General features: G+C 60.4%; 54 protein-coding genes, 10 tRNA genes and 1 riboswitch (2 of these 65 cut by a window edge). Of the genes, 20 read left to right on the forward strand and 44 right to left on the reverse strand.

Going from position 1 to position 56,665, the window contains the following annotated elements; genetic code table 11:
- The 18 genes from rpoC to Q0P52_RS00400 all read right to left on the reverse strand — a co-directional run.
- Positions 1-1,405: the start of a DNA-directed RNA polymerase subunit beta' gene (gene rpoC / locus Q0P52_RS00315; protein WP_293813623.1), read on the reverse strand. Its footprint begins 2,786 nt before the window's first position; the window shows 1,405 of its 4,191 coding nt (coding positions 1-1,405); its start codon is at positions 1,403-1,405; the stop codon falls past the left edge of the window.
- Between the two features lie 54 nt (positions 1,406-1,459).
- Complete coding sequence (rpoB, locus tag Q0P52_RS00320; protein WP_293813624.1) at positions 1,460-5,635, reverse strand: DNA-directed RNA polymerase subunit beta; 4,176 nt, start codon at positions 5,633-5,635, stop codon at positions 1,460-1,462.
- Between the two features lie 155 nt (positions 5,636-5,790).
- Positions 5,791-6,162, reverse strand: coding sequence for a 50S ribosomal protein L7/L12 (rplL, locus tag Q0P52_RS00325; protein WP_293813625.1), 372 nt, complete (start codon positions 6,160-6,162; stop codon positions 5,791-5,793).
- Positions 6,163-6,198: 36 nt separating this feature from the next.
- Positions 6,199-6,693 carry a 50S ribosomal protein L10 gene (gene rplJ / locus Q0P52_RS00330; RefSeq protein ID WP_293813626.1) on the reverse strand — a complete coding sequence of 165 codons (495 nt, stop codon included), beginning with the start codon at positions 6,691-6,693 and terminating at the stop codon, positions 6,199-6,201.
- 92 nt (positions 6,694-6,785) lie between these two features.
- A tRNA-Thr gene (locus Q0P52_RS00335) sits at positions 6,786-6,860 on the reverse strand.
- A 166-nt stretch (positions 6,861-7,026) separates the two neighbouring features.
- A complete protein-coding gene (gene rplA, locus Q0P52_RS00340) occupies positions 7,027-7,722 on the reverse strand; it encodes a 50S ribosomal protein L1 (RefSeq protein WP_293813627.1) in 696 nt (231 codons plus the stop codon).
- The gene (gene rplK / locus Q0P52_RS00345) at positions 7,723-8,154 is read right to left on the reverse strand and encodes a 50S ribosomal protein L11 (protein WP_293813628.1); all 432 of its coding nucleotides are present in this window, start codon (positions 8,152-8,154) and stop codon (positions 7,723-7,725) included.
- 100 nt (positions 8,155-8,254) lie between these two features.
- Positions 8,255-8,788, reverse strand: coding sequence for a transcription termination/antitermination protein NusG (gene nusG / locus Q0P52_RS00350; RefSeq protein WP_293813629.1), 534 nt, complete (start codon positions 8,786-8,788; stop codon positions 8,255-8,257).
- The gene (gene secE, locus Q0P52_RS00355) at positions 8,788-9,144 is read right to left on the reverse strand and encodes a preprotein translocase subunit SecE (protein WP_293813630.1); all 357 of its coding nucleotides are present in this window, start codon (positions 9,142-9,144) and stop codon (positions 8,788-8,790) included. Before secE ends, nusG begins: the two co-directional genes overlap by 1 nt.
- Positions 9,145-9,212: 68 nt before the next feature.
- Positions 9,213-9,288 (reverse strand) — tRNA-Trp (locus tag Q0P52_RS00360).
- A 13-nt stretch (positions 9,289-9,301) separates the two neighbouring features.
- Positions 9,302-10,492: an elongation factor Tu gene (tuf, locus tag Q0P52_RS00365; protein WP_293766083.1), complete on the reverse strand. Its 1,191-nt coding sequence runs from the start codon at positions 10,490-10,492 to the stop codon at positions 9,302-9,304.
- A 39-nt stretch (positions 10,493-10,531) separates the two neighbouring features.
- Positions 10,532-10,606, reverse strand: a tRNA-Thr gene (locus Q0P52_RS00370).
- A 21-nt stretch (positions 10,607-10,627) separates the two neighbouring features.
- Positions 10,628-10,701 (reverse strand) — tRNA-Gly (locus tag Q0P52_RS00375).
- Positions 10,702-10,752: 51 nt separating this feature from the next.
- Positions 10,753-10,837: transfer RNA gene (locus Q0P52_RS00380), tRNA-Tyr, on the reverse strand.
- Between the two features lie 152 nt (positions 10,838-10,989).
- Entirely contained in the window at positions 10,990-11,241 is a 252-nt protein-coding gene (locus tag Q0P52_RS00385) for a YfhL family 4Fe-4S dicluster ferredoxin (RefSeq protein WP_293766082.1), read from the reverse strand.
- 102 nt (positions 11,242-11,343) lie between these two features.
- The gene (gene rsmD / locus Q0P52_RS00390; RefSeq protein ID WP_293766081.1) at positions 11,344-11,907 is read right to left on the reverse strand and encodes a 16S rRNA (guanine(966)-N(2))-methyltransferase RsmD; all 564 of its coding nucleotides are present in this window, start codon (positions 11,905-11,907) and stop codon (positions 11,344-11,346) included.
- Between the two features lie 67 nt (positions 11,908-11,974).
- Positions 11,975-13,294: a pitrilysin family protein gene (locus Q0P52_RS00395; RefSeq protein WP_293766080.1), complete on the reverse strand. Its 1,320-nt coding sequence runs from the start codon at positions 13,292-13,294 to the stop codon at positions 11,975-11,977.
- Entirely contained in the window at positions 13,284-14,645 is a 1,362-nt protein-coding gene (locus Q0P52_RS00400) for a pitrilysin family protein (protein WP_293813631.1), read from the reverse strand. Before Q0P52_RS00400 ends, Q0P52_RS00395 begins: the two co-directional genes overlap by 11 nt.
- 74 nt (positions 14,646-14,719) lie before the next feature.
- On the opposite strand from Q0P52_RS00400, the gene ftsY reads away from it, so the two are divergent.
- The 4 genes from ftsY to rpoH all read left to right on the forward strand — a co-directional run bounded on the left by ftsY (position 14,720) and on the right by rpoH (position 18,568).
- On the forward strand, positions 14,720-15,835 hold the full coding sequence (gene ftsY, locus Q0P52_RS00405; RefSeq protein ID WP_293766078.1) for a signal recognition particle-docking protein FtsY: 1,116 nt from the start codon (positions 14,720-14,722) through the stop codon (positions 15,833-15,835).
- A gap of 72 nt (positions 15,836-15,907) precedes the next feature.
- Entirely contained in the window at positions 15,908-16,561 is a 654-nt protein-coding gene (gene ftsE, locus Q0P52_RS00410) for a cell division ATP-binding protein FtsE (RefSeq protein ID WP_293766077.1), read from the forward strand.
- Complete coding sequence (gene ftsX, locus Q0P52_RS00415) at positions 16,558-17,466, forward strand: permease-like cell division protein FtsX (protein WP_293766076.1); 909 nt, start codon at positions 16,558-16,560, stop codon at positions 17,464-17,466. Before ftsE ends, ftsX begins: the two co-directional genes overlap by 4 nt.
- Before the next feature lie 238 nt (positions 17,467-17,704).
- On the forward strand, positions 17,705-18,568 hold the full coding sequence (rpoH, locus tag Q0P52_RS00420; protein WP_293766075.1) for an RNA polymerase sigma factor RpoH: 864 nt from the start codon (positions 17,705-17,707) through the stop codon (positions 18,566-18,568).
- A gap of 63 nt (positions 18,569-18,631) precedes the next feature.
- Here rpoH and Q0P52_RS00425 read toward each other — a convergent pair whose 3' ends face one another.
- The 4 genes from Q0P52_RS00425 to Q0P52_RS00440 all read right to left on the reverse strand — a co-directional run bounded on the left by Q0P52_RS00425 (position 18,632) and on the right by Q0P52_RS00440 (position 23,318).
- Entirely contained in the window at positions 18,632-20,422 is a 1,791-nt protein-coding gene (locus Q0P52_RS00425) for a Wzy polymerase domain-containing protein (protein WP_293766074.1), read from the reverse strand.
- Between the two features lie 82 nt (positions 20,423-20,504).
- The gene (locus tag Q0P52_RS00430) at positions 20,505-22,361 is read right to left on the reverse strand and encodes an O-antigen ligase family protein (RefSeq protein WP_293766073.1); all 1,857 of its coding nucleotides are present in this window, start codon (positions 22,359-22,361) and stop codon (positions 20,505-20,507) included.
- 3 nt (positions 22,362-22,364) lie between these two features.
- On the reverse strand, positions 22,365-22,841 hold the full coding sequence (locus Q0P52_RS00435) for a pilin (protein WP_293766072.1): 477 nt from the start codon (positions 22,839-22,841) through the stop codon (positions 22,365-22,367).
- A gap of 45 nt (positions 22,842-22,886) precedes the next feature.
- Complete coding sequence (locus tag Q0P52_RS00440; protein WP_293766071.1) at positions 22,887-23,318, reverse strand: pilin; 432 nt, start codon at positions 23,316-23,318, stop codon at positions 22,887-22,889.
- 191 nt (positions 23,319-23,509) lie between these two features.
- Between Q0P52_RS00440 and bioA the strand changes: the two genes are divergently transcribed.
- The 3 genes from bioA (at position 23,510) to proB (ending at position 27,841) form a co-directional block, all read left to right on the forward strand.
- Entirely contained in the window at positions 23,510-24,859 is a 1,350-nt protein-coding gene (gene bioA / locus Q0P52_RS00445; protein ID WP_293766070.1) for an adenosylmethionine--8-amino-7-oxononanoate transaminase, read from the forward strand.
- Positions 24,860-25,035: 176 nt separating this feature from the next.
- Positions 25,036-26,532, forward strand: coding sequence for a hypothetical protein (locus tag Q0P52_RS00450; RefSeq protein ID WP_293766069.1), 1,497 nt, complete (start codon positions 25,036-25,038; stop codon positions 26,530-26,532).
- A 190-nt stretch (positions 26,533-26,722) separates the two neighbouring features.
- Positions 26,723-27,841, forward strand: coding sequence for a glutamate 5-kinase (gene proB, locus Q0P52_RS00455; protein ID WP_293766068.1), 1,119 nt, complete (start codon positions 26,723-26,725; stop codon positions 27,839-27,841).
- 187 nt (positions 27,842-28,028) lie between these two features.
- Here the strand turns inward: proB and Q0P52_RS00460 are convergent, their stop codons facing one another.
- Positions 28,029-28,472, reverse strand: coding sequence for a hypothetical protein (locus Q0P52_RS00460; RefSeq protein WP_293766067.1), 444 nt, complete (start codon positions 28,470-28,472; stop codon positions 28,029-28,031).
- Positions 28,473-28,655: 183 nt separating this feature from the next.
- Entirely contained in the window at positions 28,656-29,690 is a 1,035-nt protein-coding gene (gene ruvB, locus Q0P52_RS00465; protein ID WP_293766066.1) for a Holliday junction branch migration DNA helicase RuvB, read from the reverse strand.
- A gap of 158 nt (positions 29,691-29,848) precedes the next feature.
- On the opposite strand from ruvB, the gene Q0P52_RS00470 reads away from it, so the two are divergent.
- Complete coding sequence (locus Q0P52_RS00470; protein WP_293766065.1) at positions 29,849-30,091, forward strand: hypothetical protein; 243 nt, start codon at positions 29,849-29,851, stop codon at positions 30,089-30,091.
- 26 nt (positions 30,092-30,117) lie between these two features.
- On the opposite strand, the gene ribB is transcribed toward Q0P52_RS00470, so the two are convergent.
- The 7 genes from ribB to amgK all read right to left on the reverse strand — a co-directional run bounded on the left by ribB (position 30,118) and on the right by amgK (position 35,877).
- The gene (gene ribB / locus Q0P52_RS00475; RefSeq protein ID WP_293766064.1) at positions 30,118-30,777 is read right to left on the reverse strand and encodes a 3,4-dihydroxy-2-butanone-4-phosphate synthase; all 660 of its coding nucleotides are present in this window, start codon (positions 30,775-30,777) and stop codon (positions 30,118-30,120) included.
- 206 nt (positions 30,778-30,983) lie between these two features.
- A riboswitch (FMN riboswitch) is annotated at positions 30,984-31,138 on the reverse strand.
- 69 nt (positions 31,139-31,207) lie between these two features.
- A complete protein-coding gene (ruvA, locus tag Q0P52_RS00480) occupies positions 31,208-31,801 on the reverse strand; it encodes a Holliday junction branch migration protein RuvA (protein ID WP_293766063.1) in 594 nt (197 codons plus the stop codon).
- Between the two features lie 138 nt (positions 31,802-31,939).
- Positions 31,940-32,884 carry a prenyltransferase gene (locus Q0P52_RS00485; RefSeq protein WP_293766062.1) on the reverse strand — a complete coding sequence of 315 codons (945 nt, stop codon included), beginning with the start codon at positions 32,882-32,884 and terminating at the stop codon, positions 31,940-31,942.
- Positions 32,885-32,950: 66 nt separating this feature from the next.
- Positions 32,951-33,481, reverse strand: coding sequence for a crossover junction endodeoxyribonuclease RuvC (gene ruvC, locus Q0P52_RS00490; protein ID WP_293766061.1), 531 nt, complete (start codon positions 33,479-33,481; stop codon positions 32,951-32,953).
- Positions 33,478-34,173 carry an N-acetylmuramate alpha-1-phosphate uridylyltransferase MurU gene (murU, locus tag Q0P52_RS00495; protein WP_293766060.1) on the reverse strand — a complete coding sequence of 232 codons (696 nt, stop codon included), beginning with the start codon at positions 34,171-34,173 and terminating at the stop codon, positions 33,478-33,480. The genes ruvC and murU overlap by 4 nt, the downstream gene beginning before the upstream one ends.
- A gap of 10 nt (positions 34,174-34,183) precedes the next feature.
- Positions 34,184-34,843: a hypothetical protein gene (locus tag Q0P52_RS00500; protein WP_293766059.1), complete on the reverse strand. Its 660-nt coding sequence runs from the start codon at positions 34,841-34,843 to the stop codon at positions 34,184-34,186.
- Positions 34,843-35,877, reverse strand: a complete 1,035-nt coding sequence (gene amgK / locus Q0P52_RS00505) for an N-acetylmuramate/N-acetylglucosamine kinase AmgK (protein WP_293766058.1) — start codon at positions 35,875-35,877, stop codon at positions 34,843-34,845. Before amgK ends, Q0P52_RS00500 begins: the two co-directional genes overlap by 1 nt.
- A 74-nt stretch (positions 35,878-35,951) precedes the next feature.
- On the opposite strand from amgK, the gene Q0P52_RS00510 reads away from it, so the two are divergent.
- The 5 genes from Q0P52_RS00510 to Q0P52_RS00530 are packed head-to-tail and all read left to right on the forward strand — an operon-like array spanning position 35,952 to position 44,575.
- The gene (locus Q0P52_RS00510) at positions 35,952-38,240 is read left to right on the forward strand and encodes an LPS-assembly protein LptD (protein WP_293766057.1); all 2,289 of its coding nucleotides are present in this window, start codon (positions 35,952-35,954) and stop codon (positions 38,238-38,240) included.
- A 2-nt stretch (positions 38,241-38,242) separates the two neighbouring features.
- A complete protein-coding gene (locus tag Q0P52_RS00515) occupies positions 38,243-39,532 on the forward strand; it encodes a peptidylprolyl isomerase (protein WP_293766056.1) in 1,290 nt (429 codons plus the stop codon).
- Positions 39,533-39,535: 3 nt separating this feature from the next.
- Positions 39,536-40,522: a 4-hydroxythreonine-4-phosphate dehydrogenase PdxA gene (gene pdxA / locus Q0P52_RS00520; RefSeq protein WP_293766055.1), complete on the forward strand. Its 987-nt coding sequence runs from the start codon at positions 39,536-39,538 to the stop codon at positions 40,520-40,522.
- A gap of 10 nt (positions 40,523-40,532) precedes the next feature.
- On the forward strand, positions 40,533-40,736 hold the full coding sequence (locus Q0P52_RS00525) for a hypothetical protein (RefSeq protein WP_293766054.1): 204 nt from the start codon (positions 40,533-40,535) through the stop codon (positions 40,734-40,736).
- Positions 40,733-44,575, forward strand: a complete 3,843-nt coding sequence (locus Q0P52_RS00530; RefSeq protein WP_293766053.1) for a DUF3683 domain-containing protein — start codon at positions 40,733-40,735, stop codon at positions 44,573-44,575. The genes Q0P52_RS00525 and Q0P52_RS00530 overlap by 4 nt, the downstream gene beginning before the upstream one ends.
- 265 nt (positions 44,576-44,840) lie before the next feature.
- Here the strand turns inward: Q0P52_RS00530 and Q0P52_RS00535 are convergent, their stop codons facing one another.
- The gene (locus Q0P52_RS00535) at positions 44,841-45,572 is read right to left on the reverse strand and encodes a glutathione S-transferase family protein (protein ID WP_293766052.1); all 732 of its coding nucleotides are present in this window, start codon (positions 45,570-45,572) and stop codon (positions 44,841-44,843) included.
- 125 nt (positions 45,573-45,697) lie between these two features.
- Entirely contained in the window at positions 45,698-46,792 is a 1,095-nt protein-coding gene (locus Q0P52_RS00540; RefSeq protein WP_293766051.1) for a polyamine ABC transporter substrate-binding protein, read from the reverse strand.
- A gap of 190 nt (positions 46,793-46,982) precedes the next feature.
- Here Q0P52_RS00540 and Q0P52_RS00545 point away from each other — a divergent pair, with 190 nt between their 5' ends.
- From Q0P52_RS00545 to Q0P52_RS00555, 3 genes are all read left to right on the forward strand, one after another.
- Positions 46,983-47,597: a TetR family transcriptional regulator C-terminal domain-containing protein gene (locus tag Q0P52_RS00545; RefSeq protein ID WP_293766050.1), complete on the forward strand. Its 615-nt coding sequence runs from the start codon at positions 46,983-46,985 to the stop codon at positions 47,595-47,597.
- 17 nt (positions 47,598-47,614) lie between these two features.
- A complete protein-coding gene (locus Q0P52_RS00550; RefSeq protein WP_293766049.1) occupies positions 47,615-48,154 on the forward strand; it encodes a cysteine hydrolase family protein in 540 nt (179 codons plus the stop codon).
- 89 nt (positions 48,155-48,243) lie between these two features.
- Entirely contained in the window at positions 48,244-48,570 is a 327-nt protein-coding gene (locus Q0P52_RS00555; protein ID WP_293766048.1) for a hypothetical protein, read from the forward strand.
- A 70-nt stretch (positions 48,571-48,640) separates the two neighbouring features.
- Here Q0P52_RS00555 and Q0P52_RS00560 read toward each other — a convergent pair whose 3' ends face one another.
- Positions 48,641-49,945 carry a hemolysin family protein gene (locus tag Q0P52_RS00560; RefSeq protein WP_293766047.1) on the reverse strand — a complete coding sequence of 435 codons (1,305 nt, stop codon included), beginning with the start codon at positions 49,943-49,945 and terminating at the stop codon, positions 48,641-48,643.
- A 161-nt stretch (positions 49,946-50,106) separates the two neighbouring features.
- Between Q0P52_RS00560 and Q0P52_RS00565 the strand changes: the two genes are divergently transcribed.
- Together Q0P52_RS00565 and Q0P52_RS00570 are read left to right on the forward strand one after the other, a co-directional pair.
- Entirely contained in the window at positions 50,107-50,505 is a 399-nt protein-coding gene (locus tag Q0P52_RS00565; protein ID WP_293766046.1) for an HIT family protein, read from the forward strand.
- Positions 50,506-50,684: 179 nt separating this feature from the next.
- Positions 50,685-51,524: a sulfurtransferase gene (locus Q0P52_RS00570; protein WP_293766045.1), complete on the forward strand. Its 840-nt coding sequence runs from the start codon at positions 50,685-50,687 to the stop codon at positions 51,522-51,524.
- Between the two features lie 202 nt (positions 51,525-51,726).
- On the opposite strand, the gene Q0P52_RS00575 is transcribed toward Q0P52_RS00570, so the two are convergent.
- Complete coding sequence (locus Q0P52_RS00575) at positions 51,727-52,323, reverse strand: alpha/beta hydrolase (protein ID WP_293766044.1); 597 nt, start codon at positions 52,321-52,323, stop codon at positions 51,727-51,729.
- Positions 52,323-53,099 (reverse strand): exodeoxyribonuclease III, encoded by a 777-nt coding sequence (locus Q0P52_RS00580; protein WP_293766043.1) that lies wholly within the window; start codon positions 53,097-53,099, stop codon positions 52,323-52,325. Before Q0P52_RS00580 ends, Q0P52_RS00575 begins: the two co-directional genes overlap by 1 nt.
- Positions 53,100-53,176: 77 nt before the next feature.
- Here Q0P52_RS00580 and pyrE point away from each other — a divergent pair, with 77 nt between their 5' ends.
- Together pyrE and Q0P52_RS00590 are read left to right on the forward strand one after the other, a co-directional pair.
- A complete protein-coding gene (gene pyrE, locus Q0P52_RS00585) occupies positions 53,177-53,821 on the forward strand; it encodes an orotate phosphoribosyltransferase (RefSeq protein WP_293766042.1) in 645 nt (214 codons plus the stop codon).
- 1 nt (position 53,822) lies between these two features.
- Positions 53,823-54,425, forward strand: coding sequence for a DUF4124 domain-containing protein (locus Q0P52_RS00590; protein ID WP_293766041.1), 603 nt, complete (start codon positions 53,823-53,825; stop codon positions 54,423-54,425).
- 73 nt (positions 54,426-54,498) lie between these two features.
- On the opposite strand, the gene Q0P52_RS00595 is transcribed toward Q0P52_RS00590, so the two are convergent.
- From Q0P52_RS00595 to cutA, 8 genes are all read right to left on the reverse strand, one after another.
- Positions 54,499-54,828 (reverse strand): hypothetical protein, encoded by a 330-nt coding sequence (locus tag Q0P52_RS00595; protein WP_293766040.1) that lies wholly within the window; start codon positions 54,826-54,828, stop codon positions 54,499-54,501.
- A 37-nt stretch (positions 54,829-54,865) separates the two neighbouring features.
- Positions 54,866-55,546, reverse strand: coding sequence for a DUF502 domain-containing protein (locus Q0P52_RS00600; RefSeq protein ID WP_293766039.1), 681 nt, complete (start codon positions 55,544-55,546; stop codon positions 54,866-54,868).
- Between the two features lie 125 nt (positions 55,547-55,671).
- Positions 55,672-55,747, reverse strand: a tRNA-Lys gene (locus tag Q0P52_RS00605).
- Positions 55,748-55,824: 77 nt separating this feature from the next.
- A tRNA-Lys gene (locus Q0P52_RS00610) sits at positions 55,825-55,900 on the reverse strand.
- Between the two features lie 10 nt (positions 55,901-55,910).
- Positions 55,911-55,986 (reverse strand) — tRNA-Lys (locus Q0P52_RS00615).
- Between the two features lie 41 nt (positions 55,987-56,027).
- A tRNA-Lys gene (locus Q0P52_RS00620) sits at positions 56,028-56,103 on the reverse strand.
- Between the two features lie 41 nt (positions 56,104-56,144).
- A tRNA-Lys gene (locus Q0P52_RS00625) sits at positions 56,145-56,220 on the reverse strand.
- 140 nt (positions 56,221-56,360) lie between these two features.
- Positions 56,361-56,665 carry the 3' portion of a divalent-cation tolerance protein CutA gene (gene cutA, locus Q0P52_RS00630; RefSeq protein ID WP_293759925.1) on the reverse strand. Its footprint extends 25 nt past the window's final position, so the window shows 305 of its 330 coding nt (coding positions 26-330); its start codon lies off the right edge, out of view; its stop codon occupies positions 56,361-56,363.

The following is a 56,665-nucleotide window of genomic DNA, read 5'->3' on the forward strand; positions in this document are numbered from 1 at the left end:
GTACGGCCATCTGGTCACCGTCGAAGTCGGCGTTGAACGCCGCGCAAACCAGCGGGTGCAGCTGGATTGCCTTGCCTTCGATCAGCACCGGTTCGAACGCCTGGATACCCAGACGGTGCAGGGTCGGCGCACGGTTCAGCAGTACCGGATGTTCGCGGATGACGTCTTCGAGGATGTCCCACACTTCCGGCACTTCTTGTTCAACCAGCTTCTTGGCGGCCTTGATGGTGGAGGCCAGGCCCATCACTTCCAGCTTGTGGAAGATGAAAGGCTTGAACAGTTCCAGCGCCATCTTCTTCGGCAAACCGCACTGATGCAGACGCAGGGTCGGGCCCACGGTAATCACGGAACGACCGGAGTAGTCCACACGCTTACCCAGCAGGTTTTGACGGAAGCGACCGCCCTTACCCTTGATCATGTCAGCCAGCGACTTCAACGGACGTTTGTTGGCGCCGGTCATGGCCTTGCCGCGACGACCGTTATCCAGCAGCGAATCAACCGATTCCTGCAGCATGCGCTTTTCGTTGCGGACGATGATGTCCGGCGCGCGCAATTCCAACAGACGCTTCAGGCGGTTGTTGCGGTTGATGACGCGACGGTACAGATCGTTTAGGTCGGAAGTCGCGAAGCGACCGCCATCCAGCGGCACCAGCGGACGCAGTTCCGGCGGCAGCACCGGCAGCACTTCCAGAATCATCCACTCCGGCTTCATGCCCGAACGTTGGAAGGCTTCCAGTACTTTGAGGCGCTTGGCAATCTTCTTGATCTTGGTGTCGGAACTGGTGGATTCCAGCTCGCGACGCAGCGTTTCGATCTCGCTGTCCAGATCCAGCTTGCGCAGCAGCTCCTTCACCGCTTCGGCGCCCATCATGGCGACGAACTCTTCACCGTACTGGTCTTCCTTGTCCAGGAAGTCCTCTTCGGTCAGCAGCTGGCGGTACTGCAGCGGCGTCATGCCCGGATCGGTCACGACGAACGCTTCGAAATACAGCACGCGTTCGATATCGCGCAGGGTCATGTCGAGCACCATGCCCAGGCGGGACGGCAGGCTCTTCAGGAACCAGATGTGCGCGGTCGGGCTAGCCAGTTCGATGTGACCCATGCGCTCGCGACGCACTTTGGACAGGGTAACTTCCACGCCGCATTTCTCGCAGATGACTCCACGATGCTTGAGGCGTTTGTACTTGCCGCACAGGCACTCGTAATCCTTAACCGGCCCGAAAATACGAGCGCAGAACAAGCCGTCGCGTTCCGGTTTGAAGGTACGGTAGTTGATGGTTTCCGGCTTCTTGACTTCACCATAAGACCAGGAACGGATCTTGTCGGGGGAAGCGATGCCGATTTTAATCGCATCAAACTCTTCTTCTTGCGTTACTTGCTTAAAGAGGTCGAGCAGAGCTTTCATTGCGTCTCCAGTCAGAGGACCGGCGCGGTGAAATGACCGCGCCGCGCCGCTCTATCAATAACGTTCCAGGTCGATGTCCAGGCCGAGCGAGCGGATTTCCTTCACCAGCACGTTGAAGGATTCCGGCATGCCGGCGTCGATCTTGTGCTCGCCCTTGACGATGTTTTCGTAAACCTTGGTACGGCCGGTCACGTCGTCAGACTTCACAGTCAGCATTTCTTGCAGGGTGTAGGCGGCGCCGTAAGCTTCCAGCGCCCACACTTCCATCTCACCGAAACGCTGGCCGCCGAACTGCGCCTTACCACCCAGCGGCTGCTGGGTAACCAGGGAGTACGGGCCGGTGGAACGAGCGTGCATCTTGTCGTCGACCAGGTGATGCAGCTTCAGGTAGTGCATTACACCCACAGTCACCTTGCGGTCGAAAGCTTCGCCGGAGCGGCCATCGTACAGGGTCATCTGGGTCTTGGACTCGTTGAAGCCCATCGTGTCGGTCAGCGGGTCGGCATCCGGGTAAGCCAGATCCAGCATCAGCTTGATTTCCGGTTCCTTGGCGCCATCGAATACCGGCGTAGCAAACGGCATGCCTTTGCTGAGGTTGCCGGCCAGCGAACGGATCTCATCATCGGACAGGCCGGCGATGTCTTCCGCCTTGCCGGTCTGGTTGTAGATCTTTTCCAGGTATTCGCGCAGATCGGCCGCGGCGCGCTGCTCCTTGAGCATGCGATCGACACGTTCGCCGATACCCTTGGCAGCCCAACCCAGGTGCACTTCCAGAATCTGACCGATGTTCATACGCGACGGTACGCCCAGCGGGTTCAGCACGATGTCGACCGGACGGCCATCGCCCATGTAGGGCATGTCTTCGATTGGCAGAATGCGGGATACCACACCCTTGTTACCGTGACGACCAGCCATCTTGTCACCCGCCTGCAGACGGCGCTTAACAGCCAGGTAGACCTTGACCATCTTCTGCACGCCCGGGGGCAGTTCGTCGCCCTGAGTCAGCTTGCGCTTCTTGTCTTCGAACTTGAGATCGAATTCTTCGCGCTTCTGTACCAGGCTTTCCTTGATCAGTTCCAGTTGCTTGGCGATGTCTTCGTCCGCCATGCGGATGTCGAACCAATCGTGCTTGACCGGTAGACTTTCCAGGTACTCGCTGTCGATCACGGTGCCCTTGGCCAAACGCTTCGGACCACCATTGGCGGCCTTGCCCACGACCAGACGCTCGATACGGCTGAAGGCATCGTTTTCGAAAATGCGCAGCTGGTCGTTCAGGTCGAGACGGTAGCGCTTCAGTTCCGCATCAATGATGGACTGGGCACGCTTGTCGCGCTCGATGCCTTCGCGGGTGAACACTTGCACGTCGATCACGGTACCAACGGTGCCGGTAGGCACGCGCAGCGAGGTGTCCTTCACGTCGGACGCCTTCTCGCCAAAGATGGCGCGCAGCAGCTTTTCTTCCGGCGTCAGCTGGGTTTCGCCCTTCGGCGTTACCTTGCCCACCAGCACATCGCCCGCTTCGACTTCGGCGCCGATGTACACGATGCCGGATTCGTCCAGACGACCGGCCATGCGCTCGGACAGGTTCGGAATATCACGAGTGATTTCTTCCGGTCCCAGCTTGGTGTCGCGGGACACTACAGACAGTTCTTCGATATGGATCGAGGTGTAACGGTCTTCGGCAACCAGTTTCTCGGAGATGAGAATCGAGTCTTCGTAGTTGTAGCCATTCCACGGCATGAAGGCGATGGTCATGTTCTGACCCAGCGCCAGTTCGCCCAGATCGGTGGAGGCGCCATCGGCCACCACGTCGCCGCGAGCGATCTTGTCGCCTACCTTCACCACAGGACGCTGGTTGATGTTGGTGTTCTGGTTGGAACGGGTGAACTTGGTGAGGTTGTAAATATCAACACCCACTTCGCCTGCAACCGCTTCCTCGTCGTTCACGCGCACCACGACACGGCCGGCGTCGACGTAATCCACCACGCCGCCGCGACGAGCCACTACGGTAGTGCCGGAGTCGACAGCTACGGAGCGCTCGATACCGGTACCGACCAGCGGCTTTTCCGGACGCAGGCACGGCACGGCCTGACGCTGCATGTTGGCGCCCATCAAGGCACGGTTGGCGTCGTCATGCTCAAGGAACGGAATCAGCGAAGCCGCTACCGACACCACCTGGCCGGTGGCCACGTCCATGTACTGAACGCGATCCGGCGTTGCCAGAATGGTTTCACCCTTTTCACGGCAGGTAACCAGCTCGTCGATCAGCGAACCGTCTTCGGCCAACTCGGCGTTGGCCTGAGCGATCACGTAGCGGCCTTCTTCGATGGCCGACAGATAATCGATCTCGTTGGTCACCTTGCTGTCCACCACCTTGCGATACGGTGTTTCCAGGAAGCCGAACTCATTGGTGCGGGCATACACGGACAGCGAGTTGATCAGACCAATGTTCGGACCTTCAGGCGTTTCGATCGGGCACACGCGGCCGTAATGGGTCGGGTGTACGTCGCGGACTTCAAAGCCGGCGCGTTCGCGAGTCAGACCGCCCGGGCCGAGTGCGGATACGCGACGCTTATGCGTGATCTCCGACAGCGGGTTGGTCTGGTCCATGAACTGGGACAACTGGCTGGAGCCGAAGAATTCCTTGATCGCCGCCGAAACAGGCTTGGCGTTGATCAGGTCATGCGGCATCAAGTTGTCGGATTCAGCCTGATTCAGGCGTTCCTTCACGGCACGCTCGACACGCACCAGACCCGCACGGAACTGGTTCTCGGCCAGTTCGCCCACGGAGCGCACGCGACGGTTGCCCAGATGGTCGATGTCGTCCACTTCGCCGCGACCGTTGCGCAGCTCAGTGAGAATGGCGATCACGGATACGATGTCCTCGGTGGACAGCGTGCCGTCGGTCACTTCGCGACGGCCGGCGAATTTGTCGCCGATCAGGGAGCGGAACCACTCCGGGGTCTTATCATCGAACTTGTACTGATAAGTACGGGAGCTGAACTTCATGCGGCCTACGCGCGACAGATCGTAGGTTTCTTCGCTGAAGAACAGACGCTGGAACAGCGCTTCCACCGCGTCTTCGGTCGGCGGTTCGCCGGGGCGCATCATGCGATAGATGGCAACGCGAGCCTGGGTCTGGTCAGCGGTGTCGTCGGTACGCAGCGTTTGGGAGATATAAGCGCCCTGATCCAGATCATTGGTGAACAGCACGTCCACTTGATCGATCTCGGCCAGCGCCATCTTGGCCAGCAGCTCTTCGGTGATTTCTTCGTTGGCGCGAGCCAGCACTTCACCGGTATCGGCATTGACCACATTGTGCGACAGCATCTTGCCAAGCAACGCGTCGGCCGGCACTTCGATGCGATCCAGCTGTGCGGTCTGAATATCGCGAATATGCTTGGCGGTAATGCGCTTGTCCTTGGCGACAATCAGCTTGCCGTCGGCGGACACGATATCGAACTTGGCGACTTCGCCCTTCAGACGCTCAGGCACCACGCGCAGGAACACGCCGGTCTTGGTCAGATAGAAGGTGTCGAAGCTGTAGAATTCAGACAGGATCTGCTCATTGCTGTAACCCAGCGCCTTGAGCAGGATAGTCACCGGCATCTTGCGACGACGGTCAATACGGAAGTACAGCAGATCCTTCGGATCGAATTCGAAATCGAGCCAGGAACCGCGATAAGGAATCACGCGAGCGGAGAACAGCAGCTTGCCCGAGGAGTGGGTCTTGCCGCGGTCATGCTCGAAGAAAACGCCCGGCGAGCGGTGCAGCTGGGAAACGATGACGCGCTCGGTACCGTTGATGATGAAAGAACCATTGGTGGTCATGAGCGGAATTTCGCCCATGTACACTTCGTTCTCACGCACTTCCTTTACCACCGGCTTGGACGACTCTTTATCGAGGATCGTCAGACGGATACGGGCACGCAACGGAGCAGCGTAGGTGATGCCGCGCAATTGGCATTCCTGCACGTCGAACGGCGGCTCGCCAAGAATGTAGTGTGCAAAGTCAAGTCGCGCATAGCCGTTGTGGCTGACGATGGGGAAAATCGACTTGAATGCGGCTTGCAGACCAACATCCTTGCGCTGATCTAGCGGTACACCCAGTTGCAGGAATTCGGCATAGGAATCAATCTGGGTCGCCAACAGGAATGGGACATCGAGAACACTGGCACGTTTCGCAAAACTCTTACGAATACGCTTTTTCTCAGTAAACGAATAACTCATAGAGTCTCCATCGAGGTGGTAGTGGCGCAAGAAATCAAAAGTCAGCAGCCACGCCGGGTAATTGCTGGCTTTTACTATCTTTGTTTCGGCCAACTACAAGCGCAATAAGGCTGGCGGATTTCTCCGCCAGCCTCACCCTCTTTTTTCAAAGAAGATTATTTGATTTCAGCCTTGGCACCGGCTTCAGTCAGCTGCTTCAGAACGTCTTCGGCTTCAGCCTTGGCTACGCCTTCCTTAACGGTCTTCGGAGCGCCGTCAACCATGTCCTTGGCTTCCTTCAGGCCCAGGCCGGTGATAGCACGTACAACCTTGATCACGTTAACCTTGTTGTCGCCAGCGGCGGTCAGGACAACGTCAAACTCGGTCTTCTCTTCAGCAGCAGCAGCGCCACCAGCAGCCGGGCCGGCAACGGCAACCGCAGCAGCGGAAACGCCGAACTTCTCTTCGAACGCCTTAACCAGGTCGTTCAGTTCCATCACGGTCAGACCAGCAACGGCCTCGAGGATGTCTTCTTTGGTGATTGCCATGTGAAAATCTCCTGAATTCTATAAGAATCAAATAAGTTAAGCGGCTTCGGCTTGCTTCTCTGCCAGTGCGGCCAGTGCGCGGGCAAAGCCAGCGACCGGAGCCTGCATAACATAGAGAAGCTTGGACAGCAGTTCTTCGCGGCTCGGGATGGATGCCAGCTCAGCAACCTGAGCAGCATTCAGAACCTTGCCATCGTAGGAACCAGCTTTGACGACGATCTTGTCGTCAGCCTTGGCAAATTGATGCAGCACCTTGGCAGCAGCTACCGGGTCGGCGGAAACAGCGTAAACCAGCGGGCCGACCATTTGGTCAGCCAAACCGGCGAACTGAGTGCCTTCCACAGCACGGCGCACCAGCGTGTTCTTCAGAACGCGCAGGAATACGCCATTCTCACGCGCCTGAGCGCGGAGTTTGGTCATGCTGCTAACCTCGATGCCCCGATATTCAGCGATAACGAGGGTCTGGGCGCCTGCCAATACGGCAGATACCTCAGCGACGACCGCCTTTTTATCTTCGATATTGAGACTCAAGGTCTACCTCCTAGACTGAAATGAAGCAGAATGATTTCTGCTTCGCTTTGCAGCGGCGACCTGTATCAGGAGACATCGTAAAGAACGGAATCTGGTGCTCATGGGCGGAATTGAACCGCCGACCTCTCCCTTACCAAGGGAGTGCTCTACCCCTGAGCTACATGAGCCCTGAACTCTTTCAGAAGCCTACTTTCGGGTACACCATCTGCGTAGGGTGCTGTCTCCAGCGATTAAGCCTTGCGGCGCCTACGGTCTTTGACAATCTGGCAGTTGCCTGCCAGCCCAAAGCCTTGACGAGGCGGCTTCCGCCGCCCGTCTAAACTCCAGCAGCCCTTAGGCGCTGATGGAGCTGGTATCTACACGAGCGCCGATGCCCATGGTGCTGGAAACGGCGATCTTTTTCAGATACACACCCTTGGAAGCTGCCGGCTTGGCTTTCACCAGGGCATCAACCAGAGCGGAGAAGTTTTCGCGCAGGGCTTCTACTTCGAAAGAAGCACGACCCAAGGTAGCGTGAACAATACCAGCCTTATCGGTACGGTACTGAACCTGACCCGCCTTGGCGTTTTTCACAGCCTCGGCAACGTTCGGGGTAACAGTGCCAACCTTCGGGTTCGGCATCAGGCCACGCGGACCAAGGATTTGACCCAGCTGACCCACAACGCGCATCGCATCCGGAGAGGCGATAACAACGTCGAAGTCCAGATTGCCGGCCTTCACTTGCTCGGCCAGATCGTCGAAGCCGACGACTTCAGCACCGGCAGCCTTGGCGGCTTCGGCATTGGCGCCTTGAGCGAACACAGCAACGCGCACGGACTTGCCGGTACCACGCGGCAGAACCACGGAACCACGGACCACTTGGTCGGATTTACGCGGATCAACGCCCAGATTCACGGCAATGTCGATGGACTCGTCAAACTTGGCGGTGGCGGCAGCCTTAACCAGATTCAGCGCTTCCTCAACAGCATAAAGCTTGTTGCGGTCAACAGTAGCCTTCAGGGATTGCAGACGCTTGGAAACCTTAGCCATTTACACGCCCTCCACTTCGAGACCCATGGAGCGAGCAGAACCAGCGATGGTGCGCACGGCAGCATCCAGGTCGGCAGCGGTCAGGTCGGGTTGCTTGGTCTTGGCGATTTCTTCCAGCTGCGCGCGGGTCACCTTGCCTACCTTGTCGGTATGCGGCTTGGCGGAACCGGACTTGATGCCGGCGGCTTTCTTCAGCAGGATGGTTGCCGGCGGAGTCTTCATGATGAACGTGAAGGACTTGTCCGCATAGGCGGTGATCACAACCGGAATCGGCAGACCCGGCTCAACGCCTTGGGTCTGGGCGTTGAACGCCTTGCAGAATTCCATGATGTTCAGACCACGCTGACCCAGAGCCGGACCGATCGGAGGAGACGGGTTGGCCTTACCAGCGGGCACTTGCAGCTTGATATAGCCGACAATTTTCTTTGCCACGATTAAAACTCCTGAAATGGGTTATGACGCAAGCACGAAGCTTGCTCCCCGGACGAAAGCGCAACAGTATATACGCTTTACATTTCACTGCCAAGTGCTATTACAGCTTTTCCACCTGACTGAATTCAAGCTCAACAGGGGTGTCGCGACCAAAAATCTGCACTGATACGCGCAGCTTGTTGCGCTCGTAATTAACTTCATCGACGGAACCGTTGAAATCATTGAACGGACCATCAATAACGCGAACGCGCTCACCCACCTCAAACAGCACTTTCGGCTTCGGCTTCTCAACGCCCTCTTGCATTTGCTGCATGATGGCCTCGACTTCCTTCTTGGAAATCGGAGCAGGACGATTCGCCGTACCACCAACAAAACCAGTTACCTTGGGCGTGCTCTTTACTAGGTGCCAGGTATCGTCGGTCATTTCCATCTCGACAAGCACGTAGCCAGGGAAGAATTTGCGCTCGGTAATGGAGCGGCGGCCATTCTTCACATCGACAACTTCTTCAACAGGCACCAGAATCTGGCCAAACAAGTCAGCCACCTCGGAACGCTCGATACGCTCGCGCAGGGCTTTCTGCACGCTTTTTTCGAAACCGGAATAGGCGTGAACAACATACCAGCGCTTAGCCATTATCTACCTCGACCGAGAATTACATCGTAAAACAGCCAGGCCAGACCCGAATCCACCATCCACATGAACAGAGCCAGCACCAGCACAAATACAGCCACCATGCCCGTCATCTGCATGGCTTCCTTGCGCGTAGGCCATACAACCTTACGCGCCTCAACCAGAGACTCATTGGCATAAGCCACAAAACTCTTGCCCGGCTGGGACACCCACACCACACCGGCAGCCAGCGCAATGCCGGCGATAAAAGCCAGAGCGCGAAGCAAGCCCTGGCCCTCGGGAATCATATAGAAGCCGACAATGCCGGCGACCACGAGAAGGCCAGCCAAAGCCAGCTTGATTTTATCTTGCATTTCCATGGTCGGAATATTCTCTGCGCGTATGCGACAAAAGACCAACCGGCGCAAAAGCGCCGGCTGGTCTTAATTGGCAGGCCAGGAGGGTCTCGAACCCCCAACCCTCGGTTTTGGAGACCGATACTCTACCAATTGAGCTACTGGCCTTTAAACCTATTAATTAAGCGATGATCTTGGCTACAACGCCGGCGCCTACGGTACGACCACCTTCACGGATGGCGAAACGCAGACCTTCTTCCATGGCGATCGGAGCGATCAGTTCAACAGTGATTTCCACGTTATCGCCAGGCATTACCATTTCCACGCCTTCAGCCAGGGAAATAGCACCAGTCACGTCAGTCGTACGGAAGTAGAACTGCGGACGGTAGTTAGCGAAGAACGGAGTGTGACGACCGCCTTCTTCCTTGCTCAGCACGTACACGGAAGCATTGAACTTGGTGTGCGGGGTGATGGAACCCGGCTTGGACAGAACCTGACCACGCTCAACGTCTTCACGCTTGGTACCACGCAGCAGCACGCCAACGTTGTCGCCAGCCTGACCTTGATCCAGCAGCTTGCGGAACATTTCAACGCCGGTGCAGGTGGTCTTCGCAGTCGCCTTCAGGCCCACGATTTCCAGTTCTTCACCAACCTTCACGATGCCGCGCTCTACACGACCGGTAACCACGGTGCCGCGACCGGAGATGGAGAATACGTCTTCGATCGGCAGCAGGAACGGCTTGTCGATGGCGCGTTCCGGCGTCGGGATGTAGGAATCCAGAGCATCAGCCAGACGGAAGATGGACGGCTCGCCCATTTCGGACTGGTCGCCTTCCAGCGCCAGACGAGCGGAGCCAGTCACGATCGGGGTGTCGTCGCCCGGGAAGTCGTAGGAAGACAGCAGATCGCGCACTTCCATTTCAACCAGTTCCAGCAGCTCAGCGTCGTCAACCAAGTCAGCCTTGTTCAGGTAAACGATGATGTACGGCACGCCAACCTGACGGGACAGCAGGATGTGTTCGCGAGTTTGCGGCATCGGGCCGTCAGCTGCGGAGCACACCAGAATAGCGCCGTCCATCTGGGCAGCACCGGTAATCATGTTCTTAACGTAGTCGGCGTGACCCGGGCAATCTACGTGAGCGTAGTGGCGGGTTTCGGTTTCGTATTCTACGTGAGCGGTATTAATGGTAATACCACGTGCCTTTTCTTCCGGCGCGCTGTCGATCTGGGAGTAGTCCTTGGCTTCGCCACCGAACTTCTTGGACAGAATGGTGGTGATAGCAGCGGTCAGGGTGGTCTTACCATGGTCAACGTGACCGATGGTGCCGACGTTTACGTGCGGTTTGGTCCGCTCGAACTTTTCCTTAGCCATGGCAAATTTCCTGATTGAAATAACTACTTAAATAATGATTGGTGCCCATGGGCAGAATTGAACTGCCGACCTCTCCCTTACCAAGGGAGTGCTCTACCCCTGAGCTACATGGGCCCTTAAAACAGGCGTAAACGCTGGAGCGGGTGAAGGGAATCGAACCCTCGTCGTAAGCTTGGAAGGCTTCTGCTCTACCATTGAGCTACACCCGCCTGCGACATAATCTCGATACTGCTTACACGCCGCCAAGACGTTTAAAATTCTGGTGGAGGGAGAAGGATTCGAACCTTCGAAGGCTGAGCCGTCAGATTTACAGTCTGATCCCTTTGACCGCTCGGGAATCCCTCCTGAAAGAGACCCGAATAGTATAGATACCCTGCAGGGTCGTCAACACCTCTACTGCAATTTTTTCTACTTTTTTTGCGCTTTCCGCGCTCCGCTAACGACAACGCCCCGACAGAACCGGGGCGTTGCTTTTCCCATCAAGGACTTAGCCTGTTTCAGGCCTTGCCGGAAATCTTCAGATACTTCTCGTGCAGCTGTTCTTTGGTTTCCGGATGGGACGGATCCAGCGGGATGCAGTCCACCGGACAGACTTGCTGACACTGCGGTTCGTCGTAGTGACCCACGCATTGCGTACAGAGATTCGGGTCGATCTGATAGATTTCTTCGCCCTGGGAAATGGCGTTGTTCGGGCATTCCGGCTCACAGACGTCGCAGTTGATGCATTCGTCGGTAATCATGAGAGACATAGTAATTTCCTCAAGTATTTCACAGTATGGATTCTGTCACCCGCCCCGCGCCGTCGCAAGTTCGCCCCGTTATATCTATATATGTGGCGACGCGAGGGTGTGTCAGTGATTCTCTTTGCCCTGATCCGGCTGCAGCAGTCCGAAATGAACAGTGCCGGCCTTGCCCGCGCGCAACGTTTTCCAACCGGGAAACGCCTCAGGCCAGTGTCGCGCCTCGACATACACCAGGCCGTCTTCGGCCAACAAGGGTTCAAGCAGCGGCATTACCTGCTGCAGCAAGTCCGAGTCGTAGGGCGGGTCCAGGAAGATGACATCGAAACGTTCGCGACTGGAGCGCACGAACTGCAGGGCGTCCATGCCCAGCACTTCGATGGCGCCGGCGGCCAGATCGCGCTGATTCGCTTTCAGCGACTCAGCCACCTTGCGCGACTTCTCCACCATCACCACCCGGCGGGCCTCGCGCGAGGCCGCCTCGAACCCCAATGCGCCGCTGCCGGCGAAGAGATCGAGGCACTGCTTGCCGTGCAGGCGCTGGCCGAGCCAGTTGAACAGGGTTTCTCTCACCCGGTCTGGCGTTGGCCGAAGACCTTCCGAATCGGGGAAAGGAAGCAGACGGCGGCGAAAGTCGCCGCCGATGATGCGTACTTTGTTTCTTTGCTGACTCATGCTGCAACCAAATATGTCAAGCGCGCGATTCTACTCTTTTCCGCCGCACCGCGCCTCCCCACTGTCATCAGGGTGCCGCGGGTGTTGCACCTGCCGTCACAAGCGCGAGCTTGTCCGGGTGAATGCGCCGGCGCCACGCGTCACGCACCTGGACCACAGTCAGCTCAGCTACTGCTTTTTGATAATCGTCCAGATAGGTGTCCGGCAGGCTGTATATCCCCATCACGGAAAGGTAGGACAGAAGCTTGGCGTTGCTGTCGTAGCGCAGGGGAAAGCCGCCGAGAATATTGTCTTTGGCCTGTTTCAACTCCGCCTCGGTCGGACCTTGCTCAACAAAATTCGCCAAGGTTTGCCTAACTACCTTCAAGGCGCTGGCGGCCTGATCGTTGCGCGTACTGAGCGACAGCGCGAAAGGCCCAGCCTGTTCCAGCGGTATGAAGTGACTGGACACGCCGTAGGTCAGGCCGCGCTTGGCGCGCACCTCTTCCATCAGTCGCGAGTCGAAGCCGCCACCGCCCAACACATAGTTGCCAACCACCAGCGCGTAATAGTCTGGATCCTCGCGCCGCAGTATCGACGCACCCAAGGCGATGTGCGTCTGCGCCCCGGGGTGGGCGATATGCTCGATCCGCCCGGCAGACTCGGGCACGACAGGGACGTCTCGCCAGGCTGCTGCGCCGCCCTTAGGCAAACCCTGCAGCAGACTGTCCACCACGCGCTGCGCGCCGGCTTTGTCTATATCGCCGACAATCGCCACCACAGCGCCTTGCGCCTGATAGCGCGCGCGCCAGAATGCCAGCAGATCTTCACGGCTGATGCGCCTCAGCGAGCTTGCGTCCTGCCAATCGTCGTTGCCATACGGGTGATGACCGTACATCTGCCGCCCCAGCGCCCGCGCAGCCACTGAGCCACCGTTGTTCAGGGCTTGCTCAAGCCCCTCGATTGCGCTGGCTCTCTCGCGGTCCAGCACCTTTTGCGGGAAGAGCGGCGCTGTCAGCAGCCGGTTGGCCAACGCCAGCGCGCGTTGCTGCAACGCCGGCCGCGTAAGCGTCCGCACCCGGATGCCGGCGGATTCCTGATCGGCAAAAGTGCCGATCTCGGCGGCAATGTCGGCTTGCTCCTTGCGCAGCCTTTCCTCATCCCAACCCGGCGAGCCGGCATCCAGCAAGCCGGCCGTCATGCCGGCCAAGCCCTCTTTGCCTTGCGGATCGCGTCGGCTGCCAGCGTCAAAATCCACGCGCACATCCAGAATCGGGTTGGCATGCGCCTCCACCAGCAGCACGGTAGCGCCTTGCGGGCTGACCCAACGCTGGACATCTAGCGCCCAAGCTCCTTGCGCTGCAACGCACCCCAACAGCACGCCGCCCAACCATGCTTTAACGGACAAAGCTTTCTCCCTTTATATCGTTCTGAGTATCCCTGGAGACCGGCTGCGGCGTCAGCGTGACTACGGTGAGTCGGTCGTCAATCAGCGCGGCGGCCGCTTTTTGCACTTCTGCCGGGGTTACCGCGCGCAAGCGCTGCCGCATGGTGTCTTGATCACGCCAGGAAAAACCGACGGATTCCAGGGTGCCGATTTCCATGGCCTGCGCGAACATCGAATCACGCTGGTAGATCCTTTCCGCGTCCATTTGCAGTCGCACGCGCTCCAGTTCCTGTTCGCCGATGCCGTCCTTGGCGATGCGGGCCACTTGTGCGCGGATGGCGGCTTCCAGCGCGGTATCGGTCTTGTCTGCGGCTCGGCTGGCGATGATGGTAAACAGCGCCCCTCCGCGCCCCAGCGCGTCATAGTTGGCCGAAGCCGACTGGGCAATGCTCTGCTCTCGCACCAGCGTACGCGGCAAGCGGCCTGCGCTATCGCCGCTCAGCACCTCCGCCAGCATGAAGTAGCCATAGGGGTCGGCCAAGTCGATCCGGCTGAGCCTCGGCGCCTGCCAGGCCATGGCGACAAAGCCCAGCCGCGACGGCGCTTTAACGCTGACGCGGCGTATTCCTTTCTGCTCCGGCTCCTGCTGGGGCCTCCGCTCCGGCAAGGCTACGGCAGGCAAGCCGCCGAATTGCTTCTGCGCTTCGGCAAACACGGCCTGCGGCTCCACATCGCCCACCACCACCAAGGTGGCGTTGTTGGGGGCGTACCACTGCCGATACCACTGGCGCGCATCGTCCGGCTTGGTGTGATCAAGATCGTCCATCCAGCCTATCACCGGATAACGCACCGGATTGGCCATGAAGGCATTGGCGTACAGGGCTTCAAACAGGACGCCGGTGGGCTTGTCGTCGGTGCGCCAGCGTCGCTCCTCTTTTACCACCTCCAGCTCTCGCCTGAAGGCGTCGTCGCTGAAAGAAAGGTTGCGCATGCGGTCTGCTTCGAGCTTCATCGCCAGCGGCAGGTGCTTTGCCGCCAGTTGCTGGAAATAAACCGTGTAGTCGCGGCTAGTAAAGGCGTTTTCCTTGCCGCCAGCCTGCGCGATGCGACGAGAGTACTCGCCATCCGGAACGGTGGGCGTGCCCTTGAACATCATGTGTTCCAGCAGATGGGACAAACCGGTATGCCCGTTCACCTCATCCACGCTACCTATGCGGTACCACAGTTGAGACACCACCACCGGCGAACGGGTATCCCGTTCGACAACAATCTTGAATCCGTTGGCCAACGTTTGTTCCTGAGGCGCAGCGGTTGCGCCCAGAGAAAACACGGCACCGCACGCGGCGGCGATCAGTAATATTTTTTTGTTCACGCTCGGTTCTGCCCAATAGCTCATTTAAGGATACAATTTAGCCATTTATCGCACCTCCTTGACTACATTCACGCATGTTTAGTTTCTTCAAGAAAAAGCCCAAGCAGGAAGAGGCGCAAGCGCCCGCCCAGGACAGCACCGCCGACATCGCGCCCGCGACACCTATTATTGACGCCCAGACAGAGGCGCCCGTCGCCCTGCCGGAAGCTGTCGTCCCGCCGCTGCCGGCACTTGCGGAGGAGCCCGCGACAGCCGCAACCGCCGCCGAAGAGCCAGCGCGCAAGCTGAGCTGGACGGAGCGCCTCAAGGCCGGCCTCTCCAAAACACGCGACAAGCTCGGCAAATCGCTGGCAGGCCTGTTTGGCGGCGGCAAAATTGACGAAGACCTCTACGAGGAACTGGAAACCGTACTGCTTACGGCCGACATGGGCGTGGACGCCACGGTGCATCTGCTGAAGGATGTGCGCGAGCGCGTATCGCTGAGTGGCCTGAAAGACGCTTCCGAGCTGAAAGGCGCACTGAAGGACTCACTCAACCAGTTGATCCAGCCCTTGGAAAAACCGCTGGATGTCAGCGGCAAGAAGCCCTTTGTCATCATGATGGCCGGCGTCAACGGCGCGGGCAAAACCACCTCCATCGGCAAACTAGCCAAGTATTATCAGCAGCAAGGCAAGAGCGTGCTGCTGGCCGCCGGCGACACTTTCCGCGCGGCCGCCCGCGAGCAACTGCTGGCCTGGGGCGAACGCAACAACGTGACCGTCATCGCCCAGCAAGGCGGCGATGCAGCCGCAGTGTGCTATGACGCCATCCAGGCGGCCATGGCGCGCGGCATCGACATCGTGCTGGCGGATACCGCCGGCCGACTGCCGACCCAGCTGCATCTGATGGAAGAAATCAAGAAGGTGAAGCGCGTCATCCAGAAAGCCCTGCCGGACGCGCCGCATGAAATCATTCTGGTGCTGGACGCCAACATCGGTCAGAACGCCATCAATCAGGTAAAAGTGTTCGATGACGCGCTGGGCCTCACCGGCCTCATCCTCACCAAGCTGGACGGCACTGCCAAGGGCGGCGTGATTGCCGGCATCGCCAAACAGCGCCCGGTGCCGCTGCGCTTTATCGGCGTGGGCGAAAGCATTGACGATCTGCGTCCTTTCAACTGCAAGGACTACGTGGACGCCCTGTTCGACTAAGCCGCCGGCTGCCCGTCATCGCGACCGGCCCCTCGCGGCCGGTCATCGTGGATCCAAGGGGGATTACACCGCATGATTCAGTTTGACCAGGTCACCAAGCGTTACCCCGGTGGCAAAGAAGCCCTGAAGAACCTCTCCTTCACCATCGATACCGGCGAGATGGTGTTCCTCGCCGGTCACTCCGGCGCCGGTAAGTCCACCCTGCTCAAACTGGTGGCCGGCATCGAACGCGCCACCAATGGCGGCGTGATCGTCAACGGTCAGAACCTGACCAAGCTGCGCGCCAGCCAGATTCCTTACGTTCGCCAGCATATCGGTATGGTGTTTCAGGATCACAAGCTGCTGTTTGACCGCAGCGTGTTCGACAACGTCATGCTGCCGCTGGACATCATTGGCTTCGATCGCCGCGACGCCGCGCGCCGGGTACGCGCCGCGCTGGATAAAGTGGGGCTGCTTTCCCGCGAAAAAACCATGCCGATCAATCTGTCCGGCGGCGAGCAGCAACGTCTGTGCATAGCCCGCGCCGTGGTGCATCGCCCCAGCCTGCTGCTGGCGGACGAGCCTTCGGCCAACCTCGACCGCGCCTACGCGCTGGACATCATGGAGTTGTTCAAATCCTTCCATCAAGTAGGCGTCACCGTGGTGATTTCCGCCCACGACGAAACCCTGATGGAAGACTACGGACGCCGCATCATCCGGTTGAAGGAAGGACAGTTCGCCGCATGAAACACTTCTTCTATTTGCACTGGCAAAGCGCCCGCTCCGCGCTGGGAAAAATCCTGCGTCAGCCTTTCGGCAGCCTGCTCACCCTGCTGATGCTGTCCATGGCGCTGGCCCTGCCGCTCTCGCTCTACTTGTCCATCAGCAGCCTGCAAGACTGGGTAGGGCACCTGACCGCCACTCCGCAGATCACCCTGTTCATGGAACAATCGGCCGAAGAGGCCGACCTCGCCGCCGTTTCCGGCACCCTGACCAAACACCCAAAGGTGCAAAGTTTCCGTTTTGTCGGCCGCCAGCAAGCGCTGAACGATCTGGAAAAACGCAACGGCCTGCAAGGCCTGTCGGAGGGACTTACCGACAACCCTCTGCCGGATGCCTTCATCGTGACGCCCAAGTCGCTGGAACCGCACGAACTGGAAATGCTGCAAAAGGAACTGTCGGGTTTGCCAATGGTGGAAACCGCGCAGTTTGACGCCAACTGGGCCAAGCGGCTGTATGGCATGGTGGAGATGGGCAAGAAACTGACGCTGTTTGTCGGCGCGGCGCTGGGCATCGCGCTGATTCTGGTCACCCACAACGCCGTCCGCATGCAGATTCTGGCGCGGCGAGACGAAATCGAAGTCTCCAAACTGATTGGCGCACCGGACAGTTTCATCCGTCGTCCTTTCATGTACCACGCCATGTGGCAAGGTATACTGGCCGGCCTGGCCGCCTGGGGGCTGACTTGCTGGCTGGTTTATTCGGCCAACCCCGCCATTGCGGAATTCGCCCGCCTCTACAACGAGCGCGTTGAACTGCGCATGCTGACGCCGCTGGAGCTGCTGGCGGTGCTGGCCATTGCCGCCGTGCTGGCCATGACCGGCGCGCGACTGGCCGCAGACCATCATCTGCGCCAGATCCATCCGCGCTGAAAACCACCATGCCGGGCGGCGCGCCCCGCCTACAGCTTAAGACTTGTTAACAGGATGCCGCCCCAGCTTAAGGCGGCATTCATTTTTTCCTGTCTTAATGATCAGCATTGTCTGCAAAGGCCTAAAGAATTTCCCTATCAGCGTGATAGGAATATTCATTGACGGTGGAACCTTTTCTTGCTAGCACTCTCCATAGACGAGTGCTAAGATTGCACTACCCAAGGAGGTAGTTAGACCGATGACCACTACATTTGCCCTGCCCGTCCCGTCTTCCAGCGGCAGTCTGGAGCAATACATCCAGGCCGTTAACAGCGTACCCATGCTGACGCAAGAACAGGAGTCCGAGCTTGCAACGCGTTTCCAGAGCGACAACGATCTGGAAGCCGCGCGCCAGCTGGTGCTGTCGCATCTGCGAGTGGTGGTGTCCATCTCCCGTGGTTACGCCGGCTACGGCCTGCCTCAGGCCGACCTGATCCAGGAAGGCAATATCGGCCTGATGAAGGCGGTAAAGCGCTTCGAACCGGGCCGCGGCGTGCGCCTGTTTTCTTTCGCCGTACACTGGATCAAGGCCGAAATCCACGAATTCATCCTGCGCAACTGGCGTCTGGTGCGCATTGCCACCACCAAGCCGCAACGCAAACTTTTCTTCAATCTGCGCAGCATGAAGAGCAGCTTTTCCGCGCTGAGCGAAAATGAAGCCCGTCAGATCGCCGAAGATTTGGGCGTCAAGCCGGAAGAAGTCCGCGAGATGGAAACCCGCATGAGCGGTCAGGACATTGCGCTGATGGCCGATGAAGGCGATGACGAAGGCTACGCCCCGATCGACTGGCTGGCCGATGCCCACAACGAGCCCACCCGCGCGCTGGAACGCAAGGCTTTCGATCACTTGCAAACCGAGGGTCTGGAATACGCCCTGTCCTCTCTGGACGCACGCAGTCGCCGCATTGTTGAAGCACGCTGGCTGGCCGACGACGGCGGTGCGACGCTGCATGAACTGGCCGCCGAATTCGGTGTATCCGCCGAGCGCATTCGCCAGATCGAGGCCAAGGCTCTGACCAAGATGAAAACCGCGCTGAGCCAAGGCGTTGTCATCGACGCCTGACCCGCGATAGACCCAAGAAAAAAGCCCCGCATTGCGGGGCTTTCCTTTTGCGCCATCGTCGACTTACTCGTCTTCGCCGCCCCGGTATTTGGCCGGCAGCTTGTCATAGACTTTCTGTGCTTCTTCGTGCAACGGCGCCCAGACCGGCACCGTTTCATCGATATCATCCAGATAGTTCTTGGCGTAAGTCGGGAACGAAGCCAAGGCGGTGCGAACGGTTTGCTTGGCTTCCTCTTCGCGGCCAGCCAGCGCCTGCATCTGCGCTTTCTTCATCATCACGTCCGGGTAGGGACGGAACGCCGTCAGACGCTCTTCCCAAGCCAGCTTGGCCTGCAAATTATCCTTGCTGGCCACCAGATAATCATCCAGCGTCGACATGGCGTGATACGCGAACAACGGCTTTTGTTCAACGATTTCGGCCAATCTTGCTTCGCGCTTGACGTCGCGGGCTTGATTGCCGGTTTGCGTGTAAAGACCGACCAGTTCGTTGTAGGTGGACCACGTACTCACCGACATATAGGCGATGCCCGCCAGCACCAACAGCCACACCAACCGCGCTGCGCGGCCTGCACTGCGGACATACACTGGCGACAATGTAGAGAACACTACCAGCATGGCAAGGAAATACAGATACCACAGCGGGTACTCCAGCATGCTGTGGATCAGCGTGACCGAAATGCAACCCAGCGCCAGCAAACCTTCCGGCTCCGCCTTGCGCGTAAAGAAGGGCACAATCACCCAGGCAAAACCACCAAAAACCAGCAGCGTTACCGGCAAACCCATTTCCACCAGCAGCTGCAGCACCAGATTGTGGCAATTGGTGAACAAGCCGCTGTTGAAACCGGCGGAAGCAAACTGCGGCAGCGGCTGCAGCGCCACGCTCTGCGCCGCGTACTGCGACCAGCCCACACCCCATAAAGGATGCGCCGTGAATGCCATCCAGGCCTTGCCCATCTCCGCAATGCGGCGGGAGCCCATGTCATCGCCATTCGCCGCCAGTCGCGCCACACCCGAGGTGTTGGTAACAGCACTATGGGTAAACAGCTCGATCAGATGATTCACCAAAGGCACGCAAAACTGGATGACGAAAATCGTCACGCACGCCAGCACCATGCTTAGCAACATGCGACGTGATTCGAAACTGCGCAGCCGCCAGTGCCACAAGCCGGCCAATACAGACAAGGCCACCAGATATAACAATGTTGTGCGCGAGGCAGCATAGGCCAGCATCAGGCCCAGCCACAGCACCAGCGCCATCAGCGCGCCGCGCCCAAGCCGATCGCGGCCAAACAGATAGACCCCGCTGACAATGGACCACATCAGATAGTGGGCATACTGATTGCGCTGGCCGATATGACCAAAGATATTCGTAGTGGGATGGGAGCCGTCGTAAAACAGGCCCAAAGTTGACGCCAGTCCGGTTAGCTGAGCCAGGCCGATCAAGGACTGAATCAAACCACCGACAATCACCGCGCGCGCCAGCCAGACGGCAAATTCTTCCTGACCGATATCACGCTGCAGACTCCACGCCACGCACGCCAGCAAACCCAAGGCCAGCCAAGCCAGTGCCACCGCGTAAGTCATGCCGGGAAACAGCGCCTTGACCAACCAGGGCTGCACTGCCCACAGCGCAGCCAGCCCCAGGCACCACCACGCCGCCCGCGGCACTTCGGCAAACAGGCGTCCGTTCAGCAGCAGGCACAGTGCCGCAACCAGCATCAGCCACACCACATTCATCTCGCCGAACCATTGCGGCAAGGGCACGTAATGCACACGGGAAGCAAAGGGCACGAATGCGATCAGACAGCAGGCCAGCAAGGCCAGCCGCCTTGATAATGAAGACAGGGACATCATGGTGTTGAGCCGAATTCGAAAACGGAAGGATACCGGATGCGTGACCGAAAGGACACCGGCAGCCTAAGGCTGCCGGGTTTCGTCAGAACGTAAACAAAGGCTTGCGGGTGACGGGTGCGGCAACTGTCATGATGGCGGCGACCCGTCCCGGATCGGTATCGAAGCCTTTAGCCGCATATGCAAACAAGGCTTTTTGCGCGACCTCAAGCAACGGCGCATAAGCAGGCTCATTTGCCGTAGACATCACAATTACCATGCTCCTGATATCGTCGGGATTATTGGCAATCCCGATTTTTAAATACCGTAATGCTTTTTCCTTGTCTCCATTCAACGCATGCAACATCGCGGACTTAGCAAGCACTTCAGAATAAGGACGATAGCTAACCAAACTATCGAACAATGCAAGCTTCAACTCAAGATTATCTCTTGTCGGCTGAATAAAGGGCACCAGCACAAGATTGGCATCATTAGTCCAGAGTGGATTTGACGCAATTTTTACAAGCCTCTTGATCACCTGTTCATTTTTTTCTACCGACGTTGACGGCCTCGCATCATGCGTGATGAAACGAAACTTCTCCAATCCATCAATTGCGTAAAAAATCGATCCAAGCGCCATAAAAAGACACAGCCAAGACAACAATTTTTTCCCTCCGGTTTTTGACGCACCGATTGGCTGCACCAGGGAGCAAACAATCACCAGCATACCCAGGAAAGGCAGGTACCAAAGGGGATACTCCAACATACTATGGCAAAGAATCACCAATGCCAGCAGTGAGAGAAAAACGTTCTCTAGGCTGGCATGTTTTTTCTGAAACAGAGGCATCATTGCTGCCAAAATTCCAACAACCACAATCAGCAAGCCCAAGAGTCCTGTTTCTGCCAACAATTGTAGAAACAGATTATGGCACTGCGTAAATAGAGCCCCCTCTGGAACTTTCTCGAAACCTGCAAAAGCCTCCGCCACAGTTGAGTAGCTGGCATAGCCGGACAAACCCAAACCCAGAAAAGGGTGTGCAAGAAAGGCATCGAAAGCTTTTGCCCATTCTATTCTGCGGCGCAATCCGAAGCCGGCTGCAAAAAAACGATTTACACCGCTTTCGGCAGTGACAGGCAATCCGAACTTGTTCAAAAGGTGAACAATTTCTGTATTGAAAAATTGAGCAGACAAAATAATCACAACAGCAATCAGCAATACAGTACGTAAGCGGCGCAAGGAAGCATCCTCTGGCAGCCGCCAACGCCAGTAAAAAATCACCCCTGCGGTTAGCAGACAATAGAGCAAGACTGTGCGCGAGCCCGACCATGACATGATCAGAGCAAAAAAAACCACCAATGGGAAAAACAGGAAAAAACGCAGGCGACCGACCGCCACTAGGTAACAAGCGGACAAGCACCCCCACATCATGAAGTCGCTGAACAGATTACGCTGACCAAAATTGCCGAACACTACATGGTAATCGGTCGAGACATAGACAACCCAACCATGGAACAAAGGCTCCATATGCAGGAATTGAATCAGGCCAATGCAGGCTTGCAGGCAGGCAAAAAATAGTACTGCAGCAGCCAGTTCGGGGAGATGCTGTCTGATGCTCAACCGATTCCCCGACACGACCAAGCTCAGGAAAAACATCAGTAGCAAAGTGGCCGCTTGCTGAAAGTTATTGATCAGCGCAAGAGACAAAGCCTGCAGCAACAGGAAAGCCAAGATGGCGATATTAAAAGGGGTAAATTCCAGCTGCTTGCGCCAATGCACCAACAAGAAGCATCCGGCCAGTAAAACGAAAGTCGTATCCGTTACCCAGTCGCCGAGAGGGGCATAGCGAAAGCAGCTTAAAAACGGTAGGCCAACCATCAAACCTAACCACCAGCCATTCAACCCGCGTATTTTATTTTGCATAGCAAAAAGGGAGCCCACAGGCTCCCTCGATTTAAAGTACATTAATTAACTGCGGCAATTGGCCGGCAACCAGTTGGTGGACATGCTGGTGCCCGAACCAGCTGCACACGTCCATGTCACGCCACCGGTACCAGCAGTACCCGCCAGTACAACAGTAGCCCCGCTAAGTACTTTGGAATTGTAGGTGATAGTAATGGTCGCTGTATTGGACGCGGTACTGGCAGCGAACACCTTAGTGACTGCATTACCAACGATACTTGTTGCTGCAGGCAGACCAAAACCATTACCCGCGTTGGTATTGTCTTGGTTAGCTGATTGCGAATTCTGGAAAGTGCCGTTGGATGCGTAGTACTCGGTTACGGCAGTTTTGGAGGCTGCAGCCAGACTCAGACCTTCGGTCACATGTGCGCGCTTGGTGTAATCCTGATACGCCGGAATCGCGATGGCAGCCAGAATACCGATAATGGCCACCACGATCATCAGTTCGATCAGCGTGAAACCTTGTTGGAGTTGCTTCTTCATCGTTACATCCCTTCTACTGGTTATGGCTTGCGCCAAAAGATTAAATCATCCTCTGCAGCTGGTGGGCAAATAACCCGTCTGTGGCGCACTGGCAATGCAATTCCATTGTACGCCGCCGCTGCCTAGCGTTGGTTGGAGCGTAACGCTCAGATTGGGCGCCACGCTTGTACTGTCAAAATTCACCACGATGACGCTTGCCGTACCCGAGGACACAATCTGTAAACCGGTCACATACTTGGTAGCATACGAACTAGCTAAATTCAGCCCTGCTGAAGTATTGTTTGCCGGCCACGCTCCAGTTGCAGCATAAGACTCCATCATCGCAGACTTTGCCGCATCAGCTGCAACCAAACCCTCGGCTACTTTTGAACGTATCGTGTACTGCTGATAAAACGGTATCGCAATCGCCGCCAAGATGCCGATGATGGCAACAACGATCATCAGTTCTATCAGAGTAAAGCCCTTATTGCCCCGCATGACCCTCTCCGTGGTATGCATGCCGCACTATCAGCAGGAAGCGTGCCAGCCCAGTTTCACTGGCAAATGCCGCCTTTGCTGGCAGGGCTATCGGTCGCTAGCTGGCAAAAAGTGACGTTTTTTGTCAGTCTTTTCCTGTCAACTAGCATGATAGCATCACCGATCTTTACAGAAATTACTGGAACCGCTTCATGAACAATGCCGACTGGCTGAGCCGCACGCACCAACATGTCTGGCACCCCTGCACGCAGATGAAGCGCCACGAGGCATTTCCTCTGGTGCCAATTCGTCGTGGCGACGGCATCTGGCTGGAGGACTTCAACGGCAAGCGCTATCTGGATGCGGTGAGCTCCTGGTGGGTGAATCTGTTCGGCCACGGTCATCCCCGCATCAAGAACGCCATCAAGCAGCAGCTGGATGAGTTGGAACACGTCATCCTGGCGGGTTTCACCCATCAACCGGTAGTCGAGCTTTCCGAGAAACTGTGCGAACTGAGCGGTCTGGATCGGGCTTTTTACGGCTCGGATGGCGCCAGCGCGACGGAAATCGCACTGAAAATGAGCTTCCATTACTGGAAGAATCACGGCATGGCGGAGAAGTGCCGCTTTGTCAGCCTGGAAAACAGCTATCACGGCGAGACGGTAGGCGCGCTGGCGGTGACGGATGTGCCGCTGTTTTCCGCCACTTACGCCGAGCTGGTAAAGCCCGGCATCCGGGTGCCGACGCCGGATACGCGGCAGGCGCGGGACGGCGAGTCTTCGGCCGACGTCGCGCTACGCGCAGCCGGCGCACTGGAAAACGTGCTGGCCAAGCAAGGGCACGCCATTGCTGCCGTGATTGTGGAGCCGCTGGTGCAGGGTGCGGCGGGCATGGCGATGTATGACCCGGTGTACCTCTCCCGACTGCGCGAACTTTGCGACCGCTATCAGGTGCATTTGATTGCTGACGAAATCGCCGTTGGTTTTGGCCGCACCGGCTCCTTGTTTGCCTGTCAGCAAGCCGGCATCACGCCTGACTTTCTTTGCCTGTCGAAAGGCATTACCGGCGGTTTTTTGCCGCTGTCGTGCGTGCTGACCACCGACAAGGTGTATCAGGCCTTCTATCATGACGAGGTGAGCCGCGGCTTTCTGCACTCTCACAGCTACACCGGCAACGCCCTGGCCTGCCGCGCCGCGCTGGAAGTGCTGGCGATGTTTGCCGAAGAAAACGTGCTGGACAACAACCGCCAGAAAGCTGTGCTGTTCAACGATATTCTGACACCGCTACGCAACCGTCCGGATGTCCGCCACTTCCGCCATGTGGGTATGATCTGGGCTTTTGACGTAGACAGCCCGCGCGCCGATTTTGCGCAGGCCTTCTTCGCCGCCATGTTGCAACGTGGTTGCCTGGTCCGCCCCATCGGCAAGACGGTGTATTTCATGCCGCCTTATTGCATTGAGACTGGCGAGATGAGAAAGCTGTGCGAAGACACGCTGGCGGTGCTGGATGATCTGCGTCAAACGGAAGGCGATTTGAGCAAAGACTCAACCGCCCTGCCCTGATTCCACCCTTGTCGCGCGCTATTGCATTCACCTAGCATGAGTCGGACACTGGACGAAGGGACACTTTCCGCGGCGTGCTCGGCGTGCTTGCAAAGCAAGCCGGTTGGGCGCGCCTAGTGACGCGATTAGGGAGCATGATGCAGCTGGCCTTGCCCGACCTGGATATGGATCCGAGATTGGTAGACACAAATACTGACAGCGTTGCCGAGTGGATTGACCGGCTGCCTTACACCGACCTGCACGAATGCGGGCGTCAGTTGCTTGACGCGCTGCAGACCCTTTCGCGCACGCCGCTGGATGGCGCGCAGCGTCACAAACTGCTCAATCTTTATCTTGGCGCACTGGATCGTTACTACCCGGTGCTGGAAACCGAAATCCTGCAGCACGACCTCACCACCCAGCCGCGCATCCGCCAGCTGGCGGTGGTGGGCGTGGCGCTGTTCGAGCACATTTTCATCGCCTTCAAACAAACCTTGGCAGAACGGCTGAGCAAGCGGGGCCTGCTGGAGCGCGACCAGCCGCGCATTCTGCTGCTGGTCAACACCATGATGGCGGCACGGCAACTGCTGAACATTTGCTGCCAGAGTTATTCTCCGGTGCCCAAGGGCTTCTGGATTGATTGCCACCAGTTGTACAGCTTTGCGCTGGCGCGCGGCTGGCAAGACAAACATCTTGAAAACGACGACCCCATTGATGTGATCTACCGGCAGATATTGCTGCTGGGTCTGACCTCCACCAACCGGCTGTCGCTGCCGGAAATGGTGTTTGCCAAACAATTGATCATGGACCTGTCCCGTCAGAACCAGTTGGTGCCGGTAGAAGCCATTCAAGGCACCGTCCACGGCTATCTGGTGGACTCCCAACGCGATGAACCGCCGCGTTTTCTGCGCATACAGTGCGAGACACTGGAAGCAGGCTGCTACATGCTGGATCTGGCACCGGCGCTTGCGGTGCTGGAACACAGCATCGAACAGTTGGGCAAGGCACAGCCGGGCAATACGCCCGGCCAACTGTACGATGAAATGGCCTTGCTCACCGCGCTGGCCACCGAGTGGCAGCAACCGCGTCGACGCCGCCATCAGCGCATGCCGCTGCAAGAGGTGATCGAGCTGGTTTCCTCCGTGCCCGGCATCTGGTTCCGCGCCAACGGCATGAGCTGGGTGCAAGCCGGCAATGAAGCTGCCGCGCCCTCTCCCGCCACCCGCAATCCACCGCCACCCAGCCTGTTTGTGGTGCTGAACCAGAGCGCCAACGGCTACCTCCTGCGCGGCCAGCCGCGCGGTCAGACCTTGCGTGCCGGCGAAGTAGTGCTGCTGACGCCGCCGGGCAAGCCAGACACCAGCCAGCTGTGCATGGTCTGCTGGGTATCCCTGCTGCCCGACGGGCTGGACGTGGAGTGCGGCGTGGAAATCATCGGCAAACTACCGGATGCTGTCATGACCATGCCCAGCATCACCCACCCCTCCGATACGCCGCAATACGCCTTGCGCTTGCCGGCCATGCCCGTGCTGCGCCGTCCTGCTCTGCTATTGATGCAAGGCCGGCCTTTCAGTCGTCTGCGCGAATTCCGCCTGTGGGCGGATGGCCGAGAAGAATTGATCCGCGTTTCCCGCCTGGATCGCCAGTCGCCGCATTTTCAGGTGATGGAATTCAAGGACAGCGACCACTTCTAAGGCGCCACTCTCGCCGTCCGCACTTGCCGACTCGAAACGGCATCGGCAACCATGCTGCTTGCCTAGCACGTTGCCGCCCAGACTCCGGGGCGCGACCGGCTTTGCGCAAGGTCAGACAGCGCCCCGCCCGCCGGGGCGGTTTTGCGCTACACTGACCGATTCGTTGAATACCCTTCAGAGGATGGTTGTTATGCGTTCGGTGATTCATGCCGCGAGCCGTATCGTGGTCAAGGTGGGTTCCAGCCTGGTAACCAACGACGGCAAGGGGCTGGACCAGACCGCGCTGGCGCGCTGGGCCGCCGAAATCGCCGATCTCAAGCGTCGCGGCAAGCAAGTGGTGCTGGTTTCCAGCGGCGCCATCGCCGAAGGCTGTCAACGGCTGGGCTGGTCGGTTCGCCCCAAGGGCGTGCACGAACTGCAAGCCGCCGCCGCCGTGGGCCAGATGGGCCTGTGCCAAGCGTATGAAACCGCCTTTCGCGAGCACGGCCTCAAAACCGCGCAGATTCTCCTCACGCATGAGGATCTGGCCGATCGCACCCGCTATCTCAACGCCCGTTCCACCCTCACCACGCTGCTGAATCTCAACGTGGTGCCCATCATCAATGAAAACGACACGGTGGTGACCGATGAGATCCGCTTCGGCGACAACGACACGCTGGGCGCGCTGGTGACCAACCTCATCGAAGCCGACGCGCTGGTGATTCTCACCGACCAGCTGGGCCTGTATACCGCCGACCCGCGCAAGCACCCCGATGCTGAGTTCGTGCATGAAGCTCAGGCCGGCGAGCCGGCGCTGGAAGAGATGGCCGGCGGCGCGGGTTCCAGCGTGGGCACCGGCGGCATGATCACCAAGATTCTCGCCGCCAAGCGGTCCGCCCGCAGCGGGGCGGCCACGGTTATCGCCTGTGGCCGCGAGCACGACGTGCTGTCGCGCCTGGCCGACGGCGAAGGCATCGGCACACAGCTGCTGGCCCCCACCAATCGCATGGCCGCGCGCAAGCAATGGCTGGCGGATCACCTCAAACTGAGCGGCCGCATCGTGCTGGACGCCGGCGCGGCGCAAGCCGTGCGCGAACGGGGCACCAGTCTGTTGCCGGTAGGCGTCACGGCGGTGGAGGGGGAGTTCCTGCGTGGCGAGGCGGTGGCCTGCGTCGACCCACAGGGCGAAGAAGTGGCCCGCGGCCTGGTCAACTACAGCTCGGACGAAGCGCGCCTGATCATGAAGAAAACCACCCGCGAGATCGAAACCGCGCTGGGCTATATGGTGGAGCCGGAGCTGATTCATCGCGACAATATGGTGGCGCTGTAAACGCGCCCGCCGGTTTCAGCACCCTTCACAAAGCCCGCTCTCGCGGGCTTTTGCTTGTTGCCGCCATGCCCTCGCGCAGCCCTTCGGCCAACCTCGGCCAGACTGGCTCACTACCGGCCGATCCGGCACACAAAAAAGGCGACCGTAGTCGCCTTTTTTCTTTGTCTGCACTGCCCGTTGACCGGGCTTACGCCTGCTCCTGACCAGACGCGCTGTCTTCCGACGTTTCCAGGGCCATCTCCTTGCGACGACGCACTTCCAGCGCGCGGGCAATGACGTAAGCCATCATCGAACACAAGAAAAACAGCAACATCACCAGCGCGATAGAACGCAGGGTTTCCGTCAGCGTGGACCACATTTCCAGCAGCCAGCGCGGACCGGTCAGATCCAGCTGGCCCGCGCCCTTGCCCGGCGCCGGCGGCAGATATTGCTCGAGGTTCCAGGTGCGCACGCCGCCGGAGATACCAGCCACCAGGATGGCGAAACTGACGTAGCGTCGCCAAGCGTCGGCCAGGTCCTGCCCCAGCGTGCGCTGCAAAATCTTGTAAACGGCCGGATCAAAAAAACGGACTACCGCGATGGATGTGGCCAGCGACACGACCACAATTGCACCGAACAGTGCAAAAAACATGATGACTCTCCCGCAAAGCGTGGAAATGGACAAGCCCGCGTCAAGGCGGGCATGGCTGCATTCTACGCCGATGGCGCGCGCGTGGAACAGCGGATTCGCTTGCGACAAGGCAAATCCGCGCCGGAGGCTGACTGGCCGCAACACTGACGGCCAATACGCATGCGGGGAGCCTGTCGCGCCGGCTCAGCCTTTGAGTGGCAGACCGAAGTGGGTATAGGCCAGCGAGGTGGCCATGCGGCCGCGCGGCGTGCGCTGCAGATAGCCTTGCTGGATGAGGAAGGGTTCGATGACGTCTTCGATGGTATCGGTGGATTCGCCAATGGCGGCGGCCACGTTGTCCAGCCCCACCGGCCCGCCGTCGAACTTATCCAGAATCGCCTGCAGCAGCTTGCGGTCCATGATGTCCAGACCCGCCGGGTCCACATCCAGCATCTGCAGCGCTGCGTCCGCCACGGCGGCGGTCACGACGCCATCGGAGCGTACCTCGGCATAGTCGCGCACACGGCGCAGCAAGCGGTTGGCAATGCGCGGCGTGCCGCGACTGCGACGCGCCACTTCAAATGCGCCGTTTTCCGCGAGGGTAACGTTCAGCAGGCCGGCCGAGCGGCTGACAATGCGCGTCAGCTCTTCCGCCGTATAAAACTCCAACCGCGCCACAATACCGAAGCGGTCGCGCAAGGGGTTGGTCAGCATGCCGGCGCGGGTGGTGGCGCCCACCAACGTGAAGGGCGGCAGGTCCAGCTTGACAGAACGGGCGGCCGGGCCTTCGCCGATCATGATGTCGATCTGGTAATCCTCCAGCGCCGGGTAGAGGATTTCCTCCACCACCGGGCTCAGGCGGTGGATTTCATCGATGAACAGCACATCGTGCGGCTCCAGATTGGTCAGCAGCGCCGCCAGATCTCCGGCGCGTTCCAGCACCGGACCGGAGGTTTGCCGAAGGTTCACGCCCATCTCGCGCGCCACGATGTGCGCCAGCGTGGTTTTGCCCAGGCCCGGCGGGCCGAACAGCAACACGTGGTCCAGCGCCTCGCCGCGCCGTTTGGCGGCCTCGATGAAGATTTGCAGCTGTTCGCGCGCTTTTTTCTGACCGACGTATTCGTCCAGCTGCTTGGGGCGCAGCGCGCGCTCCAGCGCCTCTTCCTGACTGGACAGGCTTTGCTGGGTAACGATGCGGCGCTCCGGCGCGCCGCCGATCAGGTTGTCGGTTTCAATCATCGGACGAGGACCGGCTGGGAAGAATCAAACCGCGATTCTAGCATTTGCCGCCCAGCGCCGCAGTGACGGACGCAGACGGGGTTTGCCATCACCGGAAAGATGGTCTTTTATGGAAGAATACCTGCCCCTATAGACCTTGCTATCGGCCGGAGGCCGTCATGCCGCGCCTTGTCATTGAAAAATACGATGGAAATGTTTTGCTGGAACGCCAGTCCGTACCCTCGTTGGTACTGGCCATGCTGGATAGCGTGCTTCCGCCCGGCGGAGTGGAAGCGCTGGAGCGGCAAGGCATCGCTGTCAGCGCTTTTCGCGAAGCCAGCCGTGAAGGGCGGCCCTACTCCCAAACGGTGGACATTAAGGAAAAGGGTCAGCCGATCCGGATGGTGATCACCCTCGACTGACCCCGCGCGCCGGATTTATCCGCCGTTTACACCCCTTCGGCCAACACGGTGTCGCGAGCACGCCATTGCGCCAGCTCGTCCACCGTCAACCTCAGCAACCCTTCGCGCTCGGCATAGGCGCGCACGGCGTCGCCGCGCAGCATCTCGCCGGCATCGTTCATCAGCTCCACCAGCACCGCGGCGGGTTGCAGTCCCGCCAGCCGCGCCAGATCCACGGCGGCCTCGGTATGGCCCCGCCGTTCCAGCACGCCGCCCTCCCGGGCCACCAACGGAAAGACATGACCGGGACTGACGATGTGCGCGGCTTGCGCATCCGCCGCGACGGCGGCGCGGATGGTGGCCACCCGGTCCGCCGCGCTGACGCCGGTGCTGACGCCGGTTGCGGCTTCGATACTGACCGTGAAGGCGGTGCCGTGCCGGCTGCGATTGTTCTCCACCATCGGGCGCAAGCCAAGCCGGCGCGCGTGGGCGGCGGTCAGGCACAGGCAGACAATGCCGCTGCCGTCGCGGATCATGCGCGCCATCTCCGGCCGGGTCAGCGTATCCGCGGCCAGAATGAGATCCGCCTCGTTCTCGCGGTCGTCATCGTCCTGCACCACAACAGGCCGCCCGGCGCGCAAGGCTTGCAAGGCGAGAGTCAAACGTTGGGGGAAATCATGCGCTACTGCATGGGGTAAATCAGACATGGAAACGGTCCTCATTGAATGACGTTGAGAAACACGTTCCAGGGCAAGCGGGGACAGCGGTTGCAACGCGGCAACCGGCAAGGCCTGAGCGGCGCGTACAGCTACCCGCGCACGACATCGTCCGGCCGGGAACCCGCTTCGCTCCCCGGCGGCGGCCGGCAAGAAGCCTGAAGCAAAGGCAATCGACCACGCTGTCATTGCGCGGCTGTCATCTTCTTTCATCCGGACTGTTACCGTCGGCTCCGGCCTTGAACCGGATCTGCTGACCCCCTGCCTGGCAGGGGCGCTCGCGGGCTCGACACTGGCTTGCGCCAGACATCATACCGCCGGTGGGGAATTGCACCCCGCCCTGAAGACGTCGCGGCCGCCATCAAGGCCGCCGCGGTTCGAGTATATCAGCCGGGCCGGCCTCTGCCAGCCCGCCGACGCCTCAGCCCTTCATCAGACCCTTGAGCGCCAGTCTCACCCCGTCGCTCACCGTCACCTCGGCAGGCAGGGTTTTGGTGGCGGCTGCGGCTTCTTTCTCGTTGTAACCCAGCGCCAGCAGCGCGTTGACGATGTCGCTCTTCTCGTCCGGCGTGGCAGCGAAAGGCAAGCCGCCCGGCACCGCCAGATTACTGCCGGTAGCCAGCTTGCCGCGCAGCTCAAGCACCAGCCGCTCGGCGGTTTTCTTGCCGATGCCAGGCACGGAGGACAAGCGCTTGATGTCCTCCGCCGCCACCGCCACCGCCAGCTCGTCCGCCGTCATGCCGGAAAGGATGGCCAGCGCGATCTTGGCGCCGATGCCAGTGACGCGGATCAGCTGGCGGAAGGTTTGCCGCTCCTCTTTGCTGGCGAAGCCAAACAAGAGATGTGCGTCTTCGCGCACCACCAGATGGGTGAACAAAGTGGTTTTCTGTCCCAGGGCGGGCAACTGGTAGAAGGTGGTCATCGGCACATCCACTTCGTAGCCTACGCCGTTGACGTCCACCACCACTTGCGGCGGCTGCTTTTCAATGAGGTTGCCGCTGAGGCGTCCGATCATGCTGCTCTCTCTGTCTGAATGGTAATCGGCGGCAACGCTGCGCTCTGGCCCTGCCGATATACCGGCGCAAGCCGTGCGACGTGACGGAAACAGAACGGTTGCAGCCGGGATGCAAGGTTGGCCGAAGCCGGGCAGGCATTATCCCACAAGGTAGCCCAGCCCCAGCAACAGCGGCGACAGGTTGGCCGCGGCAATGGTGGCGGCCAATGCCGGCCGCAGTTGCGCGGGGCTGGCGGCGTCGCGATGCAAGCGCACCAGGGCAAACACGGACAACGGGGCGGTCAGCAGGGCCGCCAGGCAGGCTGACGGCAGCTTGCCCAGCGCCACGGCAACCATCAGGCAAGCATAAGCCAGCAGGATCAGCAGCCCATAACCGGCCACAGCGGCAGCCAGGCTCAGGCGCACCACCCAGTGGCGCTTGCCGGCCAGCGCGTCGGCTTCGCGATCGGGAAACTGATTGATATAGAGAATGGCGGTCGTCAGCAAGGCAAAGGGCAGGCTGAGCCAAACCAGCCCGCCATCCGGTCGGCCGCTCAGCACTACCTGCATGCCCTGCGGCAGCAGCAGAAAACAGGTCAGGACGGTCAACTCGCCCAAGCCCCGGCTATTGAGCCGCAGGGGCGGCGTGGAATAGGCCCAGCCAAGACTGACGCCAATGAAACCGATGCCCAGCAACCAGATGCCGCCATGCCACACCAGTACACAGCCGCCAAGAATGACCGCCGCGGTCAGCGCTTGCGCCAGCAAGGCCATCTGGCTGGCGTCCAGCACCCCGTTCTGGATGAAACGGCTGCCGCCGGTGAAGGGGAACACTCGCGCGGTATTGGCGGCGTCGGTGCCGTTATGGTGGTCGGCCACATCATTGATGACATTGACGGCGGCGTGAGCCAGCAAGGCCAGCACAGTTGCCAGCAAGGCCTGCGGCCAGGCTTGCGCCATGGCCGGCGCCGCGTGCGCCATGCCCAGCAGCACCCCGCCCAGCGTGATGGTGAGGAAGGCGGGTCGGGTGGCCAGCCACCAGCGGGCCGGGTTGCCGCCCAGTCTCAGCGCGTCGGGTTCCAGCGGCGTGCGTGCTGCGGTCATGCCTTGCTCCCTCTCGAACAATACCGACAGCATACGCGATTTCACTCTGCCAATCGCTGCGCCAGCTCAAACCAGACGGCCGCCCCGCACTTTCAGCCCACCCTTGGCCAATTGGCCTATCGCGCCGCCACTGAGGTTGGCATGCGCCAGCGCTACCGCCAGCGCATCGGCGGCGTCGGCCTGCGGCGTGCCGGACAAATTCAGCAACCGCACCACCATGTGCTGCACTTGTTCCTTGGCCGCCTTGCCATGCCCAACCACGGACTGCTTCACTTGCAACGCGGTGTAATCACTTACCGGCAACTGGCGCATCACCAGCGCCGCCACGCAGGCCCCGCGCGCCTGGCCCAGCATCAAGGTTGCGGCCGGGTTGACGTTGACGAACACTTGCTCGATGGCGGCTTCATGCGGCTGATAGGTGTCGATCACGCCCTGAATGCCTTCCACGATGACGCGGATACGCTCGGCCAGGGGCGCGCCTTGCGGCGTGCGAATACAGCCGGAGGCCACGTAGTGACGTTGCTGGCCAAGCAGATCGATAACGCCGAAGCCGGTGATGCGGCTGCCGGGGTCGATGCCCAGAATGCGACGGCTCACCGCGCCCAGTCCGAAGCAATGCGGTCGGCTTCGGCCAACCTCTCCGGCGTACCCACGTCCAGCCACAGACCAGGCAGACGCTCGCCCGTCACCGCGCCGCGCATCATGGCCGCCCGCAGCAGGGGCGCCAGTTTGGCGGGCTCGCCGGCCGGCGTGTCGCGAAACAGGGAGGGATGGTAGGCCGCCATGCCGGAAAAGGTGAGTCCGTTGCCGTCCTGCGCTTGTGCGTTGACCTGCCCGCCCACCAGCAGGCCGAAGTCGCCTTGCGGATTGTGCGGCGGATTATCCACCAGCCACAGATGCGCCTGGCGATCAACGCTGAGCGAGGACGCCGCCGTCGCCAGACCGGACAAGGGCGCGTCGGTCAGCACATCGCCGTTCACCACCACAAAAGGTTGATCGCCCAACAAAGGCAGTGCCGTGGCGATGCCGCCCGCGGTTTCCAGCGCCACCGCTTCCGGCGAATAGGCAATGCGCGCTCCGTAGCGACTGCCATCGCCCAGCGCCTCCTCGATGCGCGCGCCCAGCCAGGCATGATTAATCACCAGATCGCAGACTCCGACGGCTACCAGCCGACGGATATGCCAGACGATGAGCGGCAGGCCGCCGGCTTCCAGCAGCGGTTTGGGTGTGTGGTCGGTCAGCGGGCGCATGCGTTCGCCGCGCCCGGCCGCCAGAATCATGGCTTTCATGTGTGTCTTTTCATCGCGGAAAACGGTTCTCGGCCGGGAAGTCGCCATCGCTCTCCCAGAAACCGCGCTCGCTGCGGCTGGCAAGCGTCCATTGGCCATCGCGCAAGCGCAGCCGCTGATAGGTGATGCGGAAGGTCTTGCCGTCCCATTGTCCTGCGGCAGGGAAGTCCGGCATGCAGGACACCTGCAGAAAGCCGTCCCGGCTCTGTTTCCAGTCGGATTTCAACGTACGGGCCAGGGCGAAAGGCCGATCCGGGGCCTGCCCGGCCGGCTGGGCAAACACTAGCCCGCGCTCGCCAACGGTAAACGGGCGCGCCGCCGCGCCGCTGTAGGACCCCATGCCGGCGGAATGATCTTCCAGCAATAGCAACACAGGTTTTCCCTGATCGCTCAAGGGCGTGGTTTTCATGTCGACCAGCCGGCCCACTTTCAGCCTTGCCGTCTGCCGACCAGCGGCATCGAATACCCGCACTTCGCCGCCCAGTAAGGGCGGCTGCCAGTCATCGCCCTCCGCCATGCTGCCGAAACCTGCGGTAGACGAGCCGGCAATGCGGGCGTCCTGGTACAGGCATGCCTTGAGTTGCTGCGACGGGAAGCAAACGCGCTGCTGCAGACTGGCCGCCAAAACAGGCAGTGGCAGCAGGAGCAGCGCCGTCAGCATCTTGCGCATCACGCGCCCTTCACGCCCAGCACCGGATAGCTGGACTGCAACTCTTCATCGGTGGCGTCGCGCCCCACCAGTTGCAGCAGCAGCTGGTAGAACGGCGCCAGCTCGGCGTAGCGGCGGGTGGTGCGTTTGAGGTATTTGATGAAGCGCGGAATTTCGGCGCGGTATTTGTCCTTGCCGTCGCGATGCCAGAGGCGAGCGAAAATGCCGGCCACCTTCAGATGGCGCTGTACGCCCATCCATTCGAAATCGCGGTAGAAATCGTCCACGCTGGCCGGCACCGGCAAGCCGGCCTTGCGAGCCTTTTCCCAGTAGCGAACCGCCATGTCGATGACGAAGTCTTCTTCCCACTCGATGAAAGCATCGCGCAGCAGGGATACCGCATCGTAGGCAATCGGCCCGTATACCGCGTCCTGGAAGTCCAGCACGCCGGGGCGACCCGAGGTCAGCATCAGGTTGCGCACGATGAAATCACGGTGCACATACACTCTGGACTGCTTGCCGATGGCGGCCAGCAAGGCCTTGCAGCCGGCGTCCCACAGTTGGCGCTGGGCGTAATTGAGCGGCTTGCCCAGCTCTTTGGCGCAATACCATTCGGGGAACAAGCTCAGTTCGCGGCTGAGCAAGGCCTCGTCGTAGTCCGGCAATACGCCGGGCTGGCTGGCTTGCTGCAGCGTTACCAGTTCGTCCAGCGCCTCTTCCAGCAAGTGACGGTGCACCAGCGGGCGCGCATCGTGCTGCAGGGCCGCCAGCAGGGTTACCTTGCCCAGGTCCTCCAGCAGCATGAAGCCCTGCTCGCGGTCCCGCTGCAGGATGGCCGGCACATTGAGCATGCCGAACACATCGCGCACCTTGACGTAAGGGTCGGTATTCATTTTGTCCGGCGGCGCATCCATCACGATGCGGGTAAGACCATCCGGGAAGACAGCGCGGAAGTAGCGGCGGAAATCCGCGTCGGCTGCGGCGAACTCAACGCCGATCTCGGTTTCCGGATACAGCGAGGACAGCCATTGCTTGAGTTGATCCAAACGTTCCATGTCGGTTCATTGCGGTGCTGATAGAATTGTGCGATTTTATACCGCCCTCTTGCACCCACGATATGGCTTTGTGCATGCCCCGACTGCAACCGACCCGAATTTCGCTCGCGCTGGCCGCGGCTTTCTCCGCCAGCTTCGCGCTGGCCGACAGCGACCCCGCCCCCATCGCCCTGCCCGTTCCGCCTCAATCCCAAGGCCAAACCTATGTCACCGCCGACCACATGGACGGCCAGATGCAGGACAACCTAAAGGCGCGCGGCAAAGTGGTGGTAACCCGCGACAACCAGAAGCTGGAATCGGACTGGCTTGACTATTACCAGCAGCAAAACCGCGTCAAGGCCGGCGACAAGTTTCGCCTGACCCGCGATCGCGACGTGGTGACCGGCACGACCCTCGACTATTTGCTGGACAGCCATACCGGCAACGCCCAGCAGCCCGTATTCGTCATGGGCACGCCGGAGCAACAGAACACCGCCAAGAGCAAGAACCGCAGCCTGTCCAAATCCGGCGTGGCTTTCCGCGGCGACGGCCGCGAAGTGGAATTCACCGGGCCGGACCAGTATCGGCTGAAAGACAGCCGGGTCAACGCCTGCGTCGTGGGCGACGATTCCTGGTATTTGAAGTCCGGTACGCTGGACCTCAACTACGCCACCAATATCGGCGTGGCCCGCAACGCCCATCTGGAGTTTCAAGGTGTGCCCATCCTGTACACACCGTGGATCGACTTCCCGTTGGACGGCGGCCGCAAATCCGGCTTCCTGTCGCCCACCTTCAAGTCCGGCAGCAGCGGCACCGAGTTCGCGATTCCCTATTACTGGAACATCGCGCCCAACTACGACGCCACCATCACGCCGCATTTCAACACCAAACACGGCACCATGCTGGGCGCGGAATTCCGCTACCTGCAACCGGACTACTACGGCACCATCTATACCGAGCAACTGCCCAACGACCCCACTACCGGCGGCAGCCGCTTCGCCTGGAACGCCATGCACCGGCAAACGCTGGCGCCGGGCCTGACCTTCGGCTACGACTACAACTACGTTTCCGACGTCAATTACTTCAAGGATTTCGGCGACCGTTACACCATCGCCACCAATACCAACCTGCTGCGCCAGGCCTGGTTCAACTACGGCATGAGCTGGGAGGGCGGCAATGCCAACACCCTGCTGCGCATGCAGCGCTACCAGACGCTGGAAGACCCGATCATTCCAGCCGACCAACCCTACGCGCGGGTGCCGCAGATCGCCTTCACCGCCAATCAGAAGCTGCCGGAAGGCTTTTCGGCCAACCTGCAATCCGAACTGACTCGCTTCTCGCACCCCACGCTGCAAAGCGGCGACCGTTTCGTCGCCTACCCCAGCGTGAGTTGGAACTTCGATCGCAGCTGGGGCTTCCTCAAGCCAAAGATCGGCGTGCATTACACGACGTATTCGCTGGACGACATGGGCAGCACAGGTACGCAAGGCAAACACATCACCCGTACCCTGCCTATCTTCAGCACCGATAGCGGCCTCTATTTCGAACGCGACGCCCAACTGTTCGGCGAGGAACACGTACAAACGCTGGAACCCCGCCTGTACTACGTGTATATCCCGGCGCGCGACCAGAGCGCCATCCCCAATTTCGACACCGCCGAGAACGATTTCAACTTCTCGCAAATGTTCTCGGAGAACCGCTTCTCCGGTTCGGATCGCATCAATCCGGCCAACCAGGTCACCGCCGCCGTCACCACCCGCTTCATCAATAGTGAAAACGGTCTGGAACGCTTGCGCCTGATGGTGGGTCAACGCTATTACCTCAATCAGACCAACATCAACCTGGCCGGCCAGCTTACCGACAACAAGGATACGGGTTCCGATCTGCTGATGAGTCTGGGCGGCGACCTGACCCGCGATTGGCGGCTGGACAGCAGCTACGAGTACAACCAGGAACTAGGCAAGACCGAGCGCTACAACGCACAAGTGCGCTACAACCCGGAGCCGGGCAAATCCGTCAGCCTGCGTTACCGTTATGGTCGCTACGAGCAGATCGGCGACACCACCCAGTACGGCCCGCTGCGACAAGTGGACCTTGCCGTGCAGTGGCCCATCGCTCGCCAGTGGTATGGCCTGGCCCGCGAGAACTACTCGCTGATCGACCGCAAACCGCTTGAGCAACTGGTCGGCCTGGAGTACAACGACGGCTGCTGGAGCCTGCGTTTCGTCGGTCAACGTTATGTCACCGACCTGACCAACACCAAGACCGGCATCTTCGTGCAACTGGAACTGCGCGGCCTTGGCGGCCTGGGCAGTAACCCGAGCTCCGAATTGAAGCTGGCCATTCCCGGCTACACCCCGATTAACGACATTCAACAACATTGACCATGAAAAAAACCCTGCTTGCCCTGCTGATCGCAGCCGCCGTCCACACCGCCCAAGCGGCGCCGGCCGCCCCGGTGAAGGAGATGGATCGCATCGTCGCCGTGGTCAACAAGAACGTCATCACCGGCCTCGACCTGGAAAACCGCGTCGACGCCGCCATCCAGCAACTCAAGGGCCAGAACATCACGCCGCCGGCGCGCGACGTGCTCACCCGCCAGGTGCTGGACCAGATGATCACCGAGGAAGTGCAGCTGCAATACGCTGCCACCAACGGCATGCGCGTGGATGACTCCGATGTCGATCTGGCCATCGGCGACCTGGCCCGTCAGAACAAGATGGATGTGGCCGGACTACAAAAACAGCTGCAAAAAGAGGGCGTGCCCTTTGAGCGCTTCCGCCGCGAAATCCGCCGCGAAATCATTTTGGCCCGCCTGAAAAACAATGAAATCGGCTCCCGCGTCAACGTCACCGACACCGAAGTGGATCAGGTGCTCAAGAGCGCCCAGAACGCCAACCGCGCCGACTACCACCTTGCCACCATTCTGGTCAGCACACCGGAACGCGCCGACGCCAAGCAGCTGGACCTGCTGTCGCAAAAGGCCAACAAGGCGCTGGCCGAGCTGAACGACAAGCAGGCCTTCGCCAAGGTGGCCGCCAGCTATTCCGACGCACCCAACGGCATCAAGGGCGGCGACCTCGGCTGGCGTCCGTCCACCTCGCTGCCGCCGGAATTCGTCACCATCCTCGACAAGCTGCAGCCGGGGCAGCACACCGGCGTGATCCGCACCCCACAAGGCTTCATGATTTTCCAGATGATCGAAAAGCGCAGCGGCAACCAGCCAGTGCTGATCGAGCAATACCACGCCGCGCATATTCTGGTGCGCACCAATGAGGCCGTGTCCGACTCGGACGCCAAAAACAAGATCATCCAGATCCGCGACCGCATCATGCGCGGCGCCAAGTTCGCCGAAATGGCCAAACTGTACTCCGAGGACGGCAGTAACCTGAAGGGCGGCGATCTGGGCTGGGTCAGCCCGGGCGACATGGTGCCCGAATTCGAGAAAGCCATGATGGCGCTGCCTGTGGGCCAAGTGTCCGAGCCGGTGCGCAGCCCCTTCGGCTGGCATCTGATCCTGGTGGAAGGCAAACGCACCCAGGATGTGGCCAGCGATCGCGAGCGCCTGTCGGTGAAGCAACAGATTCGCACCCGCAAGATCGAACAAGCCTACCTTGACTGGGTACGCCAGCTGCGCGACGCCGCCTTCGTGCAAGACCGCCTGGACGACAAGTAAGCCATGAGCCTTCCGGTACTGGCCATCACCGCAGGCGAGCCTGCGGGCATCGGTCCCGACCTCGTACTGAGGTTGGCCGAAGCCGGCGCGGCTGCGCGCTGCGTGGTGATTGCCGACCGGGGGCTGATTGCCGACCGCGCCCGCTTGCTGGGCATGAATGGCCTGAACATCGTGGATTTTTCCTTGCAGGCCCCCCCGCAGGCTGGCGCGCTGGAAGTGCTGCATGTGCCGCTGGCCCGTCCCGCCAAGCCTGGCCGCCTGGACCCCGCCAACGCCCGCTATGTGCTGGACACGCTGGACGCGGCCATCGCCGGTTGTCTGGATGGCCGTTTCGACGCCATGGTCACTGCCCCGGTGCACAAAGGCGTCATCAATGAGGGCGGCGTGCCCTTTACCGGCCACACCGAATATCTGGCCGAGCAGACCCATACCCCCCAAGTAGTGATGATGCTGGCCGGCGGCGGCATGCGCGTGGCGCTGGTCACCACCCACCTGCCCTTGCGCGAAGTGGCCGATGCCGTCACGCCCGCCCTGCTGGAGCGCGTCATCCGTATCCTGCATGCCGATTTGCAAGACAAATTCGGCATTGCCGCACCGCGCATTCTGGTGGCCGGCCTTAATCCGCACGCCGGCGAATCCGGCCACATGGGCCGCGAGGAAATCGACGTCATCGAGCCCGCACTCGCACGCCTGCGCAGCGAAGGCATGCATCTGGCCGGCCCCTTGCCGGCTGACACCCTGTTCAACCCGGACAAGCTGGCCACTGCCGACGCGGTGCTGGCCATGTATCACGACCAGGGCCTGCCGGTGCTCAAGCACGCCAGTTTCGGCGCCGGCATCAATATCACGCTGGGCCTGCCCATCATCCGCACCTCGGTGGATCACGGCACCGCGCTGGATCTGGCCGGCAGCGGCAAGGCGGATCCGGGCAGCCTGTTTGAAGCCGTCCGACTGGCGGAGCAACTGGCCCGCAACCGGCACGCGCCCTGATGCGCCCCGCATGAGTTTTACTCAAGCCCCTGACAAAATCAGGGGCTTTTCTTTTACCAACAAGGATTTGCCCGAACTGTCCGACAATATCCGGACTGGTCAAACATCTTTACGTGAAGATGCAAAAATGACGCAAGCGGCATTTTTCGCAACGCAGCAATTGGGCTACACTAGCCGCTTACTATTCAAACAATTACTGCAGCACGGACCATGAGCACCAGCACCCATCAGCGCCTTAGGGAAATTCCGTACAACTACACCTCGTACTCCGATCGCGAAATCTTCATCCGCCTTCTGGGCGAGCCCATGTGGGGCCTGCTGGAAGAGCTGCGCGGCGAGCGCAAGACCGGCCGCTCCGCGCGCATGCTGTTCGAAGTGCTGGGCGACATCTGGGTAGTGGACCGCAACCCCTATCTGGTGGACGACTTGCTGGACAATCCCAAGCGCCTCTCGGCACTGGTGGACGCCATGCATCACCGGCTCAAGGAAGTGGAAAAACGCCGCGAGGGCAATGAAAAGGTGGGCAAGCTGATCGCCGCCGCCCGCGACGCCGTTGATCGCTTCGAACTGCAATTCGCCGAAACCCGCGAGCTGCGCCAAAACATCCTGAAAAAGCTCAGCCGCCACACCCGCCGCGACAACATCATGTTCGACGGCCTGGCCCGCGTCTCCCATGTCACCGACGCCACCGACTGGCGCGTGGAATACCCCTTCGTCGTACTGTCTCCCGACACCGAAGAAGAAATCGCCCCGCTGGTGCGCGCGCTGATCGAACTCGAACTCACCATCATCCCGCGCGGCGGCGGCACCGGCTACACCGGCGGCGCCGTGCCGCTGGATCGCCGCAGCGCCGTGATCAACACCGAAAAACTGGTGCATCACAACGGCGTGGAACATATCGCCCTGCCGGGCCTGGACGGCCAGCGCGCCACCATTCAGTGCGGCGCCGGCGTGGTGACCGCCCGCGTGGCGGAAGCCGCCAGCGCCTCCGGACTGGTGTTCGCCGTTGATCCGACGTCGGCCGAAGCCTCCTGTATCGGCGGCAACGTGGCCATGAACGCCGGCGGCAAGAAAGCCCTGCTGTGGGGCACCGCGCTGGACAACCTCGCCAGCTGGAAAATGGTGGACCCCAACGGCAACTGGATGTTCATCGAACGCGTCGGCCACAACTACGGCAAGATTCATGACGTGGATGTCGCCAGCTTCCGCATCACCCGCTACAAGGAAGACGACAAGACCATCCTGTCCACCGAGCAGCTGGACATCCCCGGCCCCACCTTCCGCAAGGTGGGTCTGGGCAAGGACGTCACGGACAAATTCCTCGCCGGCCTGCCCGGCGTGCAAAAGGAAGGCACCGACGGCATCATCACCAGCGCGCGCTTCGTGCTGCACCGCATGCCTGCCCACACTCGCACAGTCTGTTTGGAATTCTTCGGCACCGTGGCCCAAGCCACCCCGGCCATTGTGGAAATCACCGACTACTTCAAGCCGGGCGGCGCCGGTCTGGCCGCCGGCGTGCAACTGGCGGGCCTCGAGCATCTGGACTGGCGCTATGTGCGCGCCGTGGGTTACGCCACCAAGGCCAAGAGCAAGGGTCGGCCGAAGATGGTGCTGATTGCCGACATCGTCGGCGACGACGAAACCGCCGTCTCCGAAGCTGCCAGTCAGGTGGTGCGTTTCGCCAACGCCCGCACCGGCGAAGGTTTCATCGCCGTCACCCCGGAAGCGCGCAAGAAATTCTGGCTGGACCGCAGCCGCACCGCCGCCATTTCCCGTCACACCAACGCCTTCAAGATCAATGAAGACGTGGTGATTCCCCTGCCGCGCCTGGGCGATTACTCCGACGGCATCGAGCGCATCAACATTGAACTGTCGATGAGCAACAAGCTGCGCCTGCTGGACACCCTCACCGATTACTTCCACGGCCGTCTGCCGGTGGACACCGAAGGCGGCGCGGTAGACGCGGACGAAATCATCGGCGAGCGCCGCGGCACCGCGCTGGAGCTGCTGGCTACCCTGCGCGAACGCTGGCAGTGGCTGCTGGACAATCTGGACGCGCCTTTCGCCGACTACCGTCAGCGCTGGCCGAACGCGCCCATGGCCGACCCGGCCGCCCAACCGCCTACCGTCTTCATCGCCATGCGCGATTTCCAGCTGCGCGTCAGCTGGAAGAACGAGCTTCTGGAGGACCTGGAAAACCTGTTCTCCGGCAAGGCCGACGCGCCGATTCTGGAGGCCATCCAGGCGCTGCATCAGCAAGTGCTGCGCGGCCGTGTGTTCGTGGCGCTGCACATGCACGCCGGCGACGGCAACGTGCACACCAACATCCCGGTGAACTCCGACGACTACGACATGCTGCAAACCGCGCACAAGGCGGTAGCCCGCATCATGAAGCTGGCGCGCAGCCTCAACGGCGTCATCTCTGGCGAGCACGGCATCGGCATCACCAAGCTGGAATTCCTCACAGAAGAGGAAATCGCCCCTTTCCGCGCCTACAAACAGCGCATTGACCCCAAAGGCCATTTCAACCGGGGCAAGCTGTTGCCGGGTGCGGATCTGGCCATGGCCTACACCCCGTCCTTCTCGCTCCTGGGCGCGGAATCGCTGATTCTGGAACAGTCCGACATCGGCGCCATCTCCAACAGCGTCAAGGATTGCCTGCGCTGCGGCAAGTGCAAACCGGTGTGCTCCACCCACGTGCCGCGCGCCAACCTGTTGTACAGCCCGCGCAACAAGATCCTCGGCGTCGGCCTGTTGACCGAAGCCTTCCTCTACGAAGAGCAGACCCGCCGCGGCGTCAGCCTCAAGCACTTCGACGAGCTGTCGGACGTGGCCGATCACTGCACGGTGTGCCATCGCTGCGTGAAACCCTGCCCGGTGAAAATCGACTTTGGCGACGTATCTGTCGCCATGCGCAACTTCCTGCGCAAGACAGGCAACAAGCGCTTCAACCCCGGCACCGCGCTGGGCATGGCCTTCCTCACCGCCAAAGACCCGTCCACCATCAAGGCGCTGCGCACTGGCCTGGTGGGCATCGCCTACAAAGCGCAGCGACTGGGCTACAGCCTGGGCAAAAAGCTGCACTTGACCGGCGCGCAGACCCGCCAGCCGCCCGCCACCGTAGGCAAGGCCCCTGTCAAAGAGCAGGTGATCCACTTCATCAACAAGCCCATGCCGGGTGGTTTGCCGAAGAAGACCGCCCGTGCCTTGCTGGATGTGGAAGATCCGAACATCGTGCCGGTGATTCGCAATCCCAAACTGGCGGAAGACGCCGAAGCCGTGTTCTATTTCCCCGGTTGCGGCTCGGAGCGTCTGTTCAGCCAGGTAGGGCTCGCCACCCAGGCCATGCTGTGGGAAGTGGGCACCCAGACCGTGCTGCCGCCGGGCTATCTGTGTTGCGGCTACCCGCAAACCTCGGCCGGCTACGCCGACAAGGGCGAAGCTATCACCACGGAAAACCGCGTGCTGTTCCACCGCGTGGCCAACACGCTCAACTATCTGGACATCAAGACCGTGGTGGTGAGCTGCGGCACCTGTTACGACCAACTGGCCAAATACCGCTTCGAGGATATTTTCCCCGGCTGCCGCATCATCGACATCCATGAGTATCTGATGGAGAAGGGTGTGAAGCTGGAAGGGGTCAGTGGGCAGAAATACATGTACCACGACCCCTGCCATACACCGATGAAGGCCTACCAGCCTTTGCAGGTGGCCAACACCCTGCTGGGCGGCGGCGTGGTGCAGAACGACCGCTGCTGCGGTGAATCCGGCACCTTCGCTGCCAGCCGTCCGGATATCGCCACCCAGGTGCGTTCGCGCAAGGAAGAGGAAATCCGCAAGGATCTGGTCAAGCTGGGCGAGAGCGCGCAGCCGGTGAAAATTCTCACCTCCTGCCCGTCCTGCCTGCAGGGCCTGTCGCGTTACAGCCCGGATACCGACACCGAGGCCGACTACATCGTGGTGGAGATGGCCCGCCATCTGCTGGGCGAAAACTGGATGAAGGAGTACGTGGAGAAGGCGCGCAACGGCGGTATCGAACGCGTGCTGCTGTAAGCGTCTCAACCCGCAACAACACAAGGCCGCTTCTGAGGAAGCGGCCTTCTTTCTGCTGACAACGTCATTGGGTGGCCGGCAGCGCCAGGTCTTTTAGCTTGCTGCTTGATGCCGCAGCCCTGCCATTCATGCCCGACTGCCTTGCCTTGCCTTGCCTTGCAAGCGCGCCGTGCTTTCCCGGCAGAACGCAAGGCGCGGTCTGTCAAAAATCGCCCTTCGGCAAACCTTGCTCATCACCTCATATGAGAGCATGGCGGCGTCATGCTCAACGATGCTGCTGGTAGAGCCGCGCCACCCACTGCAGGCTGGGGCGTTGCACCGCCTCTTCGCGCCAACGCAGCACCGGTGCCGGGAACATTGCCGCCACTTCAGCCGCGCTCTTGCCGCGCGCCAGCATGGGCGACAGCAGCGCCGCAGCGCTGAGATCCGCACGGCTGAAGGCGTCGCCCGCCAGATACGGCCGCGCCGACACGGCGGCGTCCAGCCGGTCCAACCCATGCTGCAAGCGGCCAAACGCCTCGGCGGCGCTGGCATCGTCAATGCGCATGAACCGACGCATCAGCGGGCCCACTTTGGAAAACGCCATGCGAAACAGCGGCTTCTTGAACCAGCTGGCGTCGGTCAGCAAAAAGCCCAACGCCTTGTCCCGCTCGGCCAGCGTGTAGTGATAAAACCAAAGTCGCAAGGTATCGCCCAGCTCCTTGCCCGCCCAGCGCTCCCATTCCCGCGCTGCTTCGGCCAACGTCGCCTCCGCCGGCGTCAACAGCCGCTCCGGCACGCGCGCGTCCAGCCAGTCGATGATGGCGGCGGAATCCTGCACCACCTCTTTGCCGTTGCGGATGATGGGCACACAAGAGCCGGGCGCGATCTTGCGCGTCACACTGGCGTGGAAGCCGGGCAGAAGATTCACCACCCGATAGGACTGGCCCTTGTAATCCAGCGACCAGCGAGCCTTCTCGCAATAGTGGGAAAACGGGAACTGGTAAAGCTCAAGCATGATCACCCCTTCGGCCAACATGGCAACGCCTGATTATGCCCAAAGAATATCGCTGACACCCGCAGGGAAATCAAAAAAGGGCGGCCTTTCAGCCGCCCAACATCCCCAGACCATGCACCAAAAACTTAGCGCCCGCTTTTGTACTCGCTCCACAGCCGGTTCATCAGCCGCGTCAGTTCGCTGGAAACCGGCAGCTCCACATACATGCCCTTCAGTTGCGCCTCGCTGGGATACACATTCGGATCATTGACGATTTCCGGACGTATCGTTTTCTTCGCCGCCAGGTTGGCCGAAGGATAGAACACCTCGTTGGTGATGCTGGCGCTCACGTCCGGCCGCAAGATGTAATTGATCCACTTGTGCGCCGCCTCGGGATGGTTGGCGTCCTTGGGAATGCCCATCAGGTCAAACCAGATCGGCGTGTTGCCCTTCACCATTTGATAACGCACTTCGTAAGGCTTGCGCGCCTCGCGCGCGCGGTTGCGGGCGATATTCACGTCGCCGGAATAACCCACGGCCAGACAGATGTCGCCATTGGCCAGATCATTGATATAGCCGGAAGAATTGAACTGGGTGATGTAGGGCCGCAGTTTCTTCAGCACCTCGTAAGCGGCGTGATAATCCGCCTGGCTCTTGCTGTTGGGGTCCTTGCCGATGTACTTCAACACCAGCGGAAACACATCTGTGGGCGAGTCCAGCATGCTCACGCCGCAATTCACCTTGGAGAGATATTCCGGCTTGAAAACAATATCGAAACTCTCCAGCGGCGCATCCTTGCCCAACAGCTTCTGCAGCTTGGTGACATTCAGGCCCAGCCCCGTGGTGCCCCAGGCGTAGGGCACGCCGTACAGATTGTGCGGGTCCATGGTGGCCACGATCTTCATCAGTACCGGGTCCAGATGCGACAGATTGGGCAGCTTGCTCTTGTCCAGCTTCATGTAGACGCCGGCTTCTATCTGCTTGGCCATAAAGGTGGAGGACGGCACCACCACATCGTAGCCGGCCTTGCCGCTCAGCAACTTGGCCTGCAGGGTTTCGTCGGTATCGAAAATGTCGTACTTCACCCGGATGCGGCTTTCCTTCTCGAAATTGGAAACCGCGTCCTTGGCGATATAGTCGGACCAGTTGTAAACGTTGACCTGGGCTTCTTCGGCAAACGTGGGGGCGGCCAGCAGCAGCGTGCACAGCGCGGCCGTCAGGCGGGGCAGGAATGACCTCATGATGTTTCCTCAGTGTGGATGATGCGATACCCGCGCACAGCCCGCCCAGAGGTCTGTTGTTATACTAACTGTACGTACAGTCAGTTTCTTTTCCCGCCATATGCCACGTCAAGCACCATTTCTCATCGACCGCTGTAATCGCGCAGCGATACAGGGTAAATTGACGCAATATGCAACACGAGTAGCCTGAATGACCGACCCCACCGCCGATGGACGCCGCCTGCGCGGCGACGCCAGCCGCCAACTGCTCATCGACGCCATGATCCGCGCGGTGGCCCGGCACGGCCTGCCCGGCGCCACCATCTCCGTCGTGGCCGAACTGGCCGGCGTCTCGCGCAGCCTGGTCAACTTCCACTTCACGCAGAAAGACCAACTGCTGGAAAGCGCATTGGCCCACGCCCTGCACTGCTACCAGCAGTCACTGGCCGTTGTGCTGCGACACTGTCCAGGCACCCCCCGCGCACGGCTGGAAGCGGACATCCTGCACGACATCCGCTTTGCCGCCGACCACCCTGACTTGCTGGCGCTGTGGTACGCCAGCTGGAGCGAACGGCAATCGCTGCAGCAATACCGCGACACCACCCTGGCGGCAGACCGCGACTACCGCGCCGGCTACGCCGCCTGCTTCGCGCCGCTGCTCGCCAGCGAAGAGCTGGCGCGCCGCTGCGCCCACATCATCGACAGTTTCATTGACGGCCTCTGGCTGGACTGCCATCTCGACCCGAGCAGTTTTCTGGTGGACGACGCCTGCGACACCGCCCTGTTGCTGCTCGATGCCCTGCTGACCCGATACGCCGCACCCTGAACCCGCCCGGAGACGCCATGCCTGCAGACACCGCCCTGCTCATCATCGACTACCAGTACGGATTGATCGAATCCAACCCGCCCGCCGCCCATGCCGCGCAAGTTACCGCCAATCTCAATCAGGCCATAGGGCTTGCTCGCGCCGCCGGCATGCCAGTGATCTTCATCCAGCACGACGGCACACCCGACAGCGATCTGCCGCCCGGCTCGCGCGACTGGGAAATTCACCCGGCGCTGGCGCGCCGCCCGGAGGATATCGTCATCCACAAAACCGTGGGCGACAGTTTCTATCGACCGGAGCTGAACGACACCCTGCGCCGACTGGGCGTCGACAAACTATGGATAGGCGGCTCCGCCACCGACTTTTGCGTGGACACCGCCATCCGCACCGGCCTGTCGCACAACTACCAGCTCACCGTGCTCTCCGACGCGCACACCTGCCGCGACCGCCCCACCCTGAAAGCGGAACAGGTCATCGCGCACTTCAACTTTGTCTGGAGCAATATGGACGAAACCCCGCGTCCGATGCGGGTGCTCAAGGTGGCCGAACTGGCCTGAGGACAAACAGAGGACGTAAAAAAAGGGAGGCCAAGGCCTCCCTTTTAACTCCCTGATTTCAGCGCGTCTTACTTGGCGCCCTTGCGCTCATGCTGATGATTCTTGCCTTTTACATGATGCTTGTGATGGTGCTTCTTGCCGTGATGGTGCTTCTGCGCGGACTGGGCTTTCTGCTCAGCGGCAGAAGCCGGTTTCTTGGCTTTCTTGGCGGCCTTGTGATGTTTATGAGCCGGCGCTTTGTGCGCAGCGGCCTTGGCCGGCGCGGCAGCCTTGGCAACAGGAGCGGAAGCGTCGGCCGCGAAACCGGCGGCGGAAGTCAGGCCGAGAACTGCGGTCAGTACGAGGGCGGCGATCTTTTTCATGATGAATCTCCCGTTGTGGTGTCTGGTCTGGATCAGCGTTCGCTGTGTCCTTGAGTGCAGATTAGGCGGATCGACCGCTCGCGTCTGTAGCACTCTTGTAAACGCTTGTAACAGACCGTACACATCACTCCGGCTTGGCGTCGGGCTGACTGCGCGTGACCAGCAACTGATCGATGCGGTAGTTGTCGATGTCCACCACCTCGAATTTGTAGCCGGCGAATTCCACATGGTCGGTGCGTTTGGGAATCTTGCGCAGCATGTACATCATGAAGCCGGCGATGGTTTCGTAGTTTTCGTCGTCCGGAAAAGCATCGATATCCAGCGCGCGCAGTACATCTTCCACCGGAGAAGCGCCGTCCACCAACCAGGAATCGGCGTCGCGTTGCACGATCTGCTCTTCCTGCGACTGGCTCACCAGGTCGCCCATCACCGTGCTCATCACATCGTTGAGCGTGATGATGCCCACCACCAGCGCGTACTCGTTCATCACGACGGCAAAATCCTCGCGCGAGGCCTTGAAGCGCTCCAGCAACTCGGACAGCGTCAGGCTGTCGGGAATGATCAGCACATTGCGAATGGTCAGTTCGCGCTTCACCGACACGCTTTGCTGGTTCACCAGCCGCGTGAGAATGTCTTTGGAATCCACATAGCCCACTACCGCGTCGATGGCGCCGTCGCACACCAGATACTTGGCGTGCGGCGATTCGGCAATCTTGCGCTTGAGACTGCCTTCCTCCTCCTGCAGGGTAAAGAACACTACGCTTTCCCGTGCCGTCATCGAGGATGGGACAGTCCGGCTTTCTAGCTCGAACACGTTCTCGATCAGATGGTGTTCCTGCTCTTGCAGCACCCCGGCCTCCGCACCGGCCTCCATCATGGCCACGATGTCGTCCGGGGTAAGATCGTCCGGCCGCGCGGTAGGCACGCCGAACAGACGGAAAAACAGATTGGCCAGCCCGTTGAACAGCCACACCAGCGGCATGAGCAAACGCACGCACAAACGCATCGGACGGACCACCCGCACGGCAATGCGCTCCGGCGCGGTCATGCCCAGCCGTTTTGGCATCAGGTCGGCAAACAGCACAAACAGCGAAGTCACGCTGAGAAAAGACAGCGCAAAACTGGCGGTGTCCACCCAACGGGCGGAAAACACCATATGCAAGGCGTCGGCGAAATAGGGCGTAAACATCGCCTCGCCCATGATGCCGGCCATGATGGCCACGGCGTTGAGGCCGATCTGCACCACGGTGAAGAAATGGCCCGGCTGGGCTTGCAGATCCAGCACCTGCTCGGCGCGCGCATCGCCCTCTTCCGCCATTTGCCGCAATTTGATCTTGCGGGCCGCAGCCAATGAAATTTCCGAGAGGGAGAAAAAGGCGCTAACGAGAATGAGCACGCCAATGCTGACAAGGTTGTGGAGGAGACTCACGGCTGTTTTCCTGACGGTATGCTTGTTGTAGTCATTTCAGTATGGCAAACCGGGATGACAATCAGCGTATCCTAACAGGCTGATACGCCAACTCCAACGCGGTGCGCGCGGTTTGCCCGCGCCGCCGCTAAAATGGTCGCATCCTACCCTTGGAACCCGCCATGAACTGTGAACTCTGCTACACCCCGGCCGGCGAAACGCTGTTTGAAGACGATCGCCTGCGGGTGCTGCTGGTAGAAGAGGCCGGCTATCCCGGTTTCTGCCGCGTCATCTGGAAAGTGCACGTCAAGGAAATGACCGATCTTGCGCACGAAGACCGCGCCCATCTGCTGGACTGGGTCATGCGCACGGAAACCGCGTTGCGCGATGTCATGCAGCCGGACAAGATCAACCTTGCCAGCCTCGGCAACGTGGTGCCCCACCTGCACTGGCACGTCATCCCGCGTTTTGCCGACGACGCGCACTTCCCCAGCCCCATCTGGGCCGCACCGCGCCGTACAGGCATCAGTCACGACCAGCCTGGCCTGGCAGCGCGCTTGCGCGCCGCGCTAGGCGCCTGACCCCCTCCTGCTTGCCGCCCCGGCCGCCTTCTGTGTAGGCTAGGGGTTCGCCGCGGGGCGCCGCACTGCGCTCCGCTGGAACCGCTTTCAAGCCGGCCGGCAGACGGGCCGGCTCGTAAGCGGCTCCTCCCTGAACGCGAAGCCCACCGAACCGGCTTCGGCCAATCCCAGGAGCAGCCATGTACACCACCCTCATTTCCGCCAGCCAACTCGCCGACCTGCCAGCCGAAGACGTCGTCATCCTTGACTGCCGCTTCCAGCTCGCCAACCCGGACTATGGTCTGGCCGCCTATCAGGCCGGCCACATCCACGGCGCAATCTACATGAACCTCGACTACCATCTCTCCGGCGTGAAGACCGGCGACAACGGCCGCCATCCGCTGCCGGACGGCCAGCGCCTGGCGGTTGATCTGGGTGCCGCCGGCATCAGCGCCGAGACGCAAGTGGTGTGCTACGACGACGCCGGCGGCATGTACGCCGCCCGCGCCTGGTGGTTGCTGCGCTGGCTGGGGCACGAAGCCGTAGCCGTGCTGGACGGCGGTTTTCAAGCCTGGCAAGCCGCCGGTCTGTCCATCGACAGCGATAAGGAACGCCGCATGCCGCGCCGTTTCCCGGTACGCACTCCCCTGGCCGAAACGGTGGACGCCCAGCAAGTGCTCGCCAATATCGAAACACCCGACTTCACCGTGGTGGACGCGCGCAGCCCGGAACGTTTCCGTGGCGAAGGCGAAACCCTGGACCCGGTTGCCGGCCACATCCCCGGCGCCGCCAACCGCTTCTACATGAACAACCTGGACCAACAGGGCCGTTTCAAAACGGCAGAACAATTGAAAACCGAATGGACGGACGCGCTGGGCGCGGCGTTTGACCCCGCCGCCATCGTCCACCAGTGCGGCTCCGGCGTCACCGCCTGCCACAACCTGCTGGCCATGGAGCATGCCGGCCTCGCAGGCAGTCGCCTGTATCCGGGCTCCTGGAGCGAGTGGTGCAGCGACCCCACCCGTCCGGTCGCCCGCTAAGCGGCGCTGACAAAACCTCGCAGAGACGTTGAGCCACCGTCTGTACGCACAGCACGGCCATGAGGCGCAACGCAAGATCAGTTTTTACAAGCGGGGCAAGGTCCATCAGCAAAACAAAACCGCCTGCCGGTATCCGGTCAGGCGGTTTTTCCTTGCCTCAGGCTGTGCAATGTCCACGCCACAACCCGCCTTCTCCAGGCGCTCAGGCCAGCATGAAGCGCTGCAACAATTGCTGTCCCTTCGGCCAACTACCCAGTCCGGCATGGCTGCCCATGTGATCGGCCTCGCCGGCGTCCACCAGCTTCACGCCCCACAAGGCCGCCATGCGCTCGGCTTCGGCAAACGGGCAAAAATGATCATTGCGGCTGGCCACCATCACGGCGGGTACCGGCAGCTTGCCGGCCTCCGTTGTTTCAAAGCCCGTGAAAGCCGGCGCAGGCGCGCCCGGCGGCAACTCGCCAGCCGAGAGCGCTGTTGTCGGCGTAATCGGCAAGGCTGGCGGCGCCACCAACAGCACACCCTTGATACGGCGCTGGCTTGGCAGATCCAGCTGCCGCAAACAGGCTACGGCGGTGTGGCAGCCCAGACTGTGTGCGGCGATGACGATGGCGGCGTCAGTTTCCTCGATGGCGCGCCGCAGCGCGACAACCCATACCGCTTTGTCAGGGTACAACCAGTCTTCCTGCCGCACCCGGCGCGCCAGCGGGTAGGTCAGCTCCCACAAGCTCTGCCAGTGCTTGTCGCCGGAATCCCCCCATCCCGGCACGGTGAGCAGGATCACGTCATCGTCGTCCAGCATCACAAGCTCCTGTCGTAATTCACGATCAGCGGCGCATGGTCAGAGAACTTCTCGCCTTTGTACACCGAAGACGAACGGGCCAGCGCCATCATGGACGGAGTGACAATGTGGTAGTCGATGCGCCAACCCACATCCTTGGCGTAGGCCTGCCCGCGGTTGCTCCACCAGGTGTAGCCCGGCTCTTGCGGATACAAAGTGCGCCAGGCGTCGCACCAGCCAACCCGCCCCAGCAAGTCGGTCATCCAGGCGCGCTCCTCCGGCAGAAAGCCGGAGTTCTTCAGGTTGCCCTTCCAGTTTTTCAGATCGATCTCGTTGTGAGCGATGTTCCAGTCGCCGCAGATCACGATATCGCGCCCGGCCGCTTTCAGCTTTTCCAGATGCGGCATGAACACATCGAGAAACTGAAACTTCACATCCTGCCGCTCCTCGCTGCTGGAGCCGGACGGCAGGTAAAGCGAGATCACGCTGAGCTGGCCGATATCCACCTGCAGGAAGCGCCCTTCCGCGTCGATCCAGTCCACGCCCAGCCCCTCCACTACCGCGTCCGGCTGGCAACGGGTATACAGACCAACACCGCTGTAGCCTTTTTTCTCGGCATAGTGGAAATAGCCTTGCAGCCCGTCCGGTGCGCGCATGCGCTCACTGAGATCGCCGGCCTGCGCCTTCAATTCCTGCACGCAGACGAAATCGGCGTCAGTCGTCGCCAGCCAGTCGAAAAAGCCCTTCTTGTCCGCCGAGCGGATGCCATTGAGGTTGGCCGAAACGATTCGAAGCAATGGTGTCTCCTGTGCTATCCTTGCCGGCAATTTTTCCAGCGGTTCAGATAGTTAACCAGTTATCTAAGGATTGAAACATGAGCGATTTCCGTCAGGATTTTATTCGTTTTGCACTCGACAAGCAGGTTCTGAGGTTTGGCGAGTTCATTACCAAGGCGGGACGCAAATCGCCGTATTTTTTCAATGCCGGCCTGTTTAACGACGGCTTGTCGACGCTGCACTTGTCGCGCTTCTATGCCACGTCGATAATAGAGAGCGGCATCGGCTTCGACATGCTGTTCGGACCGGCCTACAAGGGTATCATCCTCGCCGCCGGCGCGACCATGGCCATGGCCGAACAAGGCCGCAATGTGCCCTTTGCCTATAATCGCAAGGAAGCCAAGGATCACGGCGAAGGCGGCACGTTGGTGGGTGCGCCGCTGCAAGGCCGCGTACTGATCATCGACGATGTGATTTCCGCCGGCACCTCGGTACGCGAATCCGTCGAGCTGATCCGCGCGGCCGGCGCCGAACCGGCCGGCGTAGCCATCGCGCTGGATCGCATGGAACGCGGCGCGGGCGAACTGTCCGCCGTGCAGGAAGTGGCGCAACAATATGGCATGCCCGTGGTTGCCATCGCCACATTGAAGGATTTGCTGGGCTTCCTCGAAGGCAGCCCGGAGCTGGCCCAGCATCTGGAAGCCGTGCGCGCCTATCGCGCTCAATATGGAGTCAACGACTGATATGAAAATCCTGACCGGTCTCGTCTGCTTATCGCTCGCCTGCCTCGCACAAGCTGACGGCACGCTGTACAAGTGGGTGGACGACGCCGGCAAGGTGCATTACAGCGACGCCCCGCCCATGCAGAGCCAGAAGCAAGGGGTGGCCGAGCTGTCCAAGCAGGGCACCGTCAAACACGCCGCCGAAAGCGAGCAGGCCAAGCGGGCCCGGGAAGCCAGCGAGGCCGTGCAAAAGCAAGAACAGCAACGCAAGCTGGATGCCGCCCGCTACGACAAGGCCCTGCTGGAAAGCTACCGCAACATCAACGAGCTGAAAAACGAACGCGAGCGCCAGATCAGTACCCTGCAAGCCTCACAGGACGCCCAGTACGCGCGCTTGAAAACCCTGGGCATCCAGCAGCTGGACCTGCAAAAAGAAGTCGATGTCAGCAAACGCACCGGTCGGCCGCTGGCCGCCGGCGTTACCCATAATCTGCAGGTAATCGCCGCCGAGCAAAAGGATCTGCGCGCCGCCATCAACGCCAAGCAGGCCGAAATCAATCAGTCCCGGCAAAAGCTCAATGAAGACATCCAGCGCTACCAGCAATTGAGCGGCAAAGCGCAATAATCCAGCAGCCTGAACAGATATAAAACTAAAGCCCCGCAATGCGGGGCTTTAGTTTTATCCATCCGGATCGCACTTACTGGCCGCCGTCCTTGCGCTTCCAGGCATCGTTAAGCGCTGTTGTGGCCTGTTGCAGGATCTGCTGCGCACTAGCCTGCGCCGCAGCCGCCGCATTGAACTCATTGTTAGCCTGCTGCATGGCGTTCTGCGCATCCAGCAAGCGCTGCTCTGCGCGCGCCTTGGCCTCAGTCGCCCGCTTTACCCGGTCATCCAACTGGGCTTTTTGCCCATTGGCTTGCTGAAAAGCCATCTGCGCCGACAGCAACTGTTCGTCCGGCGACTGCGCCAAGGCCGTCAGCGGCACACAGCACGCGCCCAGCGCGACCCATTTCCATACATTACGCATATCACACTCCCGGTCATCATCTCGAAACCATGCGACATTATCGCCCGACTGACGGGTCTTGGCGAATCGCCTGACCCGGGCGAGCATCCGGCTCGGGCGGCGTCATGCCCATCGACACATACACCGCAGTCCAGCGGTCTATGCCTATCTCGGCCGGCTCCACCCACTCCGCCGGCACATACAACAGACCGCCGCCCACCGGCACCGGCGCCATCGGCACCATCACCGCCAGATGAGGACGCCCGCGCAACACCAGGGGCTGCGGATTGGCCAGCAAACCCAGCACCGCCACGCCGTCGCCACCAAAAAAACACCAGACTGGGCTCATGGCTGCGATATCCGCCTCCGGCTGCTTGTCAATCAGGCCCACCACCTTTTCCGCGATGGCGTATAGACCGCCCACCAGCGGGATACGCTCGATCGCAGTATTAATCCAACGCTTCAACCGCCCCTTCAACCCCCGCTGCACCGCCAGGCCGAGGCAATAGATCGCCAGCAAAAGGGCGCCCCACCCCAAGACCCAGGCCAGAACCGGGTGCAGGGAGAACAAACTGCCAAACAAGGTAAAACCTCGTCCTAGCGCACTACTTGGTCCCACTAACTGATTGACCAGACCGGAAAGCCAAGCCAGCAAGGCCAATGTCAGCATCAAGGGCAACAAGGAAACCGCGCCGGCCACCCAAGTGGCCGCAACCGCGCGCAAACCGCGAGTCAACATGAACAACTCCAGCCTGATGAGGATAATGACGGACAGAAACGGCGAACCACCGGGAGGTTCCCCGAAGAGAAAAAATTGCGGGCAGAAAGCAAAAAACCCGGCTCAGGGCCGGGTTTTTCATAAACTGGTGGGTTGTGAAAGGCTCGAACTTTCGACCTACGGATTAAGAGTCCGCTGCTCTACCAACTGAGCTAACAACCCATCGATCGACTTGCGTCAATCGGAAAGACTGCACTTTACTACAAAACCCGCTTGCTGTGAACCGGATTCAGAAATTCTGGTGGGCTGTGAAAGGCTCGAACTTTCGACCTACGGATTAAGAGTCCGCTGCTCTACCAACTGAGCTAACAGCCCATATCGACAGTGGTGGGTCGGGCGAGATTCGAACTCGCGACCAACGGATTAAAAGTCCGCTGCTCTACCGGCTGAGCTACCGACCCACATCATCGATTTTCTTTCGCCCACCACTTGCAAAAAGCGATGGTGGGTCGGGCGAGATTCGAACTCGCGACCAACGGATTAAAAGTCCGCTGCTCTACCGGCTGAGCTACCGACCCACATCATCGATTTTCTTTCGCCCACCACTTGCAAAAAGCGATGGTGGGTCGGGCGAGATTCGAACTCGCGACCAACGGATTAAAAGTCCGCTGCTCTACCGGCTGAGCTACCGACCCGAAAGAGTTCGCAACTATAGCCAAGCCATTGGTGCTCGTCAATATTTCGGCGCGTTTTTTTTCGCAATCGACCGAATTGCAACAATCAATCCCGGCTTGAGGAACCCTGTGGCAGACTGGCGCTCAGACAAACTGTGCGTTCAGGAATCCACCTCCGGCTGGCTTGAAACCACCGACTCCCGCACCCATGTCAGATAAGCAGGCAAACCGTGCGCAATATCCACCGCAATGATTTCCGGCACTTCGTATGGGTGCAACACTACCAAACGATGTTGCAGTGCCGGGTAGGCTTCTTCGGTGGTTTTGATCAGCAAGGGCAGTTCGCTGTCTTCTTCCAGCTCCCCCTGCCAGCGGTAGACCGAACGGCAGGCGGGCAGAATGTTGACGCAAGCGGCCAGCCGCTCTTCAACCAGCGTACGCGCGATATGCCTGGCCGTGTCCTGGT

Origin of the sequence: uncultured Aquitalea sp., from assembly GCF_945957525.1 — a bacterium.
GTDB lineage: Bacteria > Pseudomonadota > Gammaproteobacteria > Burkholderiales > Chromobacteriaceae > Aquitalea.

Coding starts and splice junctions, on each gene's coding strand:
- rpoB (WP_293813624.1), bottom strand. CDS start 5,635: ATGAGTTATTCGTTTACTGAGAAAAAGCGTATTCGTAAGAGTTTTGCG.
- rplL (WP_293813625.1), bottom strand. CDS start 6,162: ATGGCAATCACCAAAGAAGACATCCTCGAGGCCGTTGCTGGTCTGACC.
- rplA (WP_293813627.1), bottom strand. CDS start 7,722: ATGGCTAAGGTTTCCAAGCGTCTGCAATCCCTGAAGGCTACTGTTGAC.
- nusG (WP_293813629.1), bottom strand. CDS start 8,788: ATGGCTAAGCGCTGGTATGTTGTTCACGCCTATTCCGGTTTCGAAAAA.
- secE (WP_293813630.1), bottom strand. CDS start 9,144: ATGGAAATGCAAGATAAAATCAAGCTGGCTTTGGCTGGCCTTCTCGTG.
- tuf (WP_293766083.1), bottom strand. CDS start 10,492: ATGGCTAAGGAAAAGTTCGAGCGGACCAAACCGCACGTAAACGTCGGC.
- Q0P52_RS00385 (WP_293766082.1), bottom strand. CDS start 11,241: ATGTCTCTCATGATTACCGACGAATGCATCAACTGCGACGTCTGTGAG.
- rsmD (WP_293766081.1), bottom strand. CDS start 11,907: ATGAGTCAGCAAAGAAACAAAGTACGCATCATCGGCGGCGACTTTCGC.
- ftsY (WP_293766078.1), top strand. CDS start 14,720: ATGTTTAGTTTCTTCAAGAAAAAGCCCAAGCAGGAAGAGGCGCAAGCG.
- ftsE (WP_293766077.1), top strand. CDS start 15,908: ATGATTCAGTTTGACCAGGTCACCAAGCGTTACCCCGGTGGCAAAGAA.
- ftsX (WP_293766076.1), top strand. CDS start 16,558: ATGAAACACTTCTTCTATTTGCACTGGCAAAGCGCCCGCTCCGCGCTG.
- rpoH (WP_293766075.1), top strand. CDS start 17,705: ATGACCACTACATTTGCCCTGCCCGTCCCGTCTTCCAGCGGCAGTCTG.
- Q0P52_RS00425 (WP_293766074.1), bottom strand. CDS start 20,422: ATGATGTCCCTGTCTTCATTATCAAGGCGGCTGGCCTTGCTGGCCTGC.
- Q0P52_RS00430 (WP_293766073.1), bottom strand. CDS start 22,361: ATGTACTTTAAATCGAGGGAGCCTGTGGGCTCCCTTTTTGCTATGCAA.
- Q0P52_RS00435 (WP_293766072.1), bottom strand. CDS start 22,841: ATGAAGAAGCAACTCCAACAAGGTTTCACGCTGATCGAACTGATGATC.
- Q0P52_RS00440 (WP_293766071.1), bottom strand. CDS start 23,318: ATGCGGGGCAATAAGGGCTTTACTCTGATAGAACTGATGATCGTTGTT.
- bioA (WP_293766070.1), top strand. CDS start 23,510: ATGAACAATGCCGACTGGCTGAGCCGCACGCACCAACATGTCTGGCAC.
- proB (WP_293766068.1), top strand. CDS start 26,723: ATGCGTTCGGTGATTCATGCCGCGAGCCGTATCGTGGTCAAGGTGGGT.
- Q0P52_RS00460 (WP_293766067.1), bottom strand. CDS start 28,472: ATGTTTTTTGCACTGTTCGGTGCAATTGTGGTCGTGTCGCTGGCCACA.
- ruvB (WP_293766066.1), bottom strand. CDS start 29,690: ATGATTGAAACCGACAACCTGATCGGCGGCGCGCCGGAGCGCCGCATC.
- Q0P52_RS00470 (WP_293766065.1), top strand. CDS start 29,849: ATGCCGCGCCTTGTCATTGAAAAATACGATGGAAATGTTTTGCTGGAA.
- ribB (WP_293766064.1), bottom strand. CDS start 30,777: ATGTCTGATTTACCCCATGCAGTAGCGCATGATTTCCCCCAACGTTTG.
- ruvA (WP_293766063.1), bottom strand. CDS start 31,801: ATGATCGGACGCCTCAGCGGCAACCTCATTGAAAAGCAGCCGCCGCAA.
- Q0P52_RS00485 (WP_293766062.1), bottom strand. CDS start 32,884: ATGACCGCAGCACGCACGCCGCTGGAACCCGACGCGCTGAGACTGGGC.
- murU (WP_293766060.1), bottom strand. CDS start 34,173: ATGAAAGCCATGATTCTGGCGGCCGGGCGCGGCGAACGCATGCGCCCG.
- Q0P52_RS00500 (WP_293766059.1), bottom strand. CDS start 34,843: ATGCGCAAGATGCTGACGGCGCTGCTCCTGCTGCCACTGCCTGTTTTG.
- amgK (WP_293766058.1), bottom strand. CDS start 35,877: ATGGAACGTTTGGATCAACTCAAGCAATGGCTGTCCTCGCTGTATCCG.
- Q0P52_RS00510 (WP_293766057.1), top strand. CDS start 35,952: ATGCCCCGACTGCAACCGACCCGAATTTCGCTCGCGCTGGCCGCGGCT.
- Q0P52_RS00515 (WP_293766056.1), top strand. CDS start 38,243: ATGAAAAAAACCCTGCTTGCCCTGCTGATCGCAGCCGCCGTCCACACC.
- pdxA (WP_293766055.1), top strand. CDS start 39,536: ATGAGCCTTCCGGTACTGGCCATCACCGCAGGCGAGCCTGCGGGCATC.
- Q0P52_RS00525 (WP_293766054.1), top strand. CDS start 40,533: ATGAGTTTTACTCAAGCCCCTGACAAAATCAGGGGCTTTTCTTTTACC.
- Q0P52_RS00530 (WP_293766053.1), top strand. CDS start 40,733: ATGAGCACCAGCACCCATCAGCGCCTTAGGGAAATTCCGTACAACTAC.
- Q0P52_RS00535 (WP_293766052.1), bottom strand. CDS start 45,572: ATGCTTGAGCTTTACCAGTTCCCGTTTTCCCACTATTGCGAGAAGGCT.
- Q0P52_RS00540 (WP_293766051.1), bottom strand. CDS start 46,792: ATGAGGTCATTCCTGCCCCGCCTGACGGCCGCGCTGTGCACGCTGCTG.
- Q0P52_RS00545 (WP_293766050.1), top strand. CDS start 46,983: ATGACCGACCCCACCGCCGATGGACGCCGCCTGCGCGGCGACGCCAGC.
- Q0P52_RS00550 (WP_293766049.1), top strand. CDS start 47,615: ATGCCTGCAGACACCGCCCTGCTCATCATCGACTACCAGTACGGATTG.
- Q0P52_RS00555 (WP_293766048.1), top strand. CDS start 48,244: ATGCTGATGATTCTTGCCTTTTACATGATGCTTGTGATGGTGCTTCTT.
- Q0P52_RS00565 (WP_293766046.1), top strand. CDS start 50,107: ATGAACTGTGAACTCTGCTACACCCCGGCCGGCGAAACGCTGTTTGAA.
- Q0P52_RS00570 (WP_293766045.1), top strand. CDS start 50,685: ATGTACACCACCCTCATTTCCGCCAGCCAACTCGCCGACCTGCCAGCC.
- Q0P52_RS00575 (WP_293766044.1), bottom strand. CDS start 52,323: ATGCTGGACGACGATGACGTGATCCTGCTCACCGTGCCGGGATGGGGG.
- pyrE (WP_293766042.1), top strand. CDS start 53,177: ATGAGCGATTTCCGTCAGGATTTTATTCGTTTTGCACTCGACAAGCAG.
- Q0P52_RS00590 (WP_293766041.1), top strand. CDS start 53,823: ATGAAAATCCTGACCGGTCTCGTCTGCTTATCGCTCGCCTGCCTCGCA.
- Q0P52_RS00595 (WP_293766040.1), bottom strand. CDS start 54,828: ATGCGTAATGTATGGAAATGGGTCGCGCTGGGCGCGTGCTGTGTGCCG.
- Q0P52_RS00600 (WP_293766039.1), bottom strand. CDS start 55,546: ATGTTGACTCGCGGTTTGCGCGCGGTTGCGGCCACTTGGGTGGCCGGC.